This is a genomic window from Acinetobacter sp. UBA3461 (assembly GCF_002381195.1).
Classification (GTDB): Bacteria; Pseudomonadota; Gammaproteobacteria; order Pseudomonadales; family Moraxellaceae; genus Acinetobacter; species Acinetobacter schindleri.
Genome location: NZ_DFRO01000027.1, coordinates 329,625 through 387,295, shown reverse-complemented (window position 1 = coordinate 387,295; position 57,671 = coordinate 329,625). Strand labels below are relative to the sequence as shown.

At 41.2% G+C, this 57,671-nt stretch carries 55 protein-coding genes and 1 tRNA gene (1 of these 56 only partly in view); 31 read left to right on the top strand and 25 right to left on the bottom strand.

Going from position 1 to position 57,671, the window contains the following annotated elements:
- Positions 1 to 124: 124 nt before the first annotated feature.
- The 3 genes from B3D47_RS09275 to B3D47_RS09265 all read left to right on the top strand — a co-directional run bounded on the left by B3D47_RS09275 (position 125) and on the right by B3D47_RS09265 (position 2,121).
- Complete coding sequence (locus tag B3D47_RS09275) at positions 125 to 823, top strand: 3'-5' exonuclease (protein WP_286861567.1); 699 nt, start codon at positions 125 to 127, stop codon at positions 821 to 823.
- A gap of 87 nt (positions 824 to 910) precedes the next feature.
- Positions 911 to 1,564: a hypothetical protein gene (locus B3D47_RS09270; RefSeq protein ID WP_286861564.1), complete on the top strand. Its 654-nt coding sequence runs from the start codon at positions 911 to 913 to the stop codon at positions 1,562 to 1,564.
- Between the two features lie 206 nt (positions 1,565 to 1,770).
- The gene (locus tag B3D47_RS09265) at positions 1,771 to 2,121 is read left to right on the top strand and encodes a hypothetical protein (RefSeq protein WP_286861561.1); all 351 of its coding nucleotides are present in this window, start codon (positions 1,771 to 1,773) and stop codon (positions 2,119 to 2,121) included.
- A 470-nt stretch (positions 2,122 to 2,591) separates the two neighbouring features.
- Here B3D47_RS09265 and B3D47_RS09260 read toward each other — a convergent pair whose 3' ends face one another.
- Positions 2,592 to 2,816, bottom strand: coding sequence for a hypothetical protein (locus B3D47_RS09260; protein WP_004815310.1), 225 nt, complete (start codon positions 2,814 to 2,816; stop codon positions 2,592 to 2,594).
- A gap of 509 nt (positions 2,817 to 3,325) precedes the next feature.
- On the opposite strand from B3D47_RS09260, the gene B3D47_RS09255 reads away from it, so the two are divergent.
- The gene (locus B3D47_RS09255) at positions 3,326 to 3,871 is read left to right on the top strand and encodes a serine O-acetyltransferase (RefSeq protein ID WP_005222713.1); all 546 of its coding nucleotides are present in this window, start codon (positions 3,326 to 3,328) and stop codon (positions 3,869 to 3,871) included.
- Positions 3,872 to 4,085: 214 nt separating this feature from the next.
- Here the strand turns inward: B3D47_RS09255 and katE are convergent, their stop codons facing one another.
- Positions 4,086 to 6,206 carry a catalase HPII gene (gene katE / locus B3D47_RS09250; RefSeq protein WP_286861557.1) on the bottom strand — a complete coding sequence of 707 codons (2,121 nt, stop codon included), beginning with the start codon at positions 6,204 to 6,206 and terminating at the stop codon, positions 4,086 to 4,088.
- A 527-nt stretch (positions 6,207 to 6,733) separates the two neighbouring features.
- On the opposite strand from katE, the gene B3D47_RS09245 reads away from it, so the two are divergent.
- A complete protein-coding gene (locus B3D47_RS09245) occupies positions 6,734 to 6,943 on the top strand; it encodes a cold-shock protein (RefSeq protein WP_004815299.1) in 210 nt (69 codons plus the stop codon).
- Between the two features lie 114 nt (positions 6,944 to 7,057).
- Entirely contained in the window at positions 7,058 to 7,285 is a 228-nt protein-coding gene (locus B3D47_RS09240; protein ID WP_004815297.1) for a hypothetical protein, read from the top strand.
- A 524-nt stretch (positions 7,286 to 7,809) separates the two neighbouring features.
- On the opposite strand, the gene B3D47_RS09235 is transcribed toward B3D47_RS09240, so the two are convergent.
- The 9 genes from B3D47_RS09235 to B3D47_RS09195 form a co-directional block, all read right to left on the bottom strand.
- Positions 7,810 to 9,021 (bottom strand): DcaP family trimeric outer membrane transporter, encoded by a 1,212-nt coding sequence (locus tag B3D47_RS09235; protein WP_286861554.1) that lies wholly within the window; start codon positions 9,019 to 9,021, stop codon positions 7,810 to 7,812.
- 59 nt (positions 9,022 to 9,080) lie between these two features.
- The gene (locus B3D47_RS09230; RefSeq protein ID WP_286861551.1) at positions 9,081 to 10,016 is read right to left on the bottom strand and encodes a DUF4116 domain-containing protein; all 936 of its coding nucleotides are present in this window, start codon (positions 10,014 to 10,016) and stop codon (positions 9,081 to 9,083) included.
- A 14-nt stretch (positions 10,017 to 10,030) separates the two neighbouring features.
- On the bottom strand, positions 10,031 to 11,083 hold the full coding sequence (locus B3D47_RS09225) for an AbrB family transcriptional regulator (protein WP_286861548.1): 1,053 nt from the start codon (positions 11,081 to 11,083) through the stop codon (positions 10,031 to 10,033).
- A 49-nt stretch (positions 11,084 to 11,132) separates the two neighbouring features.
- Positions 11,133 to 12,632 (bottom strand): tripartite tricarboxylate transporter permease, encoded by a 1,500-nt coding sequence (locus B3D47_RS09220; RefSeq protein ID WP_286861546.1) that lies wholly within the window; start codon positions 12,630 to 12,632, stop codon positions 11,133 to 11,135.
- Positions 12,633 to 12,645: 13 nt separating this feature from the next.
- The gene (locus B3D47_RS09215; protein ID WP_180185565.1) at positions 12,646 to 13,092 is read right to left on the bottom strand and encodes a tripartite tricarboxylate transporter TctB family protein; all 447 of its coding nucleotides are present in this window, start codon (positions 13,090 to 13,092) and stop codon (positions 12,646 to 12,648) included.
- A 54-nt stretch (positions 13,093 to 13,146) separates the two neighbouring features.
- Complete coding sequence (locus tag B3D47_RS09210) at positions 13,147 to 14,205, bottom strand: Bug family tripartite tricarboxylate transporter substrate binding protein (RefSeq protein ID WP_286861543.1); 1,059 nt, start codon at positions 14,203 to 14,205, stop codon at positions 13,147 to 13,149.
- Between the two features lie 43 nt (positions 14,206 to 14,248).
- Positions 14,249 to 15,394, bottom strand: a complete 1,146-nt coding sequence (gene tcuB / locus B3D47_RS09205) for a tricarballylate utilization 4Fe-4S protein TcuB (RefSeq protein ID WP_286861542.1) — start codon at positions 15,392 to 15,394, stop codon at positions 14,249 to 14,251.
- Positions 15,395 to 15,397: 3 nt separating this feature from the next.
- Positions 15,398 to 16,792 carry an FAD-dependent tricarballylate dehydrogenase TcuA gene (tcuA, locus tag B3D47_RS09200; protein WP_286861540.1) on the bottom strand — a complete coding sequence of 465 codons (1,395 nt, stop codon included), beginning with the start codon at positions 16,790 to 16,792 and terminating at the stop codon, positions 15,398 to 15,400.
- A 99-nt stretch (positions 16,793 to 16,891) separates the two neighbouring features.
- Positions 16,892 to 17,824, bottom strand: coding sequence for a LysR family transcriptional regulator (locus tag B3D47_RS09195; RefSeq protein WP_163171100.1), 933 nt, complete (start codon positions 17,822 to 17,824; stop codon positions 16,892 to 16,894).
- An 869-nt stretch (positions 17,825 to 18,693) separates the two neighbouring features.
- Here B3D47_RS09195 and B3D47_RS09190 point away from each other — a divergent pair.
- Both B3D47_RS09190 and B3D47_RS09185 read left to right on the top strand, forming a co-directional pair.
- Entirely contained in the window at positions 18,694 to 19,767 is a 1,074-nt protein-coding gene (locus B3D47_RS09190; protein WP_075168017.1) for an aromatic ring-hydroxylating oxygenase subunit alpha, read from the top strand.
- A gap of 57 nt (positions 19,768 to 19,824) precedes the next feature.
- Positions 19,825 to 20,766, top strand: coding sequence for a PDR/VanB family oxidoreductase (locus tag B3D47_RS09185; RefSeq protein ID WP_163171099.1), 942 nt, complete (start codon positions 19,825 to 19,827; stop codon positions 20,764 to 20,766).
- A gap of 108 nt (positions 20,767 to 20,874) precedes the next feature.
- On the opposite strand, the gene B3D47_RS09180 is transcribed toward B3D47_RS09185, so the two are convergent.
- The 3 genes from B3D47_RS09180 to mhpT all read right to left on the bottom strand — a co-directional run bounded on the left by B3D47_RS09180 (position 20,875) and on the right by mhpT (position 23,485).
- Entirely contained in the window at positions 20,875 to 21,564 is a 690-nt protein-coding gene (locus B3D47_RS09180) for a GntR family transcriptional regulator (protein WP_114541913.1), read from the bottom strand.
- Between the two features lie 164 nt (positions 21,565 to 21,728).
- Complete coding sequence (locus tag B3D47_RS09175) at positions 21,729 to 22,175, bottom strand: MarR family winged helix-turn-helix transcriptional regulator (RefSeq protein WP_075168018.1); 447 nt, start codon at positions 22,173 to 22,175, stop codon at positions 21,729 to 21,731.
- A gap of 71 nt (positions 22,176 to 22,246) precedes the next feature.
- Positions 22,247 to 23,485, bottom strand: a complete 1,239-nt coding sequence (gene mhpT, locus B3D47_RS09170; protein ID WP_075168019.1) for a 3-(3-hydroxy-phenyl)propionate transporter MhpT — start codon at positions 23,483 to 23,485, stop codon at positions 22,247 to 22,249.
- Positions 23,486 to 23,747: 262 nt separating this feature from the next.
- On the opposite strand from mhpT, the gene B3D47_RS09165 reads away from it, so the two are divergent.
- The 7 genes from B3D47_RS09165 to B3D47_RS09135 all read left to right on the top strand — a co-directional run bounded on the left by B3D47_RS09165 (position 23,748) and on the right by B3D47_RS09135 (position 31,594).
- Positions 23,748 to 24,581: a p-hydroxycinnamoyl CoA hydratase/lyase gene (locus B3D47_RS09165; RefSeq protein ID WP_004892382.1), complete on the top strand. Its 834-nt coding sequence runs from the start codon at positions 23,748 to 23,750 to the stop codon at positions 24,579 to 24,581.
- A 50-nt stretch (positions 24,582 to 24,631) separates the two neighbouring features.
- Complete coding sequence (locus B3D47_RS09160) at positions 24,632 to 26,083, top strand: aldehyde dehydrogenase (RefSeq protein ID WP_163171097.1); 1,452 nt, start codon at positions 24,632 to 24,634, stop codon at positions 26,081 to 26,083.
- 76 nt (positions 26,084 to 26,159) lie between these two features.
- Positions 26,160 to 28,046: a feruloyl-CoA synthase gene (locus B3D47_RS09155; protein WP_286861533.1), complete on the top strand. Its 1,887-nt coding sequence runs from the start codon at positions 26,160 to 26,162 to the stop codon at positions 28,044 to 28,046.
- A gap of 73 nt (positions 28,047 to 28,119) precedes the next feature.
- Entirely contained in the window at positions 28,120 to 29,259 is a 1,140-nt protein-coding gene (locus tag B3D47_RS09150; protein WP_163171095.1) for an acyl-CoA dehydrogenase family protein, read from the top strand.
- A 54-nt stretch (positions 29,260 to 29,313) separates the two neighbouring features.
- Entirely contained in the window at positions 29,314 to 30,567 is a 1,254-nt protein-coding gene (locus B3D47_RS09145) for an OprD family outer membrane porin (protein WP_286861603.1), read from the top strand.
- A 52-nt stretch (positions 30,568 to 30,619) separates the two neighbouring features.
- Positions 30,620 to 31,156: a DUF3237 domain-containing protein gene (locus tag B3D47_RS09140; protein WP_286861529.1), complete on the top strand. Its 537-nt coding sequence runs from the start codon at positions 30,620 to 30,622 to the stop codon at positions 31,154 to 31,156.
- A 48-nt stretch (positions 31,157 to 31,204) separates the two neighbouring features.
- Complete coding sequence (locus tag B3D47_RS09135; RefSeq protein ID WP_114541905.1) at positions 31,205 to 31,594, top strand: PaaI family thioesterase; 390 nt, start codon at positions 31,205 to 31,207, stop codon at positions 31,592 to 31,594.
- 76 nt (positions 31,595 to 31,670) lie between these two features.
- On the opposite strand, the gene pcaG is transcribed toward B3D47_RS09135, so the two are convergent.
- The 8 genes from pcaG to B3D47_RS09095 all read right to left on the bottom strand — a co-directional run bounded on the left by pcaG (position 31,671) and on the right by B3D47_RS09095 (position 38,489).
- Positions 31,671 to 32,300: a protocatechuate 3,4-dioxygenase subunit alpha gene (gene pcaG, locus B3D47_RS09130; RefSeq protein WP_163172676.1), complete on the bottom strand. Its 630-nt coding sequence runs from the start codon at positions 32,298 to 32,300 to the stop codon at positions 31,671 to 31,673.
- Positions 32,301 to 32,314: 14 nt separating this feature from the next.
- The gene (gene pcaH / locus B3D47_RS09125; RefSeq protein ID WP_119879474.1) at positions 32,315 to 33,040 is read right to left on the bottom strand and encodes a protocatechuate 3,4-dioxygenase subunit beta; all 726 of its coding nucleotides are present in this window, start codon (positions 33,038 to 33,040) and stop codon (positions 32,315 to 32,317) included.
- A gap of 35 nt (positions 33,041 to 33,075) precedes the next feature.
- On the bottom strand, positions 33,076 to 33,474 hold the full coding sequence (gene pcaC / locus B3D47_RS09120; protein ID WP_163171093.1) for a 4-carboxymuconolactone decarboxylase: 399 nt from the start codon (positions 33,472 to 33,474) through the stop codon (positions 33,076 to 33,078).
- Between the two features lie 83 nt (positions 33,475 to 33,557).
- On the bottom strand, positions 33,558 to 34,340 hold the full coding sequence (locus B3D47_RS09115) for an alpha/beta fold hydrolase (protein ID WP_163171092.1): 783 nt from the start codon (positions 34,338 to 34,340) through the stop codon (positions 33,558 to 33,560).
- Between the two features lie 5 nt (positions 34,341 to 34,345).
- Complete coding sequence (locus tag B3D47_RS09110) at positions 34,346 to 35,698, bottom strand: 3-carboxy-cis,cis-muconate cycloisomerase (protein ID WP_163171091.1); 1,353 nt, start codon at positions 35,696 to 35,698, stop codon at positions 34,346 to 34,348.
- Between the two features lie 78 nt (positions 35,699 to 35,776).
- On the bottom strand, positions 35,777 to 36,982 hold the full coding sequence (gene pcaF, locus B3D47_RS09105; RefSeq protein ID WP_286861525.1) for a 3-oxoadipyl-CoA thiolase: 1,206 nt from the start codon (positions 36,980 to 36,982) through the stop codon (positions 35,777 to 35,779).
- 163 nt (positions 36,983 to 37,145) lie between these two features.
- Positions 37,146 to 37,796 carry a 3-oxoacid CoA-transferase subunit B gene (locus B3D47_RS09100; protein WP_286861522.1) on the bottom strand — a complete coding sequence of 217 codons (651 nt, stop codon included), beginning with the start codon at positions 37,794 to 37,796 and terminating at the stop codon, positions 37,146 to 37,148.
- A gap of 21 nt (positions 37,797 to 37,817) precedes the next feature.
- Positions 37,818 to 38,489, bottom strand: a complete 672-nt coding sequence (locus B3D47_RS09095) for a 3-oxoacid CoA-transferase subunit A (protein WP_119879465.1) — start codon at positions 38,487 to 38,489, stop codon at positions 37,818 to 37,820.
- Between the two features lie 284 nt (positions 38,490 to 38,773).
- Between B3D47_RS09095 and pcaU the strand changes: the two genes are divergently transcribed.
- The gene (gene pcaU, locus B3D47_RS09090; RefSeq protein ID WP_004892336.1) at positions 38,774 to 39,598 is read left to right on the top strand and encodes an IclR family transcriptional regulator PcaU; all 825 of its coding nucleotides are present in this window, start codon (positions 38,774 to 38,776) and stop codon (positions 39,596 to 39,598) included.
- 137 nt (positions 39,599 to 39,735) lie between these two features.
- On the opposite strand, the gene pobA is transcribed toward pcaU, so the two are convergent.
- The gene (gene pobA, locus B3D47_RS09085) at positions 39,736 to 40,929 is read right to left on the bottom strand and encodes a 4-hydroxybenzoate 3-monooxygenase (protein WP_163165530.1); all 1,194 of its coding nucleotides are present in this window, start codon (positions 40,927 to 40,929) and stop codon (positions 39,736 to 39,738) included.
- 154 nt (positions 40,930 to 41,083) lie between these two features.
- Here pobA and B3D47_RS09080 point away from each other — a divergent pair, with 154 nt between their 5' ends.
- The 10 genes from B3D47_RS09080 (at position 41,084) to B3D47_RS09040 (ending at position 52,505) form a co-directional block, all read left to right on the top strand.
- Positions 41,084 to 41,893 (top strand): IclR family transcriptional regulator domain-containing protein, encoded by an 810-nt coding sequence (locus tag B3D47_RS09080; protein ID WP_163165528.1) that lies wholly within the window; start codon positions 41,084 to 41,086, stop codon positions 41,891 to 41,893.
- Between the two features lie 412 nt (positions 41,894 to 42,305).
- The gene (locus B3D47_RS09075) at positions 42,306 to 43,652 is read left to right on the top strand and encodes an MFS transporter (RefSeq protein ID WP_273798747.1); all 1,347 of its coding nucleotides are present in this window, start codon (positions 42,306 to 42,308) and stop codon (positions 43,650 to 43,652) included.
- Positions 43,653 to 43,726: 74 nt separating this feature from the next.
- Positions 43,727 to 44,995 (top strand): OprD family outer membrane porin, encoded by a 1,269-nt coding sequence (locus tag B3D47_RS09070; RefSeq protein ID WP_180185549.1) that lies wholly within the window; start codon positions 43,727 to 43,729, stop codon positions 44,993 to 44,995.
- A 511-nt stretch (positions 44,996 to 45,506) separates the two neighbouring features.
- A complete protein-coding gene (locus tag B3D47_RS09065) occupies positions 45,507 to 47,663 on the top strand; it encodes a TonB-dependent siderophore receptor (protein ID WP_286861510.1) in 2,157 nt (718 codons plus the stop codon).
- 71 nt (positions 47,664 to 47,734) lie between these two features.
- Positions 47,735 to 48,346, top strand: coding sequence for a DUF4198 domain-containing protein (locus B3D47_RS09060; protein ID WP_286861508.1), 612 nt, complete (start codon positions 47,735 to 47,737; stop codon positions 48,344 to 48,346).
- A gap of 43 nt (positions 48,347 to 48,389) precedes the next feature.
- Positions 48,390 to 48,668, top strand: a complete 279-nt coding sequence (locus B3D47_RS09055; RefSeq protein WP_286861506.1) for a hypothetical protein — start codon at positions 48,390 to 48,392, stop codon at positions 48,666 to 48,668.
- Between the two features lie 3 nt (positions 48,669 to 48,671).
- Positions 48,672 to 50,231, top strand: coding sequence for a PepSY-associated TM helix domain-containing protein (locus B3D47_RS09050; RefSeq protein WP_286861503.1), 1,560 nt, complete (start codon positions 48,672 to 48,674; stop codon positions 50,229 to 50,231).
- Positions 50,228 to 50,509 carry a hypothetical protein gene (locus tag B3D47_RS14775; RefSeq protein ID WP_312441386.1) on the top strand — a complete coding sequence of 94 codons (282 nt, stop codon included), beginning with the start codon at positions 50,228 to 50,230 and terminating at the stop codon, positions 50,507 to 50,509. Before B3D47_RS09050 ends, B3D47_RS14775 begins: the two co-directional genes overlap by 4 nt.
- A 152-nt stretch (positions 50,510 to 50,661) precedes the next feature.
- A protein-coding gene (locus B3D47_RS09045; RefSeq protein WP_242787166.1) for an IS3 family transposase occupies positions 50,662 to 51,800 on the top strand; the annotation gives its coding sequence in 2 pieces (ribosomal slippage) (positions 50,662 to 50,920 and positions 50,920 to 51,800; 1,140 coding nt in all).
- 9 nt (positions 51,801 to 51,809) lie between these two features.
- Complete coding sequence (locus B3D47_RS09040; protein ID WP_180184646.1) at positions 51,810 to 52,505, top strand: MFS transporter; 696 nt, start codon at positions 51,810 to 51,812, stop codon at positions 52,503 to 52,505.
- Positions 52,506 to 52,748: 243 nt separating this feature from the next.
- On the opposite strand, the gene B3D47_RS09035 is transcribed toward B3D47_RS09040, so the two are convergent.
- Complete coding sequence (locus B3D47_RS09035) at positions 52,749 to 52,928, bottom strand: hypothetical protein (protein ID WP_376747599.1); 180 nt, start codon at positions 52,926 to 52,928, stop codon at positions 52,749 to 52,751.
- A gap of 291 nt (positions 52,929 to 53,219) precedes the next feature.
- A tRNA-Arg gene (locus B3D47_RS09030) sits at positions 53,220 to 53,295 on the bottom strand.
- A 189-nt stretch (positions 53,296 to 53,484) separates the two neighbouring features.
- Between B3D47_RS09030 and B3D47_RS09025 the strand changes: the two genes are divergently transcribed.
- The 5 genes from B3D47_RS09025 to mltB form a co-directional block, all read left to right on the top strand.
- Positions 53,485 to 54,420: an ABC transporter ATP-binding protein gene (locus tag B3D47_RS09025; protein WP_286861497.1), complete on the top strand. Its 936-nt coding sequence runs from the start codon at positions 53,485 to 53,487 to the stop codon at positions 54,418 to 54,420.
- The gene (locus tag B3D47_RS09020) at positions 54,417 to 55,190 is read left to right on the top strand and encodes an ABC transporter permease (protein WP_004815236.1); all 774 of its coding nucleotides are present in this window, start codon (positions 54,417 to 54,419) and stop codon (positions 55,188 to 55,190) included. Before B3D47_RS09025 ends, B3D47_RS09020 begins: the two co-directional genes overlap by 4 nt.
- On the top strand, positions 55,190 to 56,005 hold the full coding sequence (gene queF, locus B3D47_RS09015) for an NADPH-dependent 7-cyano-7-deazaguanine reductase QueF (RefSeq protein WP_286861494.1): 816 nt from the start codon (positions 55,190 to 55,192) through the stop codon (positions 56,003 to 56,005). Before B3D47_RS09020 ends, queF begins: the two co-directional genes overlap by 1 nt.
- 19 nt (positions 56,006 to 56,024) lie before the next feature.
- The gene (locus tag B3D47_RS09010; RefSeq protein WP_071320395.1) at positions 56,025 to 56,675 is read left to right on the top strand and encodes a hypothetical protein; all 651 of its coding nucleotides are present in this window, start codon (positions 56,025 to 56,027) and stop codon (positions 56,673 to 56,675) included.
- A 295-nt stretch (positions 56,676 to 56,970) separates the two neighbouring features.
- Positions 56,971 to 57,671, top strand: the 5' portion of a protein-coding gene (gene mltB / locus B3D47_RS09005) for a lytic murein transglycosylase B (RefSeq protein WP_286861492.1). Its footprint extends 301 nt past the window's final position; the window shows 701 of its 1,002 coding nt (coding positions 1-701); its start codon is at positions 56,971 to 56,973; its stop codon lies beyond the right edge, outside the window.

The window sequence follows — 57,671 nt, the reverse complement described above, 5'->3', positions numbered from 1 at the left end:
TTAAAAATATTCTGTATCAGTCAAAAAGCCTTCAATTAAAAGTAAAAATCAGGCATTCCAATTGTCAGTAGTGAAATAATAATGTTAGATTTTAATCCTCACCTTTTTCAGGCAAATTTTCGTCATGCAGGCCATCATTCTCGACACTGAAACCCATACACTAAACGGTCAGCCGATTGAAATTGCGTATGCGCCTGTGGACATTCTGGACCATAAAATCAGCCTGGATAAAAGCCGACTGTTTGATCAGCTCTATAGCTGTGATGAACCAATTTCTTTTGCAGCCATGGCTGTGCATCATATTCTGGAATCAGATCTGGAAGGACAGCCACATTACAGCAGTTTCGAACTTCCACAGGAAACTACTTATATCATTGGTCATAATATTGATTATGATATTCGTGCCTTAGAAAAATGCGGTGTAAATTCATCTAATATTAAAGCGATTTGTACGCTCGCTTTGGCTCGTCGCGTATGGCCAGATGCTGAGGCCCACAATATCTCTGCCCTGATTTATATGATCACCCGTGGCAGTGACCGTGCCCGTGAAATGATCCGTAAAGCGCATCGTGCTGATATGGATATTATTCTGACTGCGAATATCCTGATGCATATTGTGCATCACCTGAAAATCAGCAGTATTGAAGAACTATATGAAGCTTCTGAAGATGCGCGTATTCCACGTACCATCAATTTTGGTAAGCATCGTGGCACTGCGATTGCTGAACTGCCTGCTGACTATGTGCAATGGCTGCTTCGTCAGGAGGATCTCGATCCTTATCTGCGTAAGGCTTTAGAAAATATTGCAATTACAAAACTTTAATTTTAAGTAAATTTAACAGCCTCTTCATATTAGTGTAATTTTCTCATATTAGCATCTACTTGAACTCTGTATATAAGGCATTCAGGTATGATGCGCTATTCAAAAACTGCAAAGGGTCTACATGTTCTTCAACATCGCAATGTCGAGCTTAATGCACGTCAAAGACGTCTTTTGGTTTTAATTGGCACTGAGGATTTTGATTTACTCACACCTCAGTTTAAAGCGCGTATTGCACCACATGATTTGCTGCAACAATTGTGTGATATAGGATTAATTGAAATACAAGAGTTAGAGACTTCAAATGCAGCAGTCGGTACAGAGTCAGCACAGACTTCAGCGCCTGCTAATAACTCAGTAAAAGCCTCATTTCCACACTTTCCTGAATCAAATATTCAGACTTCAATCACTCGTCCTGCCCCATCTGCCGATCTTGAAGCGCCGATTACCACGACATTAGTTGCCACGACCCACGTGCCTAACGTACCTGCTGACATTACCTATATAACACTCAACCAAGAACAAATACGCAGCTTGATGCTGGACAGTTTAAAAAAATACTGTGGCTTATTGGCCAAACAACACATTCAAAATATTGCTCAGGCACCAGATATCAATGCCTTAAAAGTCTGTCAGGTGCAATGGTTGACACTTCTCCAGGAAAGCCGCATGCCTTCACAAGAGTTAAACCAACTGTTCAAGCAAATTAGCCATGCTGTATCCATGCTGCGTGCTCAGGCTTAAGACTCTCCGTAGATTCAGTCTTTTTAAGTCTAGTTTAAGTTTAAAGATGAATAAATCCGGCGAAAAAATTTTTCTATTTAATTGAAAAATATAATTTTAATTCGTACAAAAGTAGTTGTATTCATTTACTTTCGACTATAGATGCATAGCTATATTAAGGATTTAAAGCCATATAGAATGTATTATTTTTTATTCTTCCCACGCTTATGCAACACTATCTTGAATTCGATGCTTTTGATAATCCCATGCAACTGAGCAAGGTGGGAAACTGGGTCATTACTTTTGTCAGTGCTGCAGATGAACTAGAACATATTCAGTTGGCGATCACGTATGTTTTGCCTCGCCAGATCAGTGATGCGCTGCAACCACGTCGCATACTGATTGAGAAAACTGCCGATGAACATCAATGGCTGATTCAGACGATTGAATGCTTTGACAGCCAGACCAATCAGGAAGTACAAATTGCAGCTGCAGATGCATTGGGACAACAAACGCTTCAGCAGATTCTGGAAGAATTTGCTCGTTATGATGTCAATGTCACTCTAAAAAGTTTTTAAGTTTAAGCTCGTTGACAAGTTATTAACTCAATGCTTGAACTATCTACTATTCAGGCATTGAGTTAAAAATCGCGTTAAGCTAAGTGCATAATAATAGATAAGAATAGAATCTAAATTATGCGATATGCTCATCAACATAACACTCAAGCCCTCGTCCTATTTCAGCTTCACCAAAATATAGAAGAATGCCTGAATGCTTTTAATTTGAAGTCTCAAAGTCGCCAGCTCAGGCTTCAACCCGATCCTCTGTCTCAAGAATATATCCTTATACAAAAACATGACTTAGGACAGGTATGCCAACAAATCCGTATAAACCGTAGCGAAGTATCCGATCCTCATCCCTTAGTTCGTTATCATCTGCTGGCATTTATTTTTAATCAGTTAATCTGAAATAATAGGATTAAAAAAATAGCCCATCCTTAGATGAGCTATAGCTTCTATATTGCCAGGCTTAACTAAAAAATAGTTTCCTATTTTGGTTCCATAACACGATAAATACAGTCTGTTTGCTCACTGGCAAATAGCAATTCAATCGTTGGCCGGATAATTTCATCGTCCACCACAATGTATTCAACTTGCTGTTCTAAACGTTGGGAAGGATCTCTATGCTGGGCACCGGCGCGCAATAATGCTTTTACATCAAGGATTTTTCCATACTGGTTTTTGACTTGCACATCAATCATCTCTTTTGTCATTGCGGTGCCCTCCTTTTAATTTGGATTTATTAATTCTCATCTTCTAAATTCTTATAACATATTTATTTAAAAGGCTTTCAAACGAATATGTAAGATTTTTTAGCAGGATATTATTCCGGCATAAGATGAATTGCAAAACCAAATGAATAGTTTGTTGCTACTCGCTTTAATCGCACAGGCAAAACTAAAAACCAGACATTAAAAAGCCCGCATCGCTGCGGGCTCTGTGTTGGATGGCTAGTGCTAGATTTATTGCCTGAATCGAAATTCGAGCTCAACTAACTGTCATTGATCCGTCCAACTTATTGGTAGCGTCGCATGGTTTTTTGACCTACCGTAAGCTTAATATAGGCTGCACTTCATGGTGGCACAAGTCCTGATTACATTTCTAAAAGTAGATTCATACAATTTTTCAATTGTGATTTTTATAAACTCCATTAGTCTTGCAGACTTCCGAATTTTTTCATTTCAGCGCAAAATACGCTGTCTTTTCTATCCGATGCTCAGTCATGATCTGGCAACTTATTCTTAGTGATCTGTATCGCTATTGCGGCAATACTTCAGCAAAATCTCTGATTAAAAACTATCTGTTTAACCGCGGTTTTAATTTTAGTTTCTGGTTGCGTCTGGCCTCTTCCAACTTATTTATTGCGAAATTAGCCTATCCTATTTTTTATTATAAGAAAAAGAAATACGGCATCGACATTCATTGCAGTACGCAAATTGGTTATGGATTATATATCGGCCATGGTGGACCTGTAGTGGTAAACCCCACTACAATTATTGGCAACAATGTGAATCTGTCACAATTTACGACCATTGGTGCCAATGGCGGAAAACAGGCAGCCTATATCGGCGATAATGTCTATATTGGGCCGAATGTTTGCATTATTGATGATGTCAAAATTGGCAACAATGCCACGATCGGTGCCGGTAGTGTGGTCACTAAAAACATTCCTGAAAATGCGACAGCCGTGGGAAATTATGCCAAAGTGATTCATTATAATAATGCAGGTAACTCCGTAAACCGCCGCTGGCCACTTAGTGAAAAATAAAGCAGTTCATCTGAAATAAATAATGAATCCAGTTATCAAGCCTAAAAATTTATAAGGATTTTACTCATCTGGATAGGTTTTGTGGCGCTCATTTGGATTGTCTTTAAACAGAATGCATTTATGGATAAACAGATGTAGATACGAGCTGATTGATTTAAATTATACCACTTAAAAAAACTCCCTCAATTGAGGGAGTTTTTTTGACTTGGCTGTTTTAACCTGGAATCATTTCTGATACTGGTTCACGCGCCCAAACACGATGTTTCATAATTAGTTGCTTTAATTCCATAGCGACGGATTTGAAATCTTGATGTGAAAGCGTGCCTTCATCAGCGACCAAACCTAAAGTATTGATCAGATCAGCTTTTTCACCCAAGAGTACAATTGGCTTTAAGTGTACGTAAGCTTCAATGATGTAGTGTTTTGCCGTGCCGTCTTTCAACACCTGGTCATAATTATCACCATCGACCATAACAACGGCATCATAAAGTACTGATGGCTCACCTCGTTGCATACCATCTGCCATTACTTCTGCACCATTGCTGCTCAATACAGGTGCAGGTGTCGGAGCGAGTACCTCAGCAATGGCACTTTCCTCCTTGGCCCAAGCCAATACCGCATCCACATTCGCCTGATTAACCTTGTCATGCACTAGAACAGCAATTTTCTTGCCCTTAATATCGGGTGCCGGGAAGGCTTCCAGAGAAATGTGTTTAGATGGCGTTACTTCCGGCAATTCCACATTCAGTTTTTCTGGCGGAATTACAATCCCCAGTTTGGTTGCCACCTGCTGAGCCAGATCCAGATCGATATTGCACAGAATTTCTAGCACTTCACGTTCACGGATATACAAACGTTGCACCTTGCTCAGCTCAAAAACATACGCATTCACCACATGACGTTGTTCATATGGCGTCAGACTGCGGTAATACAATCGTGCCTGGGTAAAGTGGTCACTAAATGATGGGCTACGCTCACGAATCTTACGTCCGTCAATACGCTCGGCATAACTTTCGAAACCACCATTCGACGCTGCCGGTGTGGTTTCCGTTGGCCAGTTATTATCGATAGAATTTGGTTCATAAGAGGCCTGTCCACGATGGATCGCACGCTGATGATAACCATCACGCTGATTATTATGGAATGGGCAAACTGGCTGGTTGATTGGAATCTGGTGGAAGTTTGGTCCACCTAGACGAATCAACTGTGTATCGGTATAGGAGAACACACGTGCCTGTAGTAATGGGTCATTCGAGAAATCAATCCCCGGTACAATATGTGCCGGACAGAAGGCCACCTGCTCGGTTTCTGCAAAGAAGTTTTCCACATTACGGTTAAGTACAAAGCTACCAATTGGTGTAACCGGTACAAGCTCTTCAGGAATGAGTTTAGTCGCATCCAGCAGGTCAAAATCAAACTTGTGCTCATCTGCTTCAGGTACGATCTGTACACCTAGTTCCCATTCCGGATAATTGCCTGACTCAATTGCATCATACAAATCACGACGGTGAAAATCTGGGTCACGACCTGCCAGTTTTTGTGCCTCATCCCAAGTCAGCTGGGTCAGACCTTGTTTTGGTGTCCAGTGGAATTTAACAAAAACTGCTTCACCATCCGCATTGATCATACGGAAAGTATTGACACCGAAGCCTTGAATTGAACGGAAGTTACGTGGAATAGCACGGTCAGACATTGCCCACATCACCGCATGGGCAGTTTCAGGCACGAGAGAAACGAAATCCCAGAATGTATCATGCGCAGTCTGTGCAGTAGGAATCTCGGTATGTGGTTCAGGCTTCATCGCATGCACGAAATCCGGGAACTTGATTCCATCCTGGATAAAGAATACTGGTGCATTATTTCCCACCAGGTCATATACCCCTTCCTGAGTATAGAACTTCATCGCAAAACCGCGAATATCACGTACTGTATCCGCTGAACCTCGTGGACCCTGTACGGTAGAAAAGCGCACAAACATAGGAGTCTCGCGCTCAGTATCGGTCAGGAATCCAGCTTTGGTAAAGCGCTCATTGCCAGGATAAGCCTTAAATACACCATGTGCTGCCACACCACGGGCATGCACAATACGTTCAGGAATACGCTCATGGTCAAAATGCGTCATTTTTTCCTGAAAGATAAAGTCTTCCAGCAAAGTTCCACCACGGGTACCAGCTTTCAGGCTATTCTGGTTATCAGAAATTTTCACCCCCTGGTTGGTGGTCAGAGCCTGCCCAGTTGCATCACGACGGTATGCATCAAGCTGGGCATTCTTCTCATTATGATTTTTCAAATCCGGACGATCAGTACCTGCTAGCTCACTCTTGGTCTCTTTCATGTGACTTCCTTATTATTACCCTTTTGATAAAAAACAAATTTGGCTTTAAGCTTTTGTTTTTTATCTTCTATTATTTAAATGACGGCGATTGTTCACTCACATTCAAAGGAGTTATATCGCTTATTAGGCGCCTTTCTAAAATACTATGGGGCATACGTGGAAGTTGTAGCGCTTTGTGACACCGTGTATAGATCAATTAATGTTTAAGGAGAAGTCTGTATTCAGCAAATGCTAAATAGCGACTTAAAATAGTTTCAAGTAGGACTTAAGACGATTAATAATCTGTGCATGAACAGTCTCTTATAAATTATTTGTATAATAATTTAATTTTTTATTGAATATTTTGATATATCATGTATGATGACTATCAAATACAAAGTGTTGTTATTCTATTTTCTTTAAGTATCGTCGTTTTTAATTATTTTATAAGCATTCGTTTTTTCAGATCATCATTTCAATTCTTTCCTATTCTCAGCATATTTTCGTTTATTTAATTCGAAAAATACTAAAAATCAAAAGGTTATTTTATGTCTAATACAGTTACTGGCACAGTAAAATGGTTCAACGAAACTAAAGGTTTTGGCTTTATTCAACAAGAATCAGGTCCAGACGTTTTTGCTCATTTCCGAGAAATTAGCAGTTCAGGTTTCAAAACTTTATTTGAAGGCCAACAGGTTTCTTTCAGCATTGTTGAAGGTCAAAAAGGTCCTAATGCTGTGAATATTGTCGCTCTTTAATCGACAACATTCATTAGAGGGAGCCTGCACATCAGGCTCCCTCTCATTTTTTGAAATCCCTAGTTTTATTCTATTTTCAAAAATAGAAGAAACATTAAAATAATAGGTAACACAATGAATCAATTTAATAATTTAATTGCTAAAGCAGCCAATGGCACTGAAATCCTGGTTTCTCTTATCCCATTAAATAAACAGCAAAATACCCGCCAAGGCTTTAAATGGGTCGAAGTTGGCAAGAAAGTTCTTTTACAGTCAGGTCTTGAAGTTGACTTAAATATGGACGGTCGGTCTTTCTATGCTCAAAGTAATGAGCTATTTAAGTTTAAAGAGAGAATCATGTAATCCTTTACTTGCATTAAAAAAAGATGCATTTGAATCCTGATCTATTTTTAATCAAAGATAGCGATAAAATTTATTTTTTTATGAGGAAGTGTCTTATAGATGACTTCCTTTTTTTATATTTTGAATTTTAATTTATTCTGAGTCAGAACTTCATTAATGACTACTCTGTTTATTAAAAAAACATCTTCTATATAAGATCTATTTCATAAATCAAAAAATGATCGTTATATTCATATTTAAATGAATATTGAAAGTTCCTTCTCCCTTTAGGATGAGAAGTATTACTTCGCAAGAGGATAAAGGATTTCTTAGATATAACCTCTCCTTTGCGCAGCAGTGCTGCTCATCTCCTACAAGGAGAAAGGAATTTCATTTTAATGATTAAAAAATAATTTATGAAAGAACTCTATAGGATGTTTCCTATAGATATTAAGTGTGAAATAAAATAGTTCTAAGCTTAAATAAGCTAGCAAACTCCATTAAAAGGGATAGAGAAATCTCTCTACCCTTTTAGCCCCGCTATTTTAAAAATCATATTTCGCCATGATTTCTATACGTTTATCATTTCCTGTTCTACCTTCAACAGTCTCGCGTTCACCATAGACATATTCCATGCCCAACATAACGGGTTTAATCGGGTTATACATGACATTTAACCAGCCTTGCTGTAAATGATTATTACCGTTGGCGTTGTTATCATCATAAATTACAGAGCCATAGCCCAAAGTACTTCTGATTTGAGGAGTAAATTTATAGGTTGCACCCAATGTAAAAGCATCAAAATCAATGAGGTCTATATCATTGCCACGCTGTACATAACGTTTGTTATCAGAAGTTGCTAATAAAAATTTATTATCTCCGGAGATATGCGAGTAATTAGCATTCAAAATAAGTTGATTATCTGGCTTATAATTTACCCCTAGACCAATCCCCCAACCTAGCTCTGTCTCATCATCCAGATCACGTACTCGTACTTCTTGTAAAAGTCCTCGTGCAGTGACTAAACCGGCGCCTTCCGAAAATTTATGACTCAATTTTGCCGTAGCTGCAGGTAACCTGTTTTCGTCATTACCTTTTTCTAATCCAACAAAATACTGTGTATTGGCATTTAGTTGATCTGTATACCGCACCATTGGAGTACGTGTCGTTCCTCCACCGAGTGGAGTATTGAAATCGAGCATTTCTGGTGAGGTTTCGGTCGACAAGAAGGTCGACGTGGTTTGACCGATTAACCAGTTGTTATAAGTCATGTAGACATGACGTAATCTGACCGTATCCTTATCTGTACCGCCACGGAAATCGATTTCAACTTTAACGCCGACATCAGCATTCTGAAATGGCGACTTAAAATCCAAACCAATGCGGGTGGTTGTTAATGTCGAATCTAAACGATCTTCAGTAGATTTCTTATTGACATCTCCTTCTAGCGCTACGCTATTGATGCTATTAAACATGCCTTTTGCGCCTTCGATTTGATAGGCAGCATCAGCACGAACAAAGCCATAGAGCTTAATTTCTGCACCAGATTTTGATAACCACTTATTTACTGCTGGTGTTTTTTGTTCCTGCTGAAAATCTCTGCTTGTCCCTGAGATTTGTTGGGCCTGTAATATTTGTCTGAGCTCAGCAACCTCTGACTTCAATTTCTCAATTTCTGTAAGCGCTGTTTGATCAGCATATGCTGTGGAAATAACCGTACTACCAATAAATATAAAAGCTAAATTATAAAATTTCATATTAATCCTTTAAAAGTGAATCCAATTTCATCCAACACATTAAAAATCAGTTTTTTGTTTTATCCTCCATATAGTTCTAGATACTTGTTTTTCACAATTTCACTTTTATATTTTTGCTTAATAAAATTAATCGCATGCTTAGACTTGGAAAGTGCATACAGACATACGCTTTCGGTTTGATGTTTCACTCCTGCAATCGCTTCATAATCCAGAGAAATGGCCAATCTGCATAAATTTTCAGGTTGTTCGTCAAGGTATTTAATAGAGGTTGGATTTTGCCGAATGGCATGAATGATTAATTTTTCATTGGTATTCTTTAAAAATTTGATAAATGATGAATCTTTTTGGATCACATCTAACCAGACAGTTTCATGGCATTCTGTGACATATTGAATAACGTAAGGTTTTTTCTTAAGCGCAAGTCTTAAAATATGCTCGCTTTGATCATGAATATATTGAATTGCTTCTGGCTTTGATTTAACAGCTTCTTCATAAATTAAATCAGTGGTCCGAGGAATATATTGCAATGTATTTCCATCAGCTCGCACCGCTAATAGACATATTTCTTGGGTTTTGTCTTGTACATACTTAATTGCATAGGGATTGTTAAAGACAGCTGTTTTACAGAGGAGTTCATTTTGTTGTCGAATGAACTTTAGTGCAAAACCATTTTGCCTTACTGCAGTCATACACATCTGAGCTGTTGGACTATCAATATAGCGAATCGCTAACCCTTCATTTTCTAAAGTTTTAAGGCAAATTTCATTGGTTTTATTTTTGACATATCTGAGTGTATCGCCACAGTTTGAAACAGCAAGTAAGCACATTTCATCAGTTTGTATTTGTGCATACTGAAGCGCTCTAGGATTATTTTTAACCGCTACTGTACACAACTGAATATCCTGATGAGGAATATATTTTAAAAGTAAGCCATCATGCTGTAACTGATAAAGCCAATCTTTATAAGAAACCCGTATATACACGTCACTATTCATCCGTGATCCATCTCCTAAGATTTATTCGTAGATTTAAAAAGCAGTTGCAGACTGCATTGATAAAAAAAGCGTGTGGTTAAAATCACAAAAATCAGGCGTGAAAGCTGAAAAGCCACTACGATCGGCACAGCGAGTCCCAAGGCTTTTGCCATTAAGGACATTTCAGCAATCCCACCAGGAGATAGTCCCAAAATCAGAATCTGGGCATCGGCATGGCTTAAATGAATTAATAACAAGGCAAAAATAATGGACAATACCAATGCCAACAAGTTGAATAGGACAGTCAGCCCGATAAATTTTTTGTTATTTTTTAAGAAACTGAATGGAAATTTGCTGCCTAATGACCAGCCAATACAGAGTTGCCCCAAGGCAATAAACCATTCCGGAAAGCGCAATTGTAAAATGCTGAAAAATGAAAAAAGACCAATGATCGTCAGTGGACCTAAAATCCAGGCATTAAGTAGATGGAAATATTGAAAGATTATGCCGGCAAATAAAGCCAAGACAAAAAGCGGCAGAACCTGAATTAACTCATAACGTTCAGTATCCAGCACGATCAGATCAGACCATTCAACCTGAAAATACAGTCCCATAAAAATTGGTATAAGCACTACCAAAATCACAATTCGTAGGCTGTGTGCGGCCACTACTTTATCGATCTGAGCATTGTATTGCTCGGCAATATTGACCATTTCACTGGCACTACCAATCGCAGAAGAAAACCATGCGGTGGCCCAGTCCAGTGCATTGATCCGATATTGCAACCCTGCCAGCATGGTACCAAGTACCAGCGACCATAGAATACCGAGCAGAATAAAACCCCAATACGCAGAAATTGCTTGCACCAAAGCTGGGGTAAAATATAGTCCAAGTGCCATGCCAATAATAATCTGCCCTCCTTTGCGCCAGTGAGGGTGGCAGGACAATGGCTTTCCAATACTTCCCATGAATAATGCAGCCAGCAATGGCCCGAGCAGCCATGGTAACGGAATATGCAGATATTTCGCGAGAACTGCCCCGATCAGGGCAATGGCCAATCCTTTGGCATTTAACATTATTATTTTCATAGTCCTAATCAATAATGATCAGCACAGGCCGATCATTATTGTTGTCAAGTTAAGCTTGATGTTTTTTGATGAACAGATATTTACGTACGATAGGTAGGATCAGTAACAATGCTGACATGACCCAAAGTCCCATACTGATATTACTGCTCCACAAGATACTGAGTTCACCTTGAGAAATAGATAACGCACGACGCAAATTTGACTCCATTAACTCGCCTAATACGAAACCGAGAATCAGTGGTGCAAGTGGGAAATCAAATTTACGCAAGATGTAACCAATAATCCCTAAGCCCATGCATAACAATAAGTCGAAAATGGTACTGTGAATCGCATATACACCAACGAAGCTTACTGTCGCAATAATTGGAATCAGGATATAGCTTGGAATACTTAACATACGGGCAAAGAAACCAACCAGAGGAAGGTTGAGTACCAGTAAAATAATGTTACCGACCATCAAAGATGCAATTAGCGCCCAAACCAAAGTTGGCTGTTCAGCAAACAATTGTGGACCTGGTGTAATATTGTACATGGTCAATGCACCCATCATCACCGCAGTCGTACCTGAACCCGGCACACCCAGCGTTAACATTGGAACAAACGAACCACACGCTGCTGCGTTGTTAGCACTTTCCGGTGCTGCAAGACCGCGTAAGTCACCTTTACCAAATTTACCTTTTTCACCTGCCATCTTACGTTCGGTGGTATAAGCCATCGCACTGGCAACACTCGCACCTGCGCCAGGGAGAATTCCAGAGAAGAATCCAATCAGAGAGCCACGAATGATGGTAGCCAATGCGCTAAAGAATTCTTTGAGGTTAAACAATGAGCGTTTACCTTGCTCTAATACAACCTTACCAATAGTGGTACGCTCCAGCAGCAACAGAATTTCACTGATACTGAACAGACCAATGACTACAGTCGTAAATGCAATACCATCACTTAGGCCCACACTGTCAAAGGTAAAGCGATATACACCAGTAATGGCATCCATCCCAACGGTCGATAGAGCTAAGCCCATCAGCGCCATGATCAGGGTTTTAAATGGCTGCGTACTGACTAAACCAGTTAAACACACAATGGCAAAGACCATGAGGGCGAAATATTCCGCTGGACCGAAAGCCACTGCCCATTTAGCCAAGATTGGAGCAAACAGCACGATGCCGATAAAAGCAATGGTACTACCAATAAATGAACTGACTGATGACAGCGATAGTGCAATGCCTGCTTTACCTTGCTGTGCTAGCGGATAACCATCCAACGTGGTCATAATGGCACCGGCATCACCTGGTACATTCAGCAAAATTGCAGAAATACGGCCACCGTATTCACAACCTAAGTAAACTGCTGCCAAGAGAATCAAAGCACTGTCTACAGGCAAACCAAGGGCATACGCAAATGGTAACAGGATGGCGACACCATTAATCGATCCTAACCCCGGTAATAGACCGACAATCGTTCCAATAAATGCACCAATAAAAGCAATGAGGAGATTTTGCGGCTGTAAGGCAACTTCAAATCCCATCATCAAAAAATTTAATATATCCATATCGTCGTCATCCTTAACCGAAGAATCCGAGTGGTAAAGGCACGTCCAGTACACGGTCGAACAGATAATAAGTACACGTACTGAGTACCAGACCTGTGATCGCCACTGGAAGCGTTTTGCCATTAAAAAGTTTGCCCACTGCAATAGTCATGAGTAAAGTCGCAACGATAAAGCCGAACCACTCAAAAATAACCGCATACACGGTCAAGGTTATTGCGCACAGCACGAGTTTGCCTAGCAAACTCTTAGTCCAGCCCAACTCAACTGGTTCAAACATAATGGCTGGACGTATGGTCAAGTAGACTGCGCTTGCTGTAATTAAGCCCATCAGTAAAATTGGAAAGGCTTTTGGCCCTACTGGATCATATGAAATTGGAGCTTCAAAATTGCATGCGTAAATTAGTAAAAAGAATCCGCAAACTGCAATAATACCCGTGAGAATCCGTTCAGATTTCATCATCTACCCTCAAAACAAAAACTGAGTTGAAAATAGCTTTTCAACTCAGTCTGTTGGTTATTTTGATAATTTATATTCTTCAGATAACTGACGCATTTCCGCAGTCTGCTTATAAACATAAGCAGTCAGTTCTTCACCGGTCAGCTCGAATGGAAGTAGATCCTGATTTTCACGTACTGCATCAAACTTCTGGTCAGCCATCATTTTATCGAAAGCATTTTTCCACCAGTTATAAGCCTCATCACTGACTTTTGGCCCCATATAAAAGCCACGAATTACAGGCCATTCCAGATCGTAGCCCTGCTCTATTGCAGTTGGCAGCTGAGAGAATTTACCTTCTAAGCGTTTCTCAGCGAAAACAGCCAAGATACGAATATTACCTGCTTCAAGGTGAGCGCCTACCTCACTGACATTACCCACACCTACCTGGATATGTTGACCGAGCAGCGAAGTAAGAACTTCACCTCCACCTTCAAGCGCTACAAAGCTCATATTTGCAGGATTCACACCGGCTTTTTTTGCCAGCATGGCAGTTTGCATCCAGTCTTGTCCTCCTACACTGCCTGCACCACCAAAGCTGATGCCTTTAGGGTTTGCCTTCAGCGCTTTCATTAGATCATTCAGGTTTTTATAAGGTGAATCCTTATGTACAGCAACCAGTCCATAATCAACAGCTACACCAGACAACCATTTGACATCTTTCTCAGTAAAATTACCAAATTTACCTTGTGCCAGATTCAAAAGTGAACCAGTAGAGAATGCAATCACAGCGTTATTATTTGCCGGATCATTACCTACAATCTTGTTATACGCTACTGCACCTACCCCACCTGGCATATAGGTCACACGCATCGGATCTTGCAGGGTTTCAGTCTTTTTGAAACCAGACTGAATAAGCTTACAGGTCATGTCAAAACCACCCCCTGGTTTGGCTGGAGCAATACATTCAGGGCGCTTTGGCTGACCAGGATCTTTAGAGGCATTGCCAGTGCCGCATCCTACGGCTGCTAAACTGGCGCATGCGACTGCAATTAATTTTAGATTTTTCATGATTGTTACTTCCTTATAACTTACTTGTTGTCCATTTAGGTTTTTAAATCTCTTACCTATAGCCATCATCGACCTCCATGGTCCTGTTCTGGTTTGGGTGTTTAAATCTTTACTTAGCTTTTGCACGATGTTTTGCAACACGCTCTTCGACTGCAAATTTTAATAAGGCCGCACTGCGGTAGAATCCATGGGCAAACTTGCCGAAAGGAATAGTCAGGAAGAAGGTCATTACGGTAGCCAAGTGGATAATCAGTAATAAAGCCATCGCTGAAGTATCACGGAAAGCCAATAAAGCCAGGCCAGTAATACTGATCAGCAGCAGTAAGAAGATAAAGCCGCGATCCATTGGTTTCTGTTTTGCATCACCATGCAAAGGATGACGTTTGATATTCAGATATAGAAGGCCAATTGGACCAATCACCAAACCTAAGCCACCTAGTGTTCCCAGAATGACAGGCAAGCTGGTGTAACCATACGGTGCCTGTAAACCTAAGAAGTAGTGATAAAGTGTCGCAACACTGGTCGCAGCGAAGCAAAGTAAGAAGCCATACATAGTGAAGTGATGGAAAATACGACGGATCTGGGTATAACGATCATCTTCTTCATTACAGCCTTTACCATGTCCACCATCCAGATATTTTAGCGTTAGTACATTTTTAGAGGCTTGTAGAATATCTGGTTGTGCCACACCTTCTGGAATAATTTTTGAAGTCTGTCTCCAGAATTTCGCAATCCCTAAACCGAGTAGAATGAATGCCACAATAAATACTGAGCCGAACAACACTGCCAAGAAGTTATGCGGAAAAATCGCATAGAAATTACCTTGGTAGCGACCGAATAAATCAGTACCATTTAGCCAAACACCACCCAACATGAGCAAGAAGAAAAGCACAGACATTGCAGAAACCAATGGAATACCGGTTTTCTTATAAATTGAGCCAAAAGAAGCAGGTACTGCAAATTCCTGATAGGTTTCCAGACGGACTTGCGCCATCGCTTGTGGAATATTCACACCAAATTCATGTGGCGGTGCATACTGACAGGCATGCAGACAGGCACCACAGTTATGGCACAGGTTAGCCATGTAGTGAATATCTGCCTGAGTGAACTCAAGACGTTTCGTCATGGCTGGGAATACAGCACAGAACGTTTCACAATAACGGCAGGCATTACAAATCTGCAAAGCCTGTTTTACTTGTTGTTCATTATCGGTTAGCTGCACTACAGGAATTAGAGTCTTTACATTTGCATTCATATTTTAAACTCCCTGCTTGAATGCAGCTTTTGCCGCATTTTTACCGGCAATACGTCCAAAGGTTGTGCCAATCGACATGCCTACACCTGCGGTATATCCTTGGCCCAACACATTCCCTGCCATCATTTCACCCGCTACATACAAGTTGGGACTTGGTTTATTGTTAAAGCGTACCGCCGCATCGTCTTCAACTTTCAATCCCAGGTATGTGAAAGTAATCCCCGGACGTAATGCATAAGCATAAAATGGTGGCTGATCCAAAGGCACAGCCCAGTGAGTTTTAGCTGGTGTCAGATTTTCGGTATGACAGTTATCAAGCACGGTATGATTGAATTCGCCTTTGACACAGGCCAGGTTATAGTCCGCCACAGTTTTAGAGAGTGTCGCCACATCTAGATTGAGTTTTTCTGCAAGCTCCTCAATCGTATTTGCTTTAGTCCCTTCGAACACAGGTGGCATGAAACGATCCACAGATTTAGAGTCAATAATCGAGTAAGCAATTTGATTCGGTTGTTTAGCAACTAAGCGCCCCCAAATTGCATAGCGTTTAGGCCAGAAGTCCTCACCTTCATCATAGAAACGTTCGGCATTTTTGTTAACTACAATGCCTAAAGATACGCAGTCAATTCGTGTACAAATGCCGCCATCATAAAGCGGTGCACGTGCGTCCACAGCAACACAGTGCGACTGTGAAGGATCACCGATAATATCGGCTCCTTGGTCAATCATGAATTTCAGCAAGTTACCTTGGTTGAAGCGTGTACCACGGATAATAAAGTTGTCCGCGGGCCATTCACCATTTTCGTTCTGACCCCATGCTTCTTTCAACCATTCGCGATTTGACTCAAAACCACCTGCAGCCAAAACACAAGATGCACCTTCAAAACGCGTACCATCTTCTGCCACGACAGATTTAAATACACCTTCTTCAATAATCACTTGAGTAATTTTAGTGTTATAGCGAATCTCTACCCCTAGATCTTGAGCACTTCTGAAATAGGCATTAACCAGGGCTTTTCCGCCCCCCATAAAGAAAGCATTGGTGCGTGCCACGTGCAAAGCCCCTGATAAAGGTGGCTGAAAATTTACACCATGCTTACGCATCCAGTCACGACAGGTTGCAGTTGAACGAATAACGAGACGAGCCAGATGCTCATTAGTTTTACCAGCAGTAACTTTTAATAAATCCTGCCAGTATTCTTCTTCAGGATAGGCATCAATCAGCACGTCCTGAGGTGCATCATGCATACAACGTAAATTACGTGTGTGCTGTGAGTTTCCACCTCGCCATTCTTTGGGAGCTGCCTCCAAAAGCAATACTGAAGCACCCGCTTCTCGTGCAGTGAGTGCTGCACATAATGCGGCATTCCCACCGCCAATCACAATTACATCATGCATTCGATGTCTTCCCTTTCGAATTTGATGCAATTTAAGACTAAAAATAGGGATTTCAGTGATAGGCTGAATTTAAATAGGTGTTTAATAAAATTAAATAGGCTAAAAGTCTAATAGTTCTGCACCTGACCATAAACCTTTATTTATTAATCCCTTAACACAAATTTTTATTGCAACTTTGGTGGCAAGACTTGCTGGAGAAAGTTCTTCTTCTGAAATACTAATTAAATAGTTGATTCTGGCAAGTTCTGGTTCGACTACTTTCAACAAGCAAATATCAGATTTAAGATAATCGAAGTGAGCACTCACAGGCTGAATCGTGGCCATATTTAAGTGACTGACACAGTTCATCAGTAAATGCAGTCCATCGACCTCATAATCAACATCTAATAACTCTACTTTCTGGTCTAAGAACTTACGTAAACCGTGTCTTTGGCTAGGTAAAACGAGTGGTAAACGGTTTACTCTTTCCAAATCAATTTGGCCGTTTTGAATACAATTTTCTAAATCATATTCTTGTAATAAGGCTCTGTTAGCCATTAAAAACATTTGTTCTTTTAATAAAGGCTGAACAGACCAATTGGCATCTACGTCCTGTGTAAAAATAATAGCAATATCAAGTTGTCTTGAATTGACAAGATTGGTGAGGTTTCCAGATAAGCTTTCCACTAAATGAATCTTGATATCTGGATAGCGTTCGGACATGAGTTGCATAAATGGTATGCCCAGTACAGATGCAATACTTGGTGAAAAGCCCACGCTTACATGACCTGTTAGACGAGAAGAATGCGCGGCCTCGATTGCATACTGTACATGACGTAATGATAATTGCGCTTGCTTAAAAAAAGCTAACCCTGCTGGAGTAGGTGTAACTCCGGTAGAAGTACGGCTTAACAGGCGGGTGCATAGTTCATCTTCCAGTTTAGCAATTTGCTGACTTAAAGCAGATGTCCCAACATCTAGTTTTTGTGCAGCTTTGCCCAGGCTTCCAGACTCTACAATTGTGATAAAGTATTTTAGCTGTTTTAATTCCACTCATTTCCCTTAATACATTTTAATAGCAATATGTTAGGTAGATACAATATACGGTGTAAAGCTACTTAAGAGAATGATAAAAAAGAAGTATTGAAGTTTTAGATATTCATCTTTTTTTACTAATGCTGTTTATTTTTTGATTGTGTAAAACTAATAAATAATTTAGGCATCTTTTTACGGTATATTTTTTTCAAGAAACAGGATGTACCGTAAAAAATACCGTAAAAACTTGCAGTATCCTAAAACGCCTTCGGACATTACCGGACAATAGACAGATATAAGTTATTAATTTTTAATAATATCAGGATTAAATAAGATGTGATCAAACAATAGAATGGTGCGCTCAGCGCGCACAAGAATAAAGTTTTATCTTTTTGATTAATAAATATAAAAAATTAATTCTTAACAGCATATACCGTAAAAAATACCGTATAAATATTATCTATTTTATATCTTACTTATTGATTGCCTCCCTGCATGAGTTTTTAGGCAATCGGAGCATCTATACAAGATCACAATCACTTGTAAACCTTCATAATAATACTGGGTAATAGTAAATAGTTCTTACTACAAATTGTGCAATTATACTATTTCCCTTTACAGGAACGTCTTTAATAGCACTCACTCTCCCATGCTTCACACTAGGCAGAATCCGTAATCTGCTCAAGATAGCAACAATAAAGAGGTTAAAACAATTTTTCACAAGTCGTATTTCTTAAAGAAACTAGTTACGCATCAGTAAATCATAAAAGCAGATTTTACCCCTCAATATTATAAATGGATCCAATTTATACTTTTATTGTACATTTTATATTGACTATTCGCATCAATAGTCATAAATTGGATCCAATTGATAAGGAGATCAGAATATGTTCATTAAAAATGCTTGGTATGTGGCAGCGCGTCCTGAAGAAGTTATCGAAAAGCCATTAGGTCGTCAGATCTGTGGTGAAAAGATGGTGTTTTATCGTGGTAAAGAAAATAAGGTCTATGCAGTAGAAGACTTCTGCCCACATCGCGGTGCTCCACTCTCTTTAGGCTTTGTAGAGGATGGCAATCTAGTTTGTGGTTATCACGGCTTAGTTATGGGCTGTGATGGCAAGACAGTTGCTATGCCTGGACAGCGTGTTCGTGGTTTTCCATGTAATAAGAGTTTCAGTGTTGTAGAGAAATTCGGTTTTATCTGGGTATGGCCAGGTGACCAATCACTTGCAAGTGAAGATCAGTTACCTGAACTTGAATGGGCAGATAATCCTGAATGGGCATATGGTGGTGGATTGTTCCACATCAATTGCGATTATCGTCTGATGATTGACAATCTAATGGATCTTACTCATGAAACTTATGTTCACTCAGCCAGTATTGGACAAAAAGAAATTGATGAAGCAGCACCTACTACTCGTATAGATGGGGATCATGTCATTACAGAACGCCATATGGAAAATATCTATGCACCTCCATTCTGGCAAATGGCATTAAGAGGCAACAATCTGGCTGATGATGTTCCGGTAGACCGCTGGCAGATCTGTCATTTCTTTGCGCCAAGTAATGTTCATATTGAAGTTGGCGTAGCACATGCAGGTAAAGGTGGCTATCAGGCAGCTGCCGAGCATAAAGTATCTTCTATTGTGGTGGACTTTATTACGCCTGAAACAGAAACCTCTCACTGGTATTTCTGGGGTATGGCCCGTCACTTCCAGCCAGAGAATGCGGAACTGACAGATCAGATCCGTGAAGGACAAGGCAAGATTTTCTCTGAAGATCTGGACATGCTGGAACAGCAACAACAAAACCTGCTCCGCTATCCTGACCGCAAGTTGCTGATGCTGAATATTGATGCAGGCGGAGTGCAAGCACGCAAAGTGATTGATCGTCTGATTAGCCAAGAACAGGTTAACGAGATTGCAGGCAAAGAGCAGATTCCGTCAGTCACGCTTGGTTAAATAGTTAAAGTTTTAGAACAGTATTTTGATTTTTTAAATTTTAGGAGCGGCACTCACATGGAAGTGACCATTCATCAGATCCATCAACACAATTCTCAAATAAATTCATTTGAGCTCATGAGTTGTAATGGGGAGCCTCTACCTCCTTTTAAAGCAGGTGCCCATATTGATGTATATATGGGCGAAGGCTTAATACGCCAATATTCCTTGGCGAATTGCAGCAGTGAACAGCACCGCTATGTAATTGGTGTACTGAATGATCCAAACTCACGTGGTGGCTCACGCTTTATGCATGAACAGTTACAGGTGGGGCAACGCATTCAGATTAGTGAACCCCGTAACCTGTTTGAGCTGAATACAGAGCTTGAACATGCAGTCCTATGTGCAGGCGGGATTGGGATTACACCAATTCTGGCAATGGCCAAAGAGTTAAAACGACTGAAAAAATCTTTCAAACTGTTTTACTTTGTTAAAACCCGTTCGGCAGTGGCTTTTCATGAGGATCTCAATCTTCTCGGTGATTCAGTTCATCTGCACATTGATGATGAAGCCGCCACACATTGCAACTTACTAAGTGCGCTTGCTCAGTCTGACTTAGCACATCATGTTTATGTATGTGGTCCACAAGGTTTTATGGATTTCGTGATCCAGACTGCCCAACAGCAATCCTGGCCTGAGACGCATATTCATAAAGAACACTTTAGTGCACCAACAATTGATACCAGTGAAGATGGTAGTTTCACTATTAAAGTTCAAAATACCGGCCAACTGATCCATGTTGCACAAGACCAAACAGCTGTACAAGCACTTGAAGCTGCTGGGGTAAGTATTCCTGTTTCTTGCGAACAGGGTATTTGTGGTACCTGTTTAGTGACAGTTGTCGAAGGTGAAATTGACCACCGGGATATGTACTTAACTGAAGAAGAACAAGCAGCTCAGGATCAATTTACTCCATGCTGCTCGCGTGCAAAATCTAAAATGCTAATTATTGATCTTTAAAAAATAAAAAAATGCTATCTCATTAAAAATAGCAGTTTAATCTTTCTCCACTTTCCGCCCTTCTGCCCCATCAGAAGGGATTTTTTTATTTAAAGAAAAGGCTTAAATTTAGGAATGCACATGTGAATTAAAAATAGAACGCATCATATCGCCCAGAGTGACTACATGGCTATGTTCACGCATCAGACTCTCTGCTCGTGCCGAATCACGATTTTTTAAAGCATTGAAAATGGCACAGTGTTGAATATGGGCATGATGCAGACGGCGAATTTCTGAGAGCGGATTATTTTTATCATAAGTTAAGGCTTGGGCAGAAGCCATGGGTAGCTGATTATTCTTACTTAGAGCCTGCACAATAGCGATATTATCTGAGCCTTGAATAATCGTATTATGAAAAATGGTATTGTAATAATGATAGATTTCAATATCCTCATTACTTAGTTCAGTTTTTTTAAATATTGGCTCTATTTGAGTAATGCACTGCATTAGCTGATCTTTTTGCTGCGTGCTTAGCCCTTTTTCTGCCAGTTTTTTTGCTGCCAGGCCTTCAAGCACTCCTCGCACCTCAAGTGCATCCTGAATCAACTTGGGAGAAATTTCTCTAACTGTATAGCCGCGGGTTGGATTTTTTAATAATAATCCTTCTTGCTCAAGCAGTTTAAATGCCATACGCACCGGTTGACGTGAAACTCCAAGCATTTCTGCTGTTGGAATTTCAGCCATGCGAGCACCGCCCGGAATTTCACCTGAAATAATCATTTTTCTAAGTTCAATCAGTACTTGCTGACCTGATGACATGGACTTACTCATTTATAATATGTGTGCTGATGCTACCGGGTGCATGAAAATAATTCAACAGAAGTCATGAAGATCCTATTCAGCTTATTAAGTTGTTGCTTCCTCAAGAATAGACATTGAAAATTAGCTAGACGAACTCAAATCCGACCTGATGATGTAAAAAATTATTCTTCTTGAAAATGCTGTAAATTAGTGGCCATGATTTCAAGATTATTCCTGATCAAAAAGGCCAGATTAATATCCACGCCTTTTAGCATCGTTTGTTCCAGTTCCTGAACGACTGCCCGACACTCACTTAATTTATTTAATCCTGCTTGAGTAACATTGACAAGAATACGACGACCATGAGAGGGGTCCGATTCCTTACTAATCCAGCCGCTACTTAATAAATCCTGTAGAATTTTATTAGTTGATTGGGGTTTGATAAAAGAACGCTCCGCCAGTTTGGCATTGGAGAGATTTCCTTTTGCCGCGAGTACTGACAATGCTGTGAACTGAGGCAAAGTAATATCTAAAGGCTTTAGGCGTTCATTCAGTAATTTACTGATAATACGATCAACACGAGCTATCATATAGCTCAGGGTTGGCAGTTGATTTAACTGATGTTCCATAATACTTAATTCAACCTTAAATTCTAACCATTAAAAAGTATGGCCAAATTGGCCATACTTAAGTCATTACATTACTGAGTTTGAGTTGACGTATTTAATACAGAGACCTGCCGTGAAACTTTTGATTTACGGACCAAAAGTAACGCTGCGATCATTGCCATTAAAATCAGTGGAATACTTGCACCAATGACCATCGCTGAACTTGAACCGAGCGATAACAGCATACCTGCGAAAAGAGGCCCGGCAAAAGAACCAATTCGACCAACTGCAACTGCTGCACCAACCCCTGTTCCACGCATTTCAGTTGGGTAGAACATGGCTGCAAGACCATACAATGCAGACTGACCACCGACAATAAATAGACCACATCCGACAGCAGATAATACAAGTAATGCCACGGTTGGTGAAATAGCCAGACAACACAGCGAGACTAGAATACCAATGTAAATCAGTTTGACCGTAGTACTCATTCGAATTTTATCTAGCAAGACGCCCATTAAAATCGAACCAAATATACCGCCAATATTATAGCCAATCTGAACATAGTTTGCTTCTGTCTTACCTAGGCCTTGTGCACCCATTAACAGAGGTAACCAGTTGAGTAGGAAATACAGTACCACAAGGGTAAAGAAGAAACTGACCCAGATCTGAATGGTAGAGAAACGACGTTCTTTGGCAAACAGCACTTCAAAGAATGGTGTCGAAGTTTTTTGCTGCGCTGCTGTCAAATAGTCTTTCGATTCAGGTAAGAATTTAATTAATAAAGGAATTAATAAAATCGGGGCAAAACCACCGACATAGAAGATATGCCGCCACTGCGCATCACCTGCAAGTGCCATCGCGACAAATGAGGTCAACATACCGCCAAATGGAATACCACTGTACATAATACTGACAGCAATCCCTTTATGTTTCTCCGACACAGCTTCCGATGCCATAATAATCATCATTGGCAATGCACCACCCATCCCAAGACCGGTCAAGAAACGAATAATCAGTAACAAGGTATAGTCTGCTGCATAGGCGGTTAACACCGACATAACACCAAAAACTAAAATACTTGTTAACAAAACTGCTTTACGCCCGATTTTGTCTGCAAACCGTCCACCAATGATTGCGCCTGGTAAGGTTCCCAAAATTGCTGCACTGAATGCCCATGCCATTTGGGCATTGTCCAGGCCAAACTCCGCTCGCATCCGTGGTGCTGCAACGCCCATCGATTGAAGATCAAAACCCTCAAACACTGCAATTGCAAAACACAATACGAGTGTAAGCGTAGCTTTACCTTTGCTACTTACACTATTTTCCATTCGTTATTGTCCTTTTAGAATTTTTTAATTCATACACTTCCTATGTATTGCTTTCCGTCCTAAGCAATTCAAAAAATATCACCTAAACTTATAATTTAATCAATATGTATTTTTATATTTTTACAATTTAAATATTTATTTTATTAAATTACATGGTCTTATAAATTATTTTCAAAAAATGCAAAATAAGACTTGAATGTAAGTTTAACTGATATTAGATTAAATCCTATCAGGACATAAAACGAACATTAAGGAGCAACACATGTCTTATCAAAACCGCTGGGAAACCGTTGATGTACAAGTTGATGCAGGTATTGCATGGGTTACTTTAAATCGCCCAGAAAAGAAAAATGCAATGAGTCCAACACTCAATAAAGAAATGATAGATGTACTTGAAACCTTAGAACTTGACCCTGCAGCGAAAGTACTTGTTTTGACTGGCGCTGGTGATTCATGGACAGCGGGTATGGATTTGAAAGAATATTTCCGCGAAGTTGATAATCAACCGGAGATCTTCCAAGAACGTATTCGCCGTGATGCATCTCGCTGGCAATGGCATTTACTTCGTTTCTATTCAAAACCAACAATTGCGATGGTAAACGGTTGGTGTTTTGGTGGTGGCTTCTCTCCTCTGGTTGCCTGTGATCTTGCCATTGCTGCAGACGAAGCTACTTTTGGTTTATCTGAAATTAACTGGGGCATCCCACCAGGTAACCTTGTAAGCAAAGCAATGGCGGATACAGTTGGCCACCGTACTGCGATGTACTACATCATGACTGGCAAGACCTTCTCAGGTGTTGAAGCTGCCAATATGGGCTTAGTCAATAAAAGTGTTCCACTTGCTCAACTTCGTGCTGAAGTAACTGAACTTGCCAACAACTTACTTGAGAAAAATCCAGTTGTACTGCGTACTGCGAAAAATGGTTTCAAACGTTGCCGTGAACTGACTTGGGAACAAAACGAAGATTATTTATACGCAAAACTGGATCAATGTAATCATCGTGATGATGAAGGTGGTCGTGAACAAGGTCTGAAGCAATTCCTTGATGACAAGTCAATTAAGCCAGGTCTTCAAGCTTACAAACGCCCTGCTTAAGCAGTATCAATTCACATTCGTCATGATGGACATGTAAGGAAACATTTGCCATGCAAAACGTACAGTTACTTATTCACGGTCAATCCGTTGCAGCAAGTTCAGGACAAACTTTTGAAAGAATCAGTCCGATCGATGGCTCAGTGGCTTCAATTAGTGCTGCTGCAACTTTATCGGATGTTGATCGTGCGATCGAATCCGCACACAAGGCATTTAAAACATGGTCTGCCCTTTCTCCAACAGACCGTCGTTTAAAACTGCTTAAAGCGGCCGACCTGATGGATCAAAAAACTGAACAATTTATTCAGACTGCGATTCATGAAATAGGTTCAACTGCAACGTGGTATGGTTTTAATGTTCACCTTGCAGCCAATATGCTACGCGAAGCTGCAGCTATGACCACACAAATTGATGGCAGCATTATTCCATCAGATGTACCGGGCAATATGGCGATGGGCATTCGCGTACCCTGTGGTGTTATCGTCGGGATGGCACCATGGAACGCCCCTGTAATTCTTGCCACACGTGCTTTAGCAATGCCTCTTGCCTGTGGTAACACTGTGGTCCTTAAAGCATCTGAAGCATGCCCTGCAACACATCGTCTGATTGGTGAAGTGTTACATGAAGCAGGGATTGGAGATGGGGTAGTCAATGTCATCACTCATGCGGCCCAAGATGCCCCTCAAATTGTGGAACGCTTAATTAGCCACCCGCTAACCAAGCGTATTAATTTTACCGGTTCAACCCATGTGGGCCGAATTATTGCTGAAACAGCAGCAAAATATTTAAAACCTGTCCTGCTCGAACTTGGTGGAAAAGCACCTGTGATTGTGCTTGATCAAGCTGACATCGATGAAGCGGTCAATGCCGTGACCTTCGGTGCATTCTTTAACCAGGGTCAAATCTGTATGTCGACAGAACGTGTTCTTGTTGATGAAAAAATTGCTGATTCCTTTATCGAAAAACTCGTGGCGAAGGTCAAAACTATTCGCGCTGGCAATCCACTTGAGAGTGATGCCCCACTTGGTGTACTGGAAAGCTTAAAAGCAGCTGCACGTATTGGGAAGTTAATTGAAGATGCACGTGAAAAAGGTGCAAATTTACCACTCGGCTTGGACATCCAAGGTGCTATTATGCAACCTACAATAGTGGTTGATGTCACCAAAGAAATGCAGATTTATGCCGAAGAATCGTTCGGTCCTGTCTGCACAGTACAACGCTTTAAAACAGTTGATGACGCCGTAGAATTGGCAAATGATTCTGAATTTGGTTTGTCAGCAGCCGTGTTTAGCCAAGATTTAGCACAAGCGCTTGCCGTAGCAAAACGGATTGAATCCGGTATCTGCCATATCAATGGTGCCACTGTACATGATGAAGCACAAATGCCATTTGGTGGTGTCAAACAAAGTGGTTATGGACGATTTGGCAGTAAAGTTTCTGTGGCTGAGTTTACTGAATTACGTTGGGTGACCATACAAACCAGCCCACGCCACTACCCAATTTAACGAAAGTAAGAGAGTTGACATGAAGTCAACTCTTTTCGTTGAAAAAGAATAGATAAAAATACATGGAGTAATAACAATGGCACACATGACAGTTCAATCACATAAGTATCCTGAACGATTTGTTAAATTAGGCAGTCATGAAACACATGTTGAATATAAGAATGACGTCTTATACATTTCTCCCAAAGAACAACTTAAGCCTTATCCGCAAAAATTGACTGATCGTTTATTACAGTACGCAGAAACACACCCAAACCGTGTCTTCGCCGCTAAACGTGATAGTTCAGGTCAATGGATTGAACTGACATATGCAGAAACTGCGAATCGTGCATGGCGTATCGCCCAAAGCTTAAAACAATATCCACATTTATCGACCGAACGTCCCATTGTTATTTTGTCTGGTAACGATCTCGAACACCTCACCTTATCCATGGGCGCAATGCTTGCAGGGATCCCATTTTCAGCTATTTCCCCTGCTTATTCTTTAATTTCCAAAGATTTTGGCAAACTCAAACATATCTTTGATGTCCTTACGCCAGGTTTAGTTTTTGCCAATGATGGGGAGGATTTTGCTACTGCCATTGAGCACTGCCGTAATGCTGATGATATTGAAGTCATTACAAACTCTGGCAAACTCGGTGAAAAAACTTGTATTGCTTTCTCTACGCTTCTTGAGCCTGAAATTACAGATATTAAAGCGCACTACGAAACGATTGATGAACATCAAATTGCCAAATTTTTATTTACCTCTGGCTCGACCAAAATGCCAAAGGCAGTACCGACCACACATTTGATGCTCTGCACCAATCAGCAAATGTTGCTGCAAACTTTCCCTGAATTTGAAGAAACACCACCGATTTTGGTCGATTGGTTGGCCTGGCATCATACCTTCGGGGGGAGCCATAATGTCGGAATTGCGCTCTATAATGGCGGTACGATTTATATTGATGATGGCAAACCGGTGCCGGGAAAAATGGATGAAACTATTCGTAACCTGAAAGAAATTGCACCAACGGTATATTTAAATGTACCGAAAGGTTGGGAAGAAATCACGGTAGCACTTGAACAGGATGCTGAACTCCATGAAAAATTCTTTAGCCGTGTCAAAGTATTGTTTTTTGCTGGAGCTGCACTATCTGAAGCAGGTTGGAACCGTCTAGATCAGATTGCACAAGCCCATTGCGGTGAACGCATCCGTATTATGAGTGGCTTAGGCATGACAGAAACCGCGCCATCTTGTGTATTTACTACAGGTCCTAAAGTCATGGCAGGCTTTATTGGCTATCCAGCGCCGGGCTGTGAAGTCAAATTGGCACCATGTGGCGATAAACTTGAATTTTGTGTTCGTGGCAAAAATGTCATGAAACATTATTGGCGTCTGCCTCAAGAACAACAAGCTGGTATTTTCGATGAAGAAGGGTTTTACCGTACCGGCGATGCTGTAAAACTTGTTGATCCAAACGACCCAAGCCAAGGCCTTATGTATGACGGACGTATTGCCGAAGACTTTAAACTCAATACTGGCACCTTTGTTAATGTGGGCACCTTACGGAATAAAGTCCTGATTAATGGCAATCTGCTTATTCAAGATGTCTGCATTACCGGTTCTAACCTGAATGCGATTGGTTTTCTGATTTTCCCGAAACTTTCAGCTTGTGCTGAATATGCAGGTTTAGATCTTAAACACACGACGGCCCAAGAAGTGTTGAGCCACCCTAAAGTGCAGCAATGGTTTAAACAATTTCTGGTGGACTTCAATAAAGATGCTACTGGCAGTTCAAATACCGTATCAATGCTGTATTTAATGACAGAAGCTCCACAGCTGGATGCCGGAGAAACCACTGATAAAGGTAACTTAAATCAGAGTGGCATTTTAAAACGTCGTGCTGCCATGGTGCAGGAACTCTATGAGAAACATGTCAATAATCCACTGATTATTCGTATTCCAACCCTTAAACAATAAGCCCTTACCCTGAGTTTAGCAGCGCTTTTTATAGCGCTGCTTGGGCAGTTGCATCCAAATTAAGGATAATTCTATGCAAAAAGATAGTGATTTCGAGCTATTTCGTGATAATTATCAACGTTTTTTAGCAGAACACGTTGCACCATTTTATGAAACTTGGGAAGAGCAAGGCTTAATCCCTCGTGAACTATGGCACAAGCTTGGGGACAATGGTTTTTTATGTGTTGATGTCCCTGAAGAGTACGGGGGCTTTGGTGCACCGATTCACTATTCACAAATGTTGGTCCAGGAAACAGCCAAAGCTGGTTTTACTGCCTTGGCAGTCGGTATTGGAGGGCAAAGTGAACTTGTCTCCCCTTATATCCAAAATATTGGTAGCGAAGAACAAAAACAATATTGGTTACCCAAGATGGTCTCGGGTGAGGTGGTCACCGCGATCGCAATGACGGAAGCCAATGCTGGTTCAGATTTACAAGCGATTCGCACCCAAGCCATTTTAGATGGTGATCATTATGTGGTAGACGGTTCCAAAACCTTTATTTCCAACGGACATCATGCCGACTTAATCGTACTGGTTGCAAAAACTGACCCGCAAGCACGAGCCAAAGGCATCTCCATTTTACTCGTTGATGCTCATTTAGATGGAGTGAAAAAAGGACGTGGCCTGAAAAAAATTGGACTACATGCCCAAGACACTGCTGAACTGTTTTTCGACCAAGTTCATGTACCTAAAAGTCAACTTTTGGGTCAAGAGGGTCATGGTTTTAGCTATCTGATGCAAGAACTCCCACGCGAACGCCTCAGTATTTCACTCATGGCACTTGGGGCAATCCAATGTGCTATCGACATTACCAAAGAGTATGTACTTGAACGTAAAGCCTTTGGTCAAGCTTTATCGCAATTCCAGAATACACGTTTTGTGCTTGCGCAAGCGCAAATTAAAGCACTTGCAGCTGAAGCATTTGTAGAACGTTGTAAAGACCTATATAGCCGAAATGCTCTAAGTGTGACTGAAGTGGCCGCATTGAAATGTTTTATTACTGACACCCAATGTGAAGTCATTGACCAGCTCCTGCAACTGTTTGGGGGCTACGGCTATATGCAGGAATATCCAATTTCGCGCTTCTTCGTCGATGCGCGTGTGCAAAAAATTTATGGGGGAACCAATGAAATTATGAAGGAGATCGTAGCACGCGAACTCTTGGGGAAATAAAACACGCATGACTTAAAAACAATATTTTCAATAATGTTTCAGGATGAAATAATGATGAAAAATTTATGGATCACACCGTTTTTACTTTTAACTACACCTGCTTTTGCCAATAGTTTTATTGAGCAAAGTAAAGTGGATTTAACGGCTCGCAACTTCTACTTTGATCGCGATTTCCAGGTTGAAAACCGCTATCCGGCATTCCGGGACTGGAGCCAAGGCTTCATTTTAAAAGCCCAGTCAGGTTATACCGAAGGCCTTATTGGATTTGGTATCGACATTTTGGCCACCGCAGGGTTTAAGCTGGATGCTGATGCAAAGTATGGTGGTACAGGAAACCTGCCACGTAATGCCAGAACCAATGAGCCAGCAGATCAATATGGGGAAATTGGGATTACGGCTAAAGCCAAAGTTGCTCAAACTGAAGTCCGCATCGGTACATTACAACCGATGACACCAGTACTTGTTGGTTCCCCTGCGCGCCTGTTACCTCAGACCTATCGCGGGGTTGCAGTTCAGTCTAAAGATGTGCAGGGTCTCGATTTACAAGCATCCTATATAGACAAGGTTAATCACCGTGATTCGACCAATTATGAAAACATTAAAATCTCTGGGGTAAACGGCCGTTATAGATCGGTTGAAACAGATCATTTGTACTATCTTGGTGGCCATTATGATCTCAACAATTATCCGCTAAAACTGACAGCCTTCCATATGGATGTCGAAGATCTGTATCATCAATCATTATTGGGCGTCACCTACAAGCATGCCTTTAATGAAGATACCGCACTGACCAGCCAACTACGTTATTATATGAGTGACGCTGATGGTGCTGCTAAAGCAGGTAAAGTAGATAATAATCTAATCCATAGCCACTCAGAGCTAAAGCATCAAAACCATAAATTTAGTCTTTCGACTTTCCATCATCTAGGTGACACAGCCTTTCCTTATCTAACTGGCGGTGAAACAGGCTTAACCATCGATACATGGACCGGCGAATTCTTAAATGCCAAAGAACGTGTTTATAGTGCCCGTTATGAATTTGACTTTAAAGATTATGTTCCGGGTTTACGTTTTATGACTCGTTATACCTATGGTAGCAATATTTATGCGCCGCAACTCGGAGGCACCGATTTTGAGGAAGATGAACTCGACTTTGACATAGGTTATACCGTGCAAAATGGCCCACTGAAAAACCTTGGGCTACGTGCACGTTATGCAATTTATGATAATGATATGCCGATTACTGCCAATATTAAACCGGCTAATGAAACCCGTATCAATATTGATTACACATGGAAATTTAAATAATACCTTCAAAGGCTCTAGTTTTTAGGGCCTTTTTTATTTTAAAGGATGATAAATGAAATATTTATTTGGCATTTGGATCGGCCTAAATCTATCTGTACTCAGTTATGCAGATACACAGTTTTCGCCTCCACCACTTAAACTTGAACCCTTGGCCACTTTCAAGGTTGAATTAAATGCTCCAGTTTGGGAGTTAGGCAAAACGGCGGATATGGGACAAAGACGGATTATTCCGATTACTGGCGGCACTTTTGAAGGTCCTTCATTTAGAGGACGTATTCTCAACAATGGCGCAGACTGGCAAATCGTAGATAGCAAAGGCCTAGCGATTATCGATACACGATATCTTTTGAAAACTGATGACGGCGCATTGATTTATTTACAGACTAAAGGTTACCGACATGCTTCACCTGAAATTTTGAAACAGTTAAGTACAGGTAAAGATGTCGATCCAAGTCAGTATTATTTCAAGTTGACTATGCAATTCGAGACCAGTGCACTCCAATATGCCTGGTTAAACCAAACCGTAGCTGTAGGCAGTGCAATGCGTTTAGGTAAGGCGGTGATTTATGATGCATTTACCTTAAAATAAAAGAATGAGAAAAAATAAGTATTTGTAAAGATTGAAGGATTCATCACTATGGAAAACAAGATTCTGGAACATCTCCCACCAATTCATCATTTATTGGGGGGACATAATATTCAATGGGATGCTGAAAGACGTCAACTTACCGTGAACTACATTGCGCTCGAGAGCTTTACCAATCCGCGCGGTAGCATCGAAGGCGGTATGATTTGCGCTATGCTTGATGATGCTATGGGGATTTTGGCAGCACTAAATCAGACTTCAAAACCTGCCGCGACGATTAATTTATCGATGGATTTTTTTCGACCATGTGAAGTCGGTGAAGTACAGGCAAAAGCGTGGTTTATTAAAGAAGGGCGTAAAATTCTCAGTATCGAAAGTGAAGCCTGGCAGCAAGGCAAATTAGTTGCCAAAACAAGTGCAGCTTTTATGGTATTAGACTAAAACAAAAATTAAAGTAATTAAAAAAGGTCAGTGAAATCCCTGACCTTTTTTGTCGTTTTAGTTTTCCTTCAAACGCTTAGATATCTAGGAATACCGTTTCATTATCACCCTGGATACGTACATCAAAACGATAGACCACTTCACCATTACATTCTTCACGTTTGGCAATTAAAGTCTGACGGCGTGGCGCCCATTCAATTCCATTCAGCAATGGATCTTTAGCATTGGCTTCTGCCTCATCATCAAAGTAAATACGGGTATGTAAACCTAAGTTAATACCACGTGCAAAAATGACTAAAGCAATATGCGGTGCCTGACGGGTACCTTTACGCCCCGGTACAGCGCCTGGCTTAATTGTATCAAAGCTCCATAACCCCGTTTCAAAGTTTGCAGCTGCACGGCCCCAACCAAAGAAATGTGGATCAGCCTGTTTACCCTGAATATCTGCCTTACTTGGATAGACGCCATTTGCATCTGCCTGCCAGATTTCAACCAATACATCACGTAAAGGTAGACCGAGACCATCAAAAACCTGACCTTCAAGACGAATATGTTCACCTTGGGTTTCAGCTTTAACTAATTGGTTATTAAAACTATGCTCAAATACTTCAATACCTGCCTGATTGGGCATCAGGCCAATATGGACGTATGGACCACCTGTTTGAGATGGTGTTTCATGTAATTCCTGAAAATTCCAACCGTTCATCATGATGCTCCTTATCACGTTAATTCATTTTCAAAATAAGTTCCGCGGCGACCACGTAAAGTAATGTCGAAGCGGTAGCAACGGCTGTCAGCCTCAATGAAATTACTCTTGTCTTCCAGGGCAATCAAAGCACGGCGTTGCTGCTCTGAAGGAACCGTTTTTAGAATTGGGCAGCTGTCAATTAAAGTATCGCCTTCAAAATAAAATTGCGAAATGAGACGTTGTGCCCAGCCATCTGCCATGACCGAGAAATGAATATGTGCAGGACGCCATTCATTGATACGGTTACGCCAAGGATATGGACCCGGTTTAATGGTACGGAAAATGAAAAAACCATTTTCATCCGTCAGCATACGACCACAACCACCAAAGTTAGGATCCATTGCACCAATATATTGGTCATTTGGATGACGATAACGACCAGAAGCATTTGCCTGCCAGACTTCGATCAGGGCATTTTTAACCGGGCGACCAAATTGGTCACGCAAATAACCATGAATAATGACACGTTCACCAACAGGTAAACCATCTTTGGCATAGTTCAAAATCAAGTCATTGTCTTTAGGCCCTAAAAGTTCTGAAGTGAAATGTGGTGCCGTTACTTCAGTCAGTGTCTGCGCAATTGAAATGAGTGCATTTTTCGGCGAACGAAGCACACTGGTTTTATAACCCGGTGCATAGGCCGGTGGATGATCATCCGTATTACGTTGCGCATAAGCGCCTAGTTGATTCTGAATCATGAATCTCTCCTTGTTCAATCCTAAAAAATCGTCCGTTATTTAAGTTTGGTCGATGCAATACCAAGTTCTACAAAAACTTCCTCTGCCATGTGCATTGCAGCGTTTGCAGCAGGTAAACCTGCATATAAAGAAGCATGTAAAAACAGTTCTTTAAGCTCATCTTTGGTCACACCATTGTTAAAACATGCACGAATATGCATACGTAACTCAGCTTCACGACCCAATGCGAGCAAAATACCGATAGTTACCAGACTACGGGTATGACGTGGTAAACCTGGACGTGACCATACTTCTCCCCAGGCAAAACGACTGATGAAGTTTTGGAAGTCTTCATTAAAGTCATTTAAATTTTCCAAAGAGCGTCCGACATGTGCTTCACCTAACACTTCCGTGCGCACTTCTATTCCCTGTTTGTAACGTTCTTCATCATTCATGATAAATACACTCTTTCAAGTTTATAAGGCGGATTGAAGATGTCTGAGGAACACCTTCATTCCATGATGATCTTTAATTGAAATCAGTGCTTTGCAATAAATTCTGCAAAGACTTGGTTAAATTCTTGTGGAACCTCAATATTTGATAAATGTGAAGCATCTAGCACCGCAATCTCACAGTTCGGTATATGCGCTTGCATAAATTCGCCATCTGCCACCGTTGTCACAGGATCAAGCCCACCGCATAGCGCCAGACAAGGGACTTGAATCATTGCAATCCGTTCACGTAAGTCAGCTTGAGCGAGTGCACGACACGATGCTGCATAGCCTTTCGGCGGTGTCACCGACAAACTTTGAATGGTCTGCTGTGCAAGGCGATCGTGGATATAATCAAATTTGTTGCTGAACCACCGGGTGTGTGTGGTGCTGACAATATCGGCCAATCCCTGTTCTTCGACCGCATCTGCACGTGATAACCATGCTTCAGCTTGTCCAATCTTCGCGGCTGAATTGGCAATGGTAATACTCAGGAAACGCTGTGGCGCGATTAAACCCAATTGCAGACCAGTGATTCCGCCCATCGAAATACCACAAAAATGCGCTTTTTCAACTTTGAAGTGATCAAGAATATCAATGACATCATTAGCTAAGTCGCTCAGCGTGATATTTTCAATGACCGCACTTTTACCATGACCGCGGGTGTCATAACAGATCACAAAGTAGTCTTCAGCAAATGCAGCAACTTGAGCCTGCCACATGCCGTGATCTGTACCCAATGAGTTCGAAAAAATAAGGGCTGGATGAGCGGTATCACCAAAAGTGTAAACTGCCAATTGTTGGCCATTACGATTATTGATAAGTGTCATGATGACTATTTTCCTTGAACACGTTGCAATACTGCATCGATCTGCTGCTGGGTATTACCTAAATAATTTTGTGGATTAAAAATCTGGCTTAATTGTTCCGAATTAAATACAGCTAAAATTTCAGGATGATTTTGTGCTACATCTAATAAGTGACGCTGTTCAGCAACTGCCTGTTTACATGCGGCTTCAACCACATGATGGGCATTGAGTCGGCCTAACTTTGGTGCCAAAGACATCATGAGGGCTTCTGCCATAATTAAGCCCTGAGTACATTCTAGATTGCGGCACATATTGTCCTTCTGGACTTCCAGGCCCTCAAAAACTTCTATCGCGCGTTGCAGGCTACCAGCACACAATTGGAAGATTTCAGGCAGTGCCAGCCACTCAGCATGCCAGGCCCCCAAACTACGTTCATGTTCCTGAACCATACTTTGATAGATACTCGACATGAGTGCAGGGACACGATTGGCTGCTGCCAGAATTGAGGCTGCTGCAACAGGATTACGTTTATGCGGCATCGTCGATGATCCGCCACGTCCTGCTCCGCTGGGTTCAAACACTTCTGCAATTTCGGTTTGCATCATCAGTGACCAATCGCGTGCCATCTTGCCCAAGTTCCCTGTAATTGTGGCAAGCACATGGGCAATTTCCACAATACGATCACGTTCGCCATGCCAAGTACAATCCGGGACATTGAGTTGAAGTTCTGTTGCAAACGCCTTTACAACTGCACTACCTTGATCAATAAGTGACGCAAGTGTGCCAACGGCTCCACCCAATTGTGCAGTGAGGGTAGAATTTTTAAGTGCTTGTACACGTTCAAGATCACGTTGCAAACTTGCTAACCAGCGGGCAGTTTTATGACCAAAGGTTAGTGGTAGGCCTTGTTGTAACCATGTCCGACCAATCATGACTTGGTTACGATAGCGTTCGGTCAAGTTTCGAGTTGCTGCTATCGCCTGGATGAGTTTAGCCTCAATTAAATTTAAGCCATCACGACACTGCAAAACACATGCAGTATCAATAATGTCTTGGCTTGTCGCCCCCCAATGCACATAGCGCGAAGCATCTTCATCGACTTTTTTAACCGCAGCCGTCAATTGTTTCACAAAGGGAATCGCAATGTTTCCAGCAAGTCCTGATGCACTTGCAAGCGCAGTAAAGTCAATGATCTCATTCACCCGTTGTTGGGCAACGTATACAATATTTGCTGCCGCTGAAGCAGGAATCACACCCACTTTTGCCTGAGCTTGAGCCAATGCTGCTTCTGCTTGCAACATATAACGCACTACCCCTTCATCACTAAATATTGCAGTGATCTCAGTTTGGTAAAATAGACTTGCGTACAATTGGCTCATTTGAATATCCTTTTTCTAACTCGTTTTAAATACCTTTCATTGTTTTGTTTTTAAGCAAAAAATGAAAGGTATTTAAATTTATACATGTTCAATAATCAAAGCGATGCCTTGACCGACACCAATACACATTGAACATAGAGCGTATTGACCACCAGTCTGTTCCAGCTGGTTCAGTGCAGTCGTCACCAAACGCGCACCTGAAGCACCCAGTGGATGACCCAAAGCAATTGCACCACCGTTCGGATTGACTTTCTCTGAACCGTCCTCTATACCCAAGTCACGTGTACATGCCAAAGCTTGAGCAGCAAAAGCTTCATTCAGCTCAATCACATCCATCTGCTCTAAAGTCAGACCAGTTTGCGCCAATAGTTTCTTGATGGCAGGTGCTGGACCAAAGCCCATGATGCGTGGTTCAACACCCACAACTGTTGAGCCAATAATTTTGGCACGTGGTTTTAAGCCGTGTTGAGCAACCGCTTCATCAGAAGCAATCAGTAGAGCAGCCGCACCATCGTTAATACCAGATGCATTACCCGCCGTTACCGTACCGTCTGCTTTTACCACAGGTTTCAGTTTTGCCAACGCTTCTGCAGTGGTAGACGCACGTGGATGTTCATCTTTATCCACGACCACCGGATTGCCTTTACGTTGTGGAATCACCACCGGAATGATTTCTTTATCAAAGAAACCTTTGGCTTGCGCTGCAGCTGTACGTTGTTGGCTGGTCAAGGCAAATTTGTCCTGATCGGCACGGTTGATCCCGAACTGTTCAGCGACATTTTCTGCCGTTTGCGGCATGGTTTCTACGCCGTACATTTCTTTCAGTTTCGGGTTAATGAAACGCCAGCCCATGGTGGTGTCTTCAATCTTTTGACTACGACCGTAAGCCGTTTCTGACTTGCCCATGACGAAAGGTGCGCGCGACATGCTTTCTACACCACCGGCAATAATCAGTTCTGCTTCGCCCGCTTTAATGGTACGTGCTGCAATCGCAATCGCATCCAGCGATGAACCACATAGACGGTTAATTGTCGTTGCAGGCACTTGGTACGGTAAACCGGCTAAGAGAGCCGACATACGACCCACGTTACGGTTGTCTTCACCGGCCTGGTTGGCACAGCCATAGATCACATCATCGACCTGTTCCCAGTTCACCGATGGATTACGTTCCATCAATGCTTTAATTGGCAGCGCACCTAGGTCATCTGCACGGACAGCTGCCAGTCCACCGGCATAACGGCCGAATGGGGTACGGATGGCATCAACGATATATGCGTTTTTCATGGAGTATTCTCTTCTTTATAAAGTTCCCTCTCCTTTGAAGGAGAGGGTTAGGGAGAGGATGTCTGGAAATTCCCCTCATCCTAACCTTCTCCCAGAGGGAGAAGGAACGTTCAATCTCTATTCAATGTGTCGTTTAAAAATAGCGATGTCTGTCTATTTATACTCATCGAGTCGCATCAACTAGTTTTGCACCCGTCATCGACTGCAATTCTTCAAATGACAGCCCTTCGACTTTCTCAATCACTTTCATGCCTTCATCTGTCACGTCAATCACGCACAGGTCGGTATAAATACGGTCTACACATTTCAAGCCTGTTGCAGGATAAGTCAGTTCAGCGACAATCTTCGGTTCGCCTTTTTTAGTCACGTGATCGGTCGTAATAAAGACTTTTTTCGCACCTACGGCCAAGTCCATTGCACCACCTACCGCAGGAATCGCATCCGGTGCGCCAGTATGCCAGTTAGCCAGGTCACCATTTTCAGCCACTTGGAATGCACCTAGTACCGCGATGTCTAAGTGACCGCCACGCATCATCGCGAATGAATCACCGTGATGGAAGTAAGCGCCGCCTTCCAGCAAGGTCACATATTCTTTACCTGCGTTGATCAGCTCAGGATCTTCTTCACCTTTTGCAGGTGGCGGACCGAAAGCCAATAAGCCATTTTCAGAGTGCAAGAACACGTCTTTGTCTGAAGGCAGGTAGTTCGAAATTTTGGTTGGCAAGCCAATGCCCAGGTTGACATAAGCACCGTCTGGAATGTCTTGTGCAACACGTTCAGCAATTTGGTCACGGGTCAGTTTGGTATAGCTCATTTCTTTTCTCCTAATCCGTGATTACTGTACAGGTTTGACTCGTACAACATGTTGTACAAAAATACCCGGGGTGATGATGTGTTCAGGATCTAATGCCCCAAGCTCAACCACTTCCGCAACTTGCGCAATAGTAACATCTGCAGCCATGGCCATAATTGGGCCAAAGTTACGGGCCGATTTGCGGTACACCAAGTTACCCCAACGGTCGCCTTGCTGTGCTTTGATTAAAGCAAAGTCAGCTTCAATGGGGTTTTCTAAAACGTAGTCTTTGCCTTCATAGTTCATGGTTGGTTTGCCTTCTGCCAGCAATGTACCAAAACCAGTCGGGGTGTAGATTGGACCCAAGCCCATACCTGCAGCCTGAATACGGCATGCCAGGTTACCTTGAGGAACCAGTTCTAATTCGATTTTTCCTGCACGGTACAATTCGTCAAATACCCAGGAATCAGACTGACGCGGGAATGAGCAGATGATTTTACGCACTGCACCAGCTTTGAGTAATTTAGCCAGACCGTAGTCGCCATTACCGGCATTGTTATTGACGATCACCAGATCTTTCACACCAAGTTTGATCAAACCATCAATCAGCTCAGCAGGCTGACCTGCAGTACCAAAACCACCGATCATGATGGTAGATCCGTCTTTGATTTGTGAAAGTGCTTCGACCAGTGAGGCAGAACTTTTATCGATCATCAAATAACTCCATGTATTGCCACTCAGTACAAAAATTTTGAGAACCTAAGGTTCTGGTTGGAACACATTCTGGACGGAGAACAAATTCCAACCAAAATCCTTAGGATTCTGTGTGATCTATTCTTGATAAATTCCAAGCTTTCGACTACGGTTTAAAAATAGTTTTGTACGGTTTACATAATCATTGCACGATGATCGAACAAAAATTTTATTAATTCTCAGAATTGAATAAAGCAATTGTAAAAATAGTGAGTGAATTAATATATGAAGATTAAGGAATTAACATGACAATCAATAACGGTGCCCGCGATCAGCTGATCCAGAATCCTGAAAATAAAAAAATAATTCGTCATGAAGATTTTATTGCTGGAGTAAGTAAGGGGCTAGCGATTCTGGATTGCTTTGCCAATGATCGATATCGTTTAAACGTTAGTATGGCAGCTGAAAAGACAGGACTTACACGAGCTGCTGCACGTCGTCATTTACTGACACTGGAATATCTTGGTTATTTAGATTTTGATGGACATTTTTATTCTTTGAGTCCCAAAGTACTTAAATTTTCAGGGGCTTATCTGAGTGGAGCACAGTTACCCAAGATTGCTCAACCACTTCTTAATTTACTGACCCAGCAAACTTCATTAATTTACTCTGTGATGGTCTTGGATGGTTTTGAGGCGATTACCATCGCGCGTAGTGCCGCCCATCAACAAACTGATCGAGTCAATCCTTATGGCTTACATCTCGGTAATCGGTTACCCGCGCATGCTACTTCAGCAGGAAAAGTTTTATTGAGTTATTTAGGTCCTGAGTCACAGCAAGAATGGCTTGAGCAATATCCTTTAAAATCACTGACCAAATACACCTATACAGATAATCAGGCATTTTTAGCTCTATTACAGCAAATTCGTGCTGATGAATTTTGCTATTCAGCAGAAGAGCATGAACTTGGTGTTCATGCGCTCGCAGTTCCAATTTATAATCACCGTGCCGATGTGGTTGCTGCTTTAAATATCGTATCTCCTACTGGACGTACCAGTAAAGAGTATTTACAACAGCATATTTTGCCTTTACTACAACAAACAGCGCGTGAATTCCGTCAATTTGTTTAAGCCATTTTCTAGATAGAATGTGAATGTTGTAAATGAATACCTTCTCTCTAAAATAAAAAAACACATCGAGCTCAAATGAACTCGATGTGTTTTGAATCTAGCGCAGATTTAAATAACAAAAGTCTTTAAATTTGCACTTAGCTCGCTTTTTGTAGCGGTAAGCCTACATAATTTTCAGCAAGTGTCGTCTGACCTGCTTCTGATCCTAAAATGTAGCTTAATTCTGCTTGTTTGATTTTATGTTCAAACTCAGTTTCTGTTTCAAAACGATGAAGTAAATGTGTCATCCACCAAGAAAAACGTTCTGCTTTCCAGACACGTTTTAAACAGTTTTCCGAATAGCTATCAATGCCGGCTTCTGAACCATTGTCATAGTATTCAATCAAGGCTTTAGACAAGAATGCGATATCTGATGCAGCAAGATTTAAACCTTTAGCACCTGTTGGCGGCACAATATGCGCTGCATCCCCTGCCAGGAACAATTTCCCAAAACGCATTGGCTCTGTTACAAAGCTACGTAATGGTGCAATACTCTTTTCAATTGAAGGACCTGTGATTAACTTTTCACGGCTTTCAGGATCAAGACGGTTTTTCAACTCTTCCCAGAATTGCTCATCTGACCAGTTTTCAACTTTGTCTGTTAATGGGACCTGTAAATAGTAGCGGCTACGTGTATTTGAACGCATACTGCATAATGCAAAACCACGTTCAGATTGTACATAAATCAACTCATCTGCTATTGGTGGTACATCTGCAAGTACACCCAACCAGCCAAATGGATAGACTTTTTCAAAGGTCTTGATTTTATCTTCAGGAACACTTGCACGGCATACACCATGGTAGCCATCACAACCAGCGATAAAATCACATTGAACCGTGACCTGACGGCCTTCATCTTCAAATGTCACCGAAGGCTGCTCACCATAAAATTCATGAACTTGTACATTACTTGCTTCGTAGAAAGACGTTAATTGCGCTTCAGTACGTGCTTGCATCAGGTCTTTGGTTACTTCAGTTTGACCATAAACAGTGACCTGCTTACCTCCGGTGAGTTGGGTTAGATCCACACGGTGTTTCTCACCATTGGTTAGAATTTCAATACCGTTATGTGGTAAGCCCTTTTCTCTGAGTTGAGCATCTACACCGGCTTCAGCCAAAAGGTCAACAGATACCTGCTCGAGAATACCAGCACGGATACGGCTTGCTACATACTCAGCACTACGCTGCTCAATTAAAATATGATCAATACCGGCTTTATAGAGTAATTGTCCAAGCAATAATCCTGCTGGACCTGAACCAATAATTGCGACTTTAGTATTTAAAATTTCCATATGCTGACAATTCCTTAATAGCCATCCTTTTTTACAAGCTAAGAAATTTTTATGTTTCTGCCTAGACTTTAGCCTCAATCCCTACCGAAATAGGTGACTTTTGTCCGATGATCGGACAAGATATTTAAGAAATTAACTAATGAGGGATATATAATTGCGCAAGGATGTAATTTTTAGTGAGAATAATAATGAGTCTATTCAATATGATGATTACATTGCAGGTCTAGCAAAAGGTTTAAGTTTGCTAGAATGCTTCGGTATTGAACGTCAAAAGCTCAATGTTACTCAGATTGCTGAACGTACCGGACTAAGCCGTACTGCGGCACGACGCTATGTCCGTACACTCAAATTTCTAGGTTATCTCGATACAGATGAACATTTTTACTGGCTAACCTATAAGGTGCTACGCTTTTCCAGTGCTTATCTCAGTTCTGCATATTTACCGAAAGTTGCCCAGCCCATGCTTAATCTCTTAAGCATAAAAACTGCTTTAAGCTATTCGGTGGTAGTGCTGGATGAGCATGAAGTCGTACCTGTCGCAAAAAGTATTGCTCCCCAAATTGATACCAGCAAACTTAGTCCGCTTGGTGTACATCTGGGGAATCGCCTGCCTGCTTATGCAACATCAACGGGTAAAATATTGCTCTCACGTTTAAGTTTTGAAGCCCAACAGCAATGGCTAGATAAATTCAACCTGAAAAGACTCACTCCTTACACGATTACGGATCCTCAAGTATTTTTAAAAATATTGCAGGAAGTGGGTCAGCTTGATTACTGTATTTCTACAGAAGAACATGAATTAGGAATTACTGCGATGGCCGTACCGATTTTAAATATGCAGGGAGATACTGTAGCTGCGCTAAACTGTATTGGCTCAAGCAATCGGATTGATGCCAATTATTTAATACAAAATATCCTTCCATTGCTCAAACAAACTGCTCATGACTTGCGTGCCATACTTTGATGATATTGCATGATTTCTATACTCATTTATGTTTTATATGCTAAGTAATTGATCATGCATATTGTTTTTTACAAAATGAACGCCTGTATTCATACTTTTTAATTCCTAGTATTTCACTCGATTATTCAATGATTTCCTAGGTTCTGTGGATCCAATTAATCCATAAAAACGATTAAAACATTTATTTTATGCTTGAATTTGGATCCAATAATGATAAATTCAGCAAATCGCAAATAAGCTGAATAAATCTTCAGTAACAGAACATGGACGGGTTCTGATCTGCGATGGACATCTTAAACATTACTAGGATGACACCTTTTAACCAGAAAAATTATGCAAGACTAATAAACTAATCACGTTTATTAGTAGATGTATAAGCTGGTTTAGGTGTCTGATTCCATGGAGAAAGTAAATGGTTCAGAACCCTCGTGAGGAAATGAATAACAAAACCATGAATAGATATCAGTGGTTTGTTATCGGTATCTGTGTTCTTTTAAATGTCATCGATGGCTTCGATGTGCTGGTGATGGCATTCACTGCATCATCGGTATCAGCTGAATGGGGACTTACAGGTGCGCAATTAGGTGCTTTATTAAGTGCTGGTCTATTTGGTATGGGGGCTGGTTCTTTATTCCTGGCACCTTGGGCAGACAAAATTGGTCGTCGCCCGTTAATCCTGCTTTGTCTACTCATTAGTGGTGTCAGCATGATTGCTGCTTCACTAGTACAGAATGCAACTCAACTCGGTATTATGCGTTTTATTACTGGTCTGGGGATTGGTGGTATTTTAGCGAGCAGTAATGTGATTGCCAGTGAATATGCATCTTTACGCTGGAGAAGCTTGGCAGTAAGTTTGCAGTCCACTGGATATGCAATTGGTGCAACTATTGGTGGTATGATCGCAATTGCTTTGATCAGCCATTTCGGCTGGCGTTCTGTGTTCCTTGCAGGTGGCTTAACGACCATGTTAATGCTGGTGGTAGCATACTTCACTTTACCTGAATCACTTGACTACCTGCTGGTCAAACAGCCAAAAAATGCTTTGGATCGTATTAATCATCTCTGCCAACGTATTGGTTTAACTCGTATTCCTCAGCTTCCTGAAGTTATCCATAATACAGCACAGCCTAAAATAGGAATTGCCAAATTATTCACTGCCGGTCTTGGCTTACAAACTATTTTTCTTTGGTTAAGTTTCTTCTTCGTGATGTTTGGCTTCTACTTCGTAATGAGCTGGACACCAAAAATCTTGTCTGCAAATGGCATGACGACTGAACAAGGGGTGACTGCAGGTGTACTGATCAGTGCGGGAGGGATGTTTGGTGCAGCCCTGATTGGTCTCATCAGTGCACGTTTACGTATATTCTATGTGCAAGCTGCCTTCCTGGCATTAACCGCTATTTTAATTCTGCTTTTTGTAAATAGTACTAGCACACTTACCATTGCCTTTATCCTATCTGTTTTTCTGGGCGTATTGTCAAATGGCTGTGTAGCAGGTCTTTATGCTATGTCACCATCAATTTATGAAGCAGATGTTCGTGCTACCGGTGTGGGTTCTGCAATTGGTTTTGGCCGTATTGGTGGAATTTTATCCCCATTGGTTGCTGGTGCATTCTTAGACGGCGGTATTTCTTCCCTTACCTTGTATGGCTATTATGCGGGTGCTTTCGTTCTTGCGATTATGACTGTTCTTAGCCTGTCAAAATTACAAAATAAACACGCAGCTCAACTGAATTTCCAAAGCTCAACTGTAAGTTAATAACACTTTTATCGCTTCATTATGATGAGCTGAACATGACGTTCAGCTCTATTCAAATATATAGGGACAATATTATGAGATTTTCTGCAATCTTTTTGGGGATACTTTCGCCTGTAGTTTTAGCTCCTGCGTTTGCAAACAGTTTTACTGATGATTCACAGGTCACATTGACAGCACGTAATTTCTATTTTGATCGTGATTATAAGCGCGGAGATGATTTTCCAGCAGCACGTGACTGGGCACAGGGTTTTATCTTAAAGGCAAATTCTGGTTATACGCCAGGGGTGGTCGGATTTGGTGTAGATATTCTAGGCCTGGCAGGTTTTAACTTATTGGGTGATAGTGTCAATGAGTATGCTGCTTCAGGTTTATTACCTGTAGGCAAAGACAGAAAGCGTGCTGACCAATATGGTGAAATCCGTTGGACCGCCAAGGCAAAAGTACAGGACTCGACTTTACATGTAGGGACATTAACACCGATGTTTCCTGTATTATTTTCCAGCCCTGCCCGTCTATTTCAGCAGAACTATCGTGGTGCTCATCTCCAGTTTAATGAAATAGAAAACTTGAAGGTTCACGCCCTTTATACAGACCGTGTCAACCAGCGAGATTCTACTAACTATGAAAAAATTCGAGTAGGTAATCCTAATGGACGGTTCAACACTACTGCTGAATCTTCTGGCCTGCATATGTTAGGGGCTGAATATAAGGTAAATGCTCAGATTGCGACACAAATTTTTCATGCAGACTTACATGATGTATATCAACAAAATTTCTTGGGTCTAAAAACCAAACATGATATTGGCATCGGTAATTTCCTATCTGATTTACGTTTGTTCATGAGTGAAGATTCAGGTGATGCCCTTGCAGGTGATATCGAGAACCAGCACTTCAGCGGGATCTTCGGTTTGAATCGTAGCAATCACACATTTAGTCTTGGCTATATGCAATCGTTTGGTGATACTGCCCTACCTACATTAGCAGGGGCTGAACCTGCAGTATTCCTAGACAGTATGAGTGCTGACTTTACGAATATTAATGAAAAAGTCTACCACGTCCGTTATGACTACGATTTTAAAGACACGGCACTTAATGGTCTTAAATTTATGACCCGTTATAGTAAAGGAGTGGATATTGAAATTAGAAATCTACCGGGCGAAGAATTTGAACAAGATGCACTAGATTTCGATTTAAGCTATCGCATTCCAACAGGTAAGCTTGAAGGCTTAAACCTGCGCGCGCGTTACAGTCATTATCGTAATGATATGCCTGCACAAGGTATGGCTTTCCGTTCTGATAATGAAACCCGTGTAAATATTGATTACACTTGGAAATTTAAATAAATCTTAATTGATTTTAAAAATAAAAGGTCTTGATCTGACACTACTCTTTTGAGTAGTGTCAGATCCTAGTTTACTTTTATTGAAATACATTAAAAACTAGATCAATTAAATAGATTAAATTATTATTTTTAAGATGGCATCAATTGAACTCAAAACCTAACCTATTCATTTCAAATTAATTTTATAGAATACAAAAATTCATTAACCCAATTTTGGCCCAACTTAGATTTACTGCATTGAATCACTTTAAAATCTTGTTCACATTCAAATTCAGAATTTGAAAAATTATAGGCAGTATATAAAAAAAATTATGGCAGGAGCAAAAAGTAAGTTAATAAAACATTTTTTAGGGGATCCTTTTATTGTTCTTTCTTTTTAGATCCAAATTTTACTTGTCGAATTACCTATCATTCACTCATTTTTCATTCATATTTTCTATTGTGTTTAGATTGCTTTAAGGAAATTTAAACAATAATATTAATGATAATTATTATCACTTAAATTAAACAGAATGTCTTACACCGTTCCTTCATCATTTAAGCTATCTTTACTCAGTTTTTCGATTTTAATTACACAGCAAAGTTTTGCCGATGATACTCAGCAACTACCAACGATTACCGTCACAGCGGAATCAGAACAGAGTGAGCTCAGCTCTGAACAGAGTAAAGCTTATATCATCCAAAATTCGTCAACCGCTTCAAAACTGAATATTCCACTCAAGGAAACGCCGCAAACAGTCAATGTCCTTACCCGCCAGCAGCTGGATGACTTTGCTTTGGATAATACCCGGGACGTACTGCGCAATACCCCTGGCATTATCGTCAGTAATCAGGAAACAGAACGGACCTCGTACCTTGCCCGAGGTTTCGAGATTTCAAATGTTTTAGTCGATGGCGTTGGTATTCCACTCGAAGGCTATAATTATAATAATGATAATCCAGACAGTTTTTTGTTTGATCGTGTAGAAGTGGTCAAAGGCGCGAATGCCTTAAATAATGGAATTGGCGATCCCGGCGCAACTATTAATATGATTCGCAAACGCCCGACATCCGACCTTCAAACAGCCTTTAATGCCAGTTATGGCTCATGGAATACGCAGCGCTATGAAGTAGATGTATCCTCTCCTCTCACCCAAGATGGAAAAGTCAGAGGTCGTGTATTTGGCTATCAACAAACAGGCGACAGTTATCTGGATCGTTATGAACTGGAAAAAAACGGCATAGGTGCTGTTGTGGAGGCAGATATTACTGACACAACTCTATTGACTGCTGGCTATACCGAAACTAATCACAAGCCGGATGGTGTCAATTGGGGTTCTAATCCACTGATCAATACTGAAGGCGAGCAGCTCAGTTACTCACGGAATTATAATTACAGTCCAAGCTGGGCCCACTGGGATAGCAATATTAAAAGTTACTTTGCCGAGCTTGAACAAAAACTGGGTGGCGACTGGACAGCCAAACTGACCTATGATGAAAAACGTACACAACGCGATTCAAAGCTCTTGTTTCTGTCCGGCAAACCTGGCGCAAATGGCACTTCAGGCATCTTCCTCTACCCAGGCATGTATATTGATGACAATAAAGAACAACAAGCCAGCCTGAGTTTTAGCGGCACCTATCCGCTTTGGGGACAACGCCATGAAGCCTCATTGGGCTATGTCTGGGCCAAAAATCGTCTGGATGAATTGGGTTATGCTGGCAGCTTTGTCAATCCGCTGACCACAGATTTAGCCAGCTTTACACCCGAAGAACCAAGCTGGGATATGTCGAAAACCAGTGGTGAAATGCATATCCGGCAGAAGAACCAGAGCCTTTATGCTGCGACCCGACTGCATCTGAATGATGATCTGAAACTGCTTTTAGGTGCGAACTACGTTCAGGCTGAAAGCAGTGGCAGTAGTTATGGAAAAGATACTGTTTATGATGAAGATAAAGTTTTACCCTATGCCGGTCTGACCTATAACTTTAGCCCTGAATATACAGGCTATCTGAGTTATACCTCGATTTTCCGTCCGCAAACCACCAAAGCAGATGATGGCAGCATTAACAAACCGATCGAAGGTGAAAGCTATGAAGTCGGAGTCAAAGGTTCTTGGCTAGATGACAAGCTTACCGCCACCATGGCTGTGTTCAGAACGGAGCAAAGTAATTATCCGCTTCGTGATTCTGATGGTATCCCGACTTTACGCACAACTCAGGTCAGTGACCTGCGTTCCCAAGGCTACGAGTTTGGCTTGGCGGGACAACTGAGCGACCATTTTAACTTAAGCTTTGGTTATACCCAGTTTAGCCTGAAAGATCTGATCAATGGCGGTGATGCGCGTACCTTCAATCCAACCCAGTCTTTTAATCTTTTAACGACCTATCAGGTGCCACAAATTCCAAAACTGAAACTGGGCCTTGGTGTGCAGTGGCAGGATCAAACCTATCTGGATGTGCCTGAAGCAACCGCCAATGGAGTGATTACCCAGAAAGCTGGAGTCATTGAGCAGGATGCCTATGCGCTCGTGAACTTAATGGCCAGCTATGAACTGAATGAGCATATGACCTTGCAAGCAAATGGCAATAACCTGACCAATGAAAAATATCTGTTCAATTTCCCGAACCAGCAAGGTTTTTATGGTGCACCAGCGAATTACAGCGTTGCCGTGAAATTTAAATACTGATTTTCAAGCTTAGCCTTGACGACATGTTCAGGGCTAAATCATCACTACATACACAAAAATAGGTAAAACAAATGAAAAAAATGATCGCTTTGACCCTTGGCCTGTCTATGACACTTTCAGCTCAGGCGCATATGCTTTGGCTAGAACGTGGCACAAATCAGCAGACTCATGCGTTCTTTGGTGAATATAGTGAACAGCTCAAAGAAACGCAGCAAGGTGCCCTCAAGTCTTTCAATCAGGCAAAGGCCGTTCAGGCCAAAAAAACATTTAGTCCTCAAATGCAACAGGATCATTTGCTCTATGCAACCCAAGGCCAGACCGATGTCCAGCTCAGTCATGAATTGATCTATGGAGAATCATTGCTGAGCTATCATGCCAAATCCGGCAGACAAAACTTGAAAGCAGAGTCCGAACTGGATATTGTCCCGACCCAGATCAACAGCAATACATTCACTGTGCTGTATCAGGGTAAAGCTGCTGCGGATGTTGAAGTCACAGTCTTTTCCCCGCAATTCTGGCTAAAAAAATACACCACCAACGGCCAAGGCCAAATTACGATCGCCACGCCATGGAAAGGTCAATATGTCATTGAAGTCAGCAAAGAAGCAGACAAGGCAGGAAAGTTAAATCAGCAGGCCTATAAAAAACAGTATCTGGTAACGACTTTAAGTTTTGTTCATTAAATTTTTTAGATTTTCATCAGTATAGATTTATTCAAGGCCAAATATGATGTCTGTAATGCAGCCACTCGCCATTCTCTATCGCTTAGGCATGACCTTTGGTATTGGCTACTTGTGCAGTTATTTAATCGCACTCGATCTGGCTTACTTTTTACAAGCTTATTTGCCTAAAGCTGAGTCTGTCTATTTGGCCGCCTTTACTGCCCTGATTTTTTATGTCTGTTTTGTGATTGCAATCTTCTGTATCCAAAGCTTAAAAAAGCTTTCTATCTATAGCCTGATTCCTTTACTTATTTTATTTCTCTTCTCCCGCTTCATAGGTTAAACCATGCATAAATCTGTCCGTCAATCCATGGCATGGTTACATTCATGGTTAGGTTTAAGCTTTGGCTGGCTGCTCTTCGCGATCTTTTTAACAGGCGCCGTCACCTATTACCGACATGAGATCAGTATATGGATGCAGCCTGAATTTGCCTCAATACAAGTCAGTCAGGAAACTGCCTTAAAATCTGCTTACAGCTATTTACAGCAGCATGCACCAGATGCCCAAAATTGGTATATCGGAGTCGCCAATCAAGACTCGCCTGTGAATAAAGTCTACTGGCAAAAAGCAGATGGCGGCTATGAAGTCAAAACCCTAGATGCCTCGACAGGAAAAGAATTACAGCTTTCAGCCACACAAGGGGGCGATTTTTTCTATAATTTTCATTTTCAGCTCTATGGTATGCCCTACACCATTGGTCGTCTCATTGTGACGATTGCTGCCTTTATCATGTTACTGACTCTGATTTCAGGAATTATTACCCATAAAAAAATCCTGACAGACTTTTTTACCTTAAGAGCATTTAAGGGGCAGCGCTCCTATCTGGATTTTCATAATGTTAGTTCAGTGATTGCTCTGCCGTTCTTTTTGACCATGACATTTACCGGGTTGGCGATTTTCTTTTATATCGTACTGCCTTCCGGCATGAAAAAACTCTATCCAGACAATCCCTTTCAGTATTTTGAAGAAATTCGCACAGTCAATGTATTGGCCAACTCTGTGGTTCCGGTGAAAACCGAGATGCTGCCAATTCAACATTTTATTAGCACGGCGCAGCAACACTGGGGACAGGCAGAATTTGACAATATCACGGTCAAGCAGCCCAATACCCAGCTGGCACACATAACCTTAACACAGCTCAAAGATCATTCCATTACCCGAAATCAGGCACAGCTTATTTTAAATGCGACTACCGGAAAATTGCTTGAAAGTACACGCAATGAAAGTGCAATTGCCACACTCAATGCCGGCATGTATGGCTTGCATATGGCACGTTTTGCCGAACCTATTTTACGTTTAGGGTTATTTTTCTCTGGCATTTTAGGCTGCGCAATGATTGCGTCCGGACTGCTGCTGTGGAGTCTGAAACGCCAGATGCAGAAAAAATCAGCGCGGTTCCATCTCGGACATTATTTGGTGAACCGCTTAAATATCACCATGATAATTGGCTTGCCACTTTCCATGCTGGGTTATCTCTATGCGAATCGTTTTATCAGTATTCCTGCAGGTGCACCAAATTATGAGATTTATAGTTTTTTCAGTATCTGGCTTGGCAGTTTTATCCTGGCATGTGTAACCCCACAGCAGCATATATGGAGAATGCAGCTTAAACTTCTGATTTGTGCTGCCTTTATACTTCCCCTGATTGATATTTATTATTTAGTTTCCCAGCAATATATTGCTTCTTTTGCGACTTATTGGCCTTTTTTGCGTATTGAGCTAATGTTATGGACCTTGGCCCTTTTTGCCCTATTTTTACACCAAAAAATTACGCCCATTCAGCAAAAAGCGGTCAATAAAATTCAGGCTAAATTAAAAATCACTCAACAGGAATCATCAATATGATATGGATTGCAGTGATCGGTCTGCTTTGGCTGAGCTGTTTTGGTTTTTATGTGGTAAGTGAAAAGCAGATCCTAAAAACCCGAAAATCTCATTACGCTTTTTTAGCGGATTTTCCTACGTACACTAAATTCGCTGCAGGTATTTTCTTATTCGTCGCGATGTTTTTATTACGTACCCAGTTTAGCTCCAGTATTAGCTTTGTGGCTCTATGGATATTTCTAAGTCCTATACTTTTTATCTTTATTCTAAAAATAAACAATTTAGAAAAAAAACTATGAAGATTCGATTTGCACTATACGTCAGTATGAATATAAAATCTGGATTGCTCCCAGTATCCTAGACATGAGACAGCCTCATTTTGGAGCTGGATGGACTGCCACCACTCTCCTAGACAAATTTCGTCTATTCTTTTTGCATAGGAGAGAACATTATGAGTGGACAACGATACACCCCAGAATTTAAAGAAGAAGCTGTTAAATTGATTACTGAACGTGGATATTCTGTCACTGATGTGGCAGAACGTTTAGGTGTATCACAGCACAGCATTTATAAATGGCTAAAGGCCGTACAGCCTTTACGCAACAACCCTGATGAACATGAACTACTCGAAGCAAAGAAAGAGATCCTTCGTCTTAAAAGTCAGCTTAAGCAAACTGAAGAAGAGCGGGATATCTTAAAAAAGGCCGCAAGGTACTTTGCAAGCCTGCCCGAGTAAAGTATCAGTTTATCCTTGAGTACAGCCATCAATTTAAGATTAAGACGATGTGTCGGGTTCTTAAGATTGCTCGTGCTGGCTATTATGCCTGGCTACATGAACCCGAATCAGGCAAAACAATTGAAGACAAACGGTTATTACAACTGATCCGTTCTTCTTATGATGCCAGTTATGGTATCTATGGTTATCGTCGCATCACGCTGGATCTTAAAGAGCTAGGTGAAAGCTGTGGACCGAATCGTGTGCTGAAGATCATGAAGAACAATGGCATTGCCGCTGTTCGAGGATATAAGAAGCATAAAAGCTATGGTCGTGGTCGTCCTCAGATTGTGCCACCTAACCATTTAAATCGAGAATTTGTTGTAAACACACCTGATACCTCGTGGGTGACTGATATTACCTACATCCGCACTTGGCAAGGCTGGTTATATCTGGCTGTGGTTCTCGATTTATATTCAAGGAAAGTCATCGGTTGGTCAATGAAACCTACGCTTGCCAAGGATATCGTTTTGGATGCCCTTTTAATGGCGGTATGGCGACGCAGACCCAATGAACCTGTGATCATACACTCAGACCAAGGCTCACAATACAGTAGCGGAGACTGGCAGAAATTCTGTCAGAAGCATAATTTAGTTCCGAGTATGAGTCGTCGTGGAAACTGTTGGGACAATGCTGTTGCTGAATCCTTTTTTAGCAGCTTAAAGAAGGAAAGAATTAAAAAGAGGATCTATAAAACACGAGAAATGGCGCGTGCAGATGTATTTGATTATATCGAGATGTTTTACAATCGAATCAGGCGTCATTCGCATCTCGATGGGATGAGTCCAGAAGCCTTTGAGGCAGCTTCAAAATGAGGCCGTCTCGTGTCTAGGATACTGGGAGCAGTCCACTATTCACTGATGTGTATGTTGTGGGCAAAATTTAGCATCCATTCTCCTGCTCCTAAGACACAACCTGCCGGAGTCATGAGCAACTATAAAGTCGTATTAAGCAATCGATATGCGTGGAGCTTTATGCTCTGTAACAGCTTTTCTTTTGGTGGAATGTTTGCCTATATCACGGCTTCATCTTTCGTTTTTATTCACTATTATGATTTTAGTCCACAGCAATACGCCTACCTGTTTGCCTTCAATATTTTCTCAATCATTATTTTCACCAGCATCAATAGCCGCGCACTTAAAAAATATTCAGCATTTCAATTGTTAAAAGTGATGTCTGCCATTTCCTGTAGCGCCGGTCTGTATTTGGCGTGTATTACCTTTTTCAAACTTGAAGCCGTTGAACTTTTAATAGTTGGTCTAATGATCTATGTTGGTGTTACAGGTTCGATTGGTGCCAATTCGATTGCGAATTTATTGAAACTTTTACCACAACAAGCTGGCACTGCTTCAGGACTTGCTGTTTCAATGCAATTTGCCATGGGTGCACTTCTCAGTTATATCGTCAGCCTCTTTTTTATTAATAACCATCCAGCATCTATGAATTGGGTGATTTTTATTGCGGCAAGTTTAGGTTTCACCAGTTTATTGCTCAGTCGTGGTATGAAAGATATTAACTAAACTTCCACTTCCATGGCTTAAAAATTGCAATCAATAATCCAGTCAAGCCAATATAACTCGCAGTTTCTGGCCATTCCTCCAATAATGGAATGGCCAAAATCACAGCAAAAAAAAGGAGCTAATACCAAAATACTACCAGCACGAAATGCACCCAAATCTCATAAAAGTTCTGTAACTTAACAAGAATACCTGTAAGCTGAGTTACTTTTTAACGAGTTCTTCTGAATAATCTCTTGCATCGGCCTAATAGCTTTTATTTTTAAAAGCCAGAATATCTGGCCCCGAGCCACAACCAACATCAAAAATCCAAGTACCTTCAGACAACTCAGCTAAAAATGGCTGATATAGACTTTCCATATCAACTTCAAACGTTGAAGCTGTAAATTTTTCTGCATGCTTATTGTAGCAGTCTATTGTATTCATTACGGACACTTAGGCCAAAAGATATTTTTAGTCTACAAGAAAACAAAAATAAGGGAGCTAAGAAGCATCCCTTATTTTTGACTCGCCAACTTTTGAGTCTATAAAACCGACAACTAATTTAGGCATCTTTTTTACGGTATATTTTTTTCAAGAAACAGGATATACCGCAAAAATTACCGTAAAATTTTCCAGTATCCTAAATGCCTTAGAACATTATCGGACAATAGAAAGATTTAAGTTGTTAATCTTTAATAATATTATGATTGGATAGGATTTATTCAAATAAAGAGATGGTGCGCTCAGCGGGACTCGAACCCACGCCACAGGCTTCGGAGACCTGTACTCTATCCAGTTGAGCTATGAGCGCTTATATGAGGAGTGCGCACATCATAACAAAAAATCGCATAAGGTAAACAACTATATATAAGCTAGTGATTTTAGTGACTACGCTTTGAACAATCTTCTCACACCTTTATAAAAGAATTCCCACTCAATCACTTGGCTTATTTATATAGATCACTCACAATATCTCAATTTTTCACCATTTGAGATCTCCATGACTGATGCATTGACCTTAAGGGATTTGTCAAAGACCTATCGCAATGGCTTTCAAGCATTAAAAGGTATTAATCTGGATGTACCAGAGGGTGAGTTTTATGCCCTGCTCGGCCCGAATGGTGCAGGTAAATCTACAACCATCGGCATCATTAGTTCTTTAACAAGAAAAACTTCTGGGACTGTTGAAATTTTTGGTCATAACCTTGATACCCACCCTTCTGAAGCGAAACAGTGTTTAGGCGTAGTACCACAAGAATTCAACTTCTCCCAGTTCGAGAAAACGTTCGACATCCTTGTTACGCAGGCGGGTTATTACGGTATTCCAAAGAAAGTTGCTCAAGAACGTGCCGAAGAATATTTAAACAAACTAGGTTTGTGGGAAAAACGCGCTACACAGGCACGTATGCTTTCAGGCGGGATGAAACGTCGTCTGATGATCGCCCGTGCTATGATGCATGAACCAAAACTGTTAATTCTGGATGAACCAACGGCGGGTGTCGATATCGAGCTGCGTCGCTCGATGTGGGACTTTCTGAATGAGATGAACAATAAAGGTACATCAATCATTCTGACCACTCACTACTTAGAAGAAGCAGAGATGTTGTGTCGCCGGATTGCAATCATTGACCGTGGTGTCATTAAAGAAGACACCACCATGAAGAACTTCCTCAATCAGCTAAATGAAGAATCCTTTATCTTCGATCTGGCCGAACCAATCGAACCTCTCCAGCTCGATATTATTGGTGTGAGGTTTAATCTGGTCGATCCAATGACATTGGAAGTCACTTTAGATAAAGCAAATAGTATGAATGAGCTGTTCCAGTTACTCGAAGCACAGAATATCCAAGTACGTAGTATGCGTAACAAATCCAATCGTCTTGAAGAATTGTTTGTGAAAATGGTTGAGAAAAACCTCAATGGAGCTGCGCAATGAATTTAAATCAGCTTGGCGTTGCCCTCTATACCATTATTTATAAAGAAATCCGCCGCTTTATGCGGATCTGGCCCCAAACCCTACTTCCACCTGCCATTACCATGACTTTATATTTCGTGATTTTTGGCAATCTGGTGGGTTCACGGATTGGAGAAATGGGCGGCTTTAGCTATATGCAGTTCATTGTGCCCGGTTTGATCATGATGGCGGTCATTACCAACAGTTATGCCAACGTATCTTCTAGCTTCTTCAGTTCTAAATTTCAAAAGAGCATTGAAGAACTGATTATGAGTCCGGTACCGCTACATGCAATCCTGTGGGGCTATGTTCTAGGTGGCGTGGCACGTGGTATTTTGGTGGCAATTATTGTGACCAGCATGAGTCTATTTTTTACTGACTTATATATTACTAACTGGTTCGTCACTATATATACAGTACTCGTTACTTCGCTACTGTTTTCATTGGGTGGCTTTATTAATGCGGTGTATGCCAAATCCTTTGATGACATCTCGATTATCCCCACTTTTGTGCTGACTCCCCTGACTTATTTAGGTGGTGTATTCTATGCCATCAGTGTTTTAAGCCCTTTTTGGCAAAATCTCTCTTTAATTAACCCGATCGTCTATATGGTGAATGCATTCCGTTTCGGCATTTTAGGTCATAGCGATGTCAATGTTTCCATTTCATTGGCTGTGATTACCTTCTGGTGTGCTGTGTTATACGGTATTGCTTACTATTTATTGTCTCGTGGTTCAGGAATGCGTGAATAATGAGTGTAGAACATTCTCTTCTTGGTAAAGACACCAACTATCCAACAGAATATCAACCGGAGATTCTGTACCCAATTTCACGTGCACCTGCGCGTGAGAAATATGCTCATATTGAAGCTATTCAACAAGGTACGGACTGGTGGCATATTTTTGAAATATCCTGGTTAAATGCTGCCGGTGTACCACAGGTCGCAATTGGTCGAATGATTTTACCCGCATCTTCCCCAAACTTGATCGAATCCAAATCTCTTAAGCTGTATTTCAATAGCCTGAATTTTGCCAAGTTTGAGTCTAAATCAGCTTTTATTGCGACAGTCGAACAGGATTTATCTAAAGCCGCTGAAGCGGACGTAAAGCTAGATCTGTTCCATGTTGATGAACTTGAAATTTCCAAGCCTGAAGGTATCTGTATTGATGACCTGACTCCGGAACGCCTGGAAAATCATCCAGATGCTTCTTTATTGTCTTTAGATCAGTACAGCGATGAAAATATCGAAGTACAACTCTATTCACATTTATTAAGAAGTAACTGCCCAGTCACTGGACAACCGGACTGGGGTACAGTATTTATACGCTATCAGGGCAAAAAACCTTGTTATAAGAGTATTTTGGCTTATATTATTTCGTATCGTCAGCACAACGGTTTTCACGAACAATGTGTGGAACAGATGTTTGCCGATATCTGGCAAAATCTGAAACCGGAAAAGCTGATGGTATATGCGACCTATACACGCCGTGGTGGATTGGATATCAACCCTTGCCGTGTATCGGACTTCACATGGATGCCTCGCCCTATTCGTTTAGCGCGACAATAAGAAACATTGAGGTTTAACGATGCCTTTTTTTGGATTTATTCCTTCAGCAGAACTTTTAAATACAATTCAGACTGCACAGAAAAATAAAAATTCCAGCGAACCGCTGTATCCACTTCGTGACAAAACGGCATTAATGATCAATGATGAGATCATTGATGCCATTTTGACTGAACTTGTACGCAAGTTCCCAGCAAGTGATAAGCGTGATACTGCGGAAAAACTGGCAGGATATATCAAGTCCACGGTAGCAGTCTTGCTCAAGCAGTTATTGGGCAAAGCTCCCAATGAGGTGGTACGTGAATCCATTGCCTTTTCTGAACGCAGTCTGTTTAAGGATCCTGAAGGCAACATCCGTATCGGTGAATCTCTCGATGCCAATCTGGTCACTAACCTTAAGTACCAGTTTGCTGAGGTGAAAGCAGGCAATGAAATCGACAAACAGACCTTGAGCAATCTCTATAAGGAGTTTGGTGAGGCGACTGTGCGTCATTTCATGGTGGATTTTAACAAAACCCTAGATCTGGGCATGATTAAACGTAAAGCGGCGGATATCGGTGCTTCTGCAGTGATCAAGGCAATCAACATTGCTGCTGATAAAATCATCCTGAAATTAAACAAGGATGAACTAAAGGCAATGGCGGAATACCACGATACTTTGTTCTATTCCTAATGTAAGTTGATCAAAAAAGCCTGACTGATGTCGGGCTTTTTTATTACCAATGAAATAGCTTGTTACAGTAAATGCATCTTCACAAGAAAAATGCGTTAAAAATAGCCATACTTTGTCTCTTTTTGTCAAAGCGGTTGGATGTCATTATCCAGTCAATGTTATCTTTAATAGTCCTGAGCAATTGTGTTCTGTTTACAAGATTTTATCGATTTTTTGCCTCTTTTTTCGGGCATAAATAGAATTGCAGGATGCCCCCTATTGCCAACTCATTCATGAAATTGGAAATCACTGTCAGATGTTAAAACCACATTTTTATAAAAAACTTAAACGACTTTCTCTGGTATTCGCTGCACTAAGTTTTAGTAGTTTTAGCCAAGCCAATGATTTCCAAACGCATCCCTCTTATTCCGCTTTTAAAATCAAAACCATGCAACAGTATGGTTTAAGTAATGAACAGATTGACTGGGCCATGAATGGTACACGCAATTTACCGAATGTGTTGAGCATCATGAGCCGTCCAGGTGAAAGCAAACCGTGGTATAGCTATAAAAACAATTTTCTGGCTGAAAGTACCATTCAGCGTGGTGTGCGTTTTAAACAGCAGTATGCCGATACCCTGAATCGTGCTGAACAGCAGTTTGGTGTACCACAGGCGATTATTCTTGGGATTCTAGGAGTAGAAACCGGTTTTGGTAGCAACAAAGGTTCTTTTATCACTCGTGATGCATTAGCCACTCTTGGATTTAATGGTGATCGCCGCAATGGATACTTTCAGGATGAGCTTTCTGCTCTGATTGCCTGGTCATATAAAGATGGGGTGCCAACCAACTCCGTAGTGGGTTCTTATGCCGGTGCGATCGGTTATCCTCAGTTTATGCCAAGCAATATTCCCAAGTTTGGTGTCGACTATGATGGCAATGGTCATATTGATCTTCGTAACTCTGCTGTGGACGCTATTGGTTCAATTGCCAATTATCTGGCTCAGCATGGCTGGCA

Excerpts from the sequence above, each read along its gene's own strand:
- B3D47_RS09140 (WP_286861529.1), top strand. The coding sequence starts at position 30,620 with ATGAAATATTTATTTGGCATTTGGATCGGCCTAAATCTATCTGTACTC.
- B3D47_RS09100 (WP_286861522.1), bottom strand. The coding sequence starts at position 37,796 with ATGAGCTATACCAAACTGACCCGTGACCAAATTGCTGAACGTGTTGCA.
- B3D47_RS09025 (WP_286861497.1), top strand. The coding sequence starts at position 53,485 with ATGACTGATGCATTGACCTTAAGGGATTTGTCAAAGACCTATCGCAAT.
- B3D47_RS09155 (WP_286861533.1), top strand. The coding sequence starts at position 26,160 with ATGGCACACATGACAGTTCAATCACATAAGTATCCTGAACGATTTGTT.
- B3D47_RS09255 (WP_005222713.1), top strand. The coding sequence starts at position 3,326 with ATGATCTGGCAACTTATTCTTAGTGATCTGTATCGCTATTGCGGCAAT.
- B3D47_RS09240 (WP_004815297.1), top strand. The coding sequence starts at position 7,058 with ATGAATCAATTTAATAATTTAATTGCTAAAGCAGCCAATGGCACTGAA.
- B3D47_RS09190 (WP_075168017.1), top strand. The coding sequence starts at position 18,694 with ATGTTCATTAAAAATGCTTGGTATGTGGCAGCGCGTCCTGAAGAAGTT.
- pcaG (WP_163172676.1), bottom strand. The coding sequence starts at position 32,300 with ATGAACGGTTGGAATTTTCAGGAATTACATGAAACACCATCTCAAACA.
- B3D47_RS09270 (WP_286861564.1), top strand. The coding sequence starts at position 911 with ATGATGCGCTATTCAAAAACTGCAAAGGGTCTACATGTTCTTCAACAT.
- B3D47_RS09175 (WP_075168018.1), bottom strand. The coding sequence starts at position 22,175 with ATGGAACATCAGTTAAATCAACTGCCAACCCTGAGCTATATGATAGCT.
- B3D47_RS09110 (WP_163171091.1), bottom strand. The coding sequence starts at position 35,698 with ATGAGCCAATTGTACGCAAGTCTATTTTACCAAACTGAGATCACTGCA.
- B3D47_RS09265 (WP_286861561.1), top strand. The coding sequence starts at position 1,771 with ATGCAACACTATCTTGAATTCGATGCTTTTGATAATCCCATGCAACTG.
- B3D47_RS09135 (WP_114541905.1), top strand. The coding sequence starts at position 31,205 with ATGGAAAACAAGATTCTGGAACATCTCCCACCAATTCATCATTTATTG.
- B3D47_RS09185 (WP_163171099.1), top strand. The coding sequence starts at position 19,825 with ATGGAAGTGACCATTCATCAGATCCATCAACACAATTCTCAAATAAAT.
- B3D47_RS09220 (WP_286861546.1), bottom strand. The coding sequence starts at position 12,632 with ATGGATATATTAAATTTTTTGATGATGGGATTTGAAGTTGCCTTACAG.
- B3D47_RS09020 (WP_004815236.1), top strand. The coding sequence starts at position 54,417 with ATGAATTTAAATCAGCTTGGCGTTGCCCTCTATACCATTATTTATAAA.
- B3D47_RS09035 (WP_376747599.1), bottom strand. The coding sequence starts at position 52,928 with ATGAATACAATAGACTGCTACAATAAGCATGCAGAAAAATTTACAGCT.
- pcaU (WP_004892336.1), top strand. The coding sequence starts at position 38,774 with ATGACAATCAATAACGGTGCCCGCGATCAGCTGATCCAGAATCCTGAA.
- B3D47_RS09075 (WP_273798747.1), top strand. The coding sequence starts at position 42,306 with ATGGTTCAGAACCCTCGTGAGGAAATGAATAACAAAACCATGAATAGA.
- pcaH (WP_119879474.1), bottom strand. The coding sequence starts at position 33,040 with ATGATTCAGAATCAACTAGGCGCTTATGCGCAACGTAATACGGATGAT.
- B3D47_RS09230 (WP_286861551.1), bottom strand. The coding sequence starts at position 10,016 with ATGAATAGTGACGTGTATATACGGGTTTCTTATAAAGATTGGCTTTAT.
- tcuA (WP_286861540.1), bottom strand. The coding sequence starts at position 16,792 with ATGCATGATGTAATTGTGATTGGCGGTGGGAATGCCGCATTATGTGCA.
- queF (WP_286861494.1), top strand. The coding sequence starts at position 55,190 with ATGAGTGTAGAACATTCTCTTCTTGGTAAAGACACCAACTATCCAACA.
- B3D47_RS09160 (WP_163171097.1), top strand. The coding sequence starts at position 24,632 with ATGCAAAACGTACAGTTACTTATTCACGGTCAATCCGTTGCAGCAAGT.
- B3D47_RS09060 (WP_286861508.1), top strand. The coding sequence starts at position 47,735 with ATGAAAAAAATGATCGCTTTGACCCTTGGCCTGTCTATGACACTTTCA.
- B3D47_RS09055 (WP_286861506.1), top strand. The coding sequence starts at position 48,390 with ATGATGTCTGTAATGCAGCCACTCGCCATTCTCTATCGCTTAGGCATG.
- B3D47_RS09275 (WP_286861567.1), top strand. The coding sequence starts at position 125 with ATGCAGGCCATCATTCTCGACACTGAAACCCATACACTAAACGGTCAG.
- mhpT (WP_075168019.1), bottom strand. The coding sequence starts at position 23,485 with ATGGAAAATAGTGTAAGTAGCAAAGGTAAAGCTACGCTTACACTCGTA.
- pobA (WP_163165530.1), bottom strand. The coding sequence starts at position 40,929 with ATGGAAATTTTAAATACTAAAGTCGCAATTATTGGTTCAGGTCCAGCA.
- B3D47_RS09260 (WP_004815310.1), bottom strand. The coding sequence starts at position 2,816 with ATGACAAAAGAGATGATTGATGTGCAAGTCAAAAACCAGTATGGAAAA.
- B3D47_RS09095 (WP_119879465.1), bottom strand. The coding sequence starts at position 38,489 with ATGATCGATAAAAGTTCTGCCTCACTGGTCGAAGCACTTTCACAAATC.
- B3D47_RS09245 (WP_004815299.1), top strand. The coding sequence starts at position 6,734 with ATGTCTAATACAGTTACTGGCACAGTAAAATGGTTCAACGAAACTAAA.
- B3D47_RS09115 (WP_163171092.1), bottom strand. The coding sequence starts at position 34,340 with ATGACACTTATCAATAATCGTAATGGCCAACAATTGGCAGTTTACACT.
- tcuB (WP_286861542.1), bottom strand. The coding sequence starts at position 15,394 with ATGAATGCAAATGTAAAGACTCTAATTCCTGTAGTGCAGCTAACCGAT.
- B3D47_RS09225 (WP_286861548.1), bottom strand. The coding sequence starts at position 11,083 with ATGAAAATAATAATGTTAAATGCCAAAGGATTGGCCATTGCCCTGATC.
- B3D47_RS14775 (WP_312441386.1), top strand. The coding sequence starts at position 50,228 with ATGATATGGATTGCAGTGATCGGTCTGCTTTGGCTGAGCTGTTTTGGT.
- B3D47_RS09065 (WP_286861510.1), top strand. The coding sequence starts at position 45,507 with ATGTCTTACACCGTTCCTTCATCATTTAAGCTATCTTTACTCAGTTTT.
- B3D47_RS09150 (WP_163171095.1), top strand. The coding sequence starts at position 28,120 with ATGCAAAAAGATAGTGATTTCGAGCTATTTCGTGATAATTATCAACGT.
- B3D47_RS09165 (WP_004892382.1), top strand. The coding sequence starts at position 23,748 with ATGTCTTATCAAAACCGCTGGGAAACCGTTGATGTACAAGTTGATGCA.
- B3D47_RS09070 (WP_180185549.1), top strand. The coding sequence starts at position 43,727 with ATGAGATTTTCTGCAATCTTTTTGGGGATACTTTCGCCTGTAGTTTTA.
- katE (WP_286861557.1), bottom strand. The coding sequence starts at position 6,206 with ATGAAAGAGACCAAGAGTGAGCTAGCAGGTACTGATCGTCCGGATTTG.
- B3D47_RS09050 (WP_286861503.1), top strand. The coding sequence starts at position 48,672 with ATGCATAAATCTGTCCGTCAATCCATGGCATGGTTACATTCATGGTTA.
- B3D47_RS09145 (WP_286861603.1), top strand. The coding sequence starts at position 29,314 with ATGAAAAATTTATGGATCACACCGTTTTTACTTTTAACTACACCTGCT.
- pcaC (WP_163171093.1), bottom strand. The coding sequence starts at position 33,474 with ATGAATGATGAAGAACGTTACAAACAGGGAATAGAAGTGCGCACGGAA.
- pcaF (WP_286861525.1), bottom strand. The coding sequence starts at position 36,982 with ATGAAAAACGCATATATCGTTGATGCCATCCGTACCCCATTCGGCCGT.
- B3D47_RS09215 (WP_180185565.1), bottom strand. The coding sequence starts at position 13,092 with ATGATGAAATCTGAACGGATTCTCACGGGTATTATTGCAGTTTGCGGA.
- B3D47_RS09235 (WP_286861554.1), bottom strand. The coding sequence starts at position 9,021 with ATGAAATTTTATAATTTAGCTTTTATATTTATTGGTAGTACGGTTATT.
- B3D47_RS09010 (WP_071320395.1), top strand. The coding sequence starts at position 56,025 with ATGCCTTTTTTTGGATTTATTCCTTCAGCAGAACTTTTAAATACAATT.
- B3D47_RS09210 (WP_286861543.1), bottom strand. The coding sequence starts at position 14,205 with ATGGCTATAGGTAAGAGATTTAAAAACCTAAATGGACAACAAGTAAGT.
- B3D47_RS09180 (WP_114541913.1), bottom strand. The coding sequence starts at position 21,564 with ATGTCATCAGGTCAGCAAGTACTGATTGAACTTAGAAAAATGATTATT.